Here is a 52,361-nt window from a genome sequence, read left to right on the forward strand (position 1 = left end):
CCGTGTGGCACAGCCCGGTGGCCTTGATCTCCACCAGAACCTCCCCCGCCTTCGGGCCCTCAAGCTCAACCTCCATCACCTCCAGAGGCTTCCCCGCCTCCAGCGCAACCGCAGCCCGCGTTCTCATTCAGTCTCCTCCCTCGCGCCCTCCGGGGCGCAACCTACGGACGATCAGTATGCGGGAATCTCACCCAAATCGCCAGTTTTCTTCCTCCGATAATATGTGTCATCATTGGGTGTTAGCTCTGTAAGACCTTAGTCGTAGAGGCTGAAATGAAGCTGCTCGCGCCACTTGCCGGCATGATTTTTCTGGCCACTGGGCCGGTCTTCGGCGCCGCGTCGAACGATCCCGACTGGCCCTGCATCCAGCGCAAGGTGCCAACGCTTTCGCCCGGCGTGATGTGGCCCCATCCCATGCCGGAGAACGGGCTGACCGAGGAAACCCGCGCCGCGGTCGAGGAAACCTCTGATATTCTGGCACTTCGCCGCGTCACGCTGGAAGAGGCCGAGGCGGCGGTCGCCCGCGCCGAGGTCGCGCATCCGGAATTCGGCAGGGCCGAATACGGCGCGATTTTCGCCCGCGTGTTCGACCGGCTGAACGCGCGGCGCAACGAATTGATGGACGGGATCGCGCGCTATGCCCGCAACCAGGCCCGTATGGCCGAGAACATCGAGGCGCTGCGCGCGCAGATGAAGCGGCTTGAATCCGCCGAATCGCCGGATTTCGACCGGATCGACAAGGTCGAGGCCGAACTCGACTGGCATGAGCGCATTTTCACCGACCGCGCCCGGTCGCTGCGCTATGTCTGCGAGACGCCGGTCCTGCTGGAGCAGCGGATCTACGCGATCGCGCAGATGCTGCTGGCCCGCGTGGACGAATAGGGCGCTATTCCCATTCCAGTTCGGTGAAGGCCGCGGTCACGTTGCGTGGGTGGTAGAGGTCGAAAAGCGCCCAGCCCGGCGCGGCGCTCCAGCCCACGCGGTCCACCGCCTCGCCCAGTCGCAGCCCCGCTTCGATCGCCGCGCGCGTCTCGTCGCGCAGCATCACCAGATAGCCGCGCAGCGCTGCGATGCCCGCGGGCCAGTCCAGCACCGGCCCGCCATGCCCCGGAACGAGGCGCGCGGGCATCGGGTCGCCCAGCGCCGCCAGCACGTCGAGCCAGCCCCTGAGCGAGCCGTCCAGCGCCGGGCTGTGCTCGTCAAAGACCAGATCGCCGGTGAAGAGCGTGCGCGTCGCGACATCATAGACAGTCAGGTCGCTTTCGCTGTGGGCAGTGGGGCGCGCGACCAGCAGCAGCTCCCGCCCGCCCAGATCGATCCGCGCGCTGTCCTCGACGGTGCGGGCGGGGACCGGCAAACCGCTGCCCGCGAAGCCCGGCCCGATCAGCCGGCCGTAGCTTTCGCCATAGCTCTGCGCCCGCGCGGCCAGGGCCTGCGGCAGCTTGGCATGGCCCCAGATCTCGGCCCCCGCCTCCGCCAGGACCGGCGCGCCATAGACGTGATCGGGATGCATATGCGTCAGGATCATGTGCGAGATCGGTTTGTCGGTCACGCTGCGCAGCGCGAGATAGACCTGTTCGCCCACCGCGCGCGAGCCACCCGCGTCGATCACCGCAACACTGTCGCGCCCGATGACGAAGCCGATATTGGCGACGTCGCCCAGATTGTCCGGCCCGACATCGGCGACCTGTCCGCGATGCACATGGACCCCCGGCGCGATCTCGGTGAATTCGAGATCGGAGCCGGGTCGTTCCACGCAGCGCGGATCGCGCGCCACATGATCCGCCCCCCAGTCCGGCGCAACGTCCGGCAGCCGCGCGAAGGCCGCCGGGCAGTCCGGCGCGGCCACCGGAACCAGCCGTTCGGTGCAGGACTCCGGTGCGCCGGCCAGGCACAGGCTGAGCAGGATCTCGAACATCGGGCGGCCTCGCGGGACTGGTACTTTGGGTTGATAGGTCTAACGCGAATTTCATGCTAGGGTCCAAGAATTACATGTGGAGATCGCGATGAGACTGCCCCTGTCCCTGCTTGGCGCCCTCTTCATCGGGCTCGCCGGCCCCGGCACCGCCGAGGAACCGAGCAACCCGCTGACCGACAGCGAGACCTGGCGGGATCTGCGCTATGGCATCCTGGGCGACGTGATCCCGCAGGAGGGCGGCGCGATCTTCGCGGTCGATGCGCCCTACCGGACCCATGACGCGGCAACGGTGCCCGTGGTCATCCGGCAGACCGACATGACGCCCGGTCCGATCGGGAAGATCACGCTCGTGGTGGACGAGAACCCCGCGCCGATGGCCGCCGAAATCCGTTTCGGCCCCGGCATGGCGCCGCTCAGCTTCGAGACGCGGGTACGGGTGAATTCCTATTCCAACATGCGTGTCATCGCCGAGACGCCGGTCGGCAGCTACATGAGCGGGCGATTCGTGAAGGCCTCGGGCGGCTGCTCGGCGCCGGCGACCCGCGATCCCGAGGTCGCGCTGGCCGAAATGGGCAAGATGCGGCTCAGGCATTTCGACGACGAGGCCCGCAGCGGCGCCCGGCGCGAGGCGCAGCTCATGATCCGGCATCCAAACTATTCCGGGCTTCAGCGCGACCAGATCACCCAGCTTTTCGTGCCTGCGCATTTCATCCAGTCGCTGGAGGTCTGGCAGGGCGATGAGATGCTCTTCACGCTGGCCGGCGGCATCTCGATATCCGAGAACCCGGTCTTCCGCTTCAAGTATACCGACAACGGCGCCCCCGCGATCCGGGTGCGGGCGGAGGATACCGAGGGCAACGTCTTCGAGCGGGAACTGCCCAAGCCGGGCACGTCCTGAACGGCGCAGCCAGATCTATTTGAAACAGACGATCTCGGCCTCGGCCTGCGCGCGGCGCAGATCGGCCACGATGGCGTCGGTCATGGGCGAGGATTTGAACATCGACATCCGCTCGCCGCTGCCCTGCCGCAGCGACAGCACGGTTTCGGCCTGCACGTATTTCTCATAGGGCAGGATCGAGGCGATCACGTCGATGGAGCAGGAACAGCGGCGCAGCGACTCGCGGCTCTCGCCATTGCTGACCATGCAGCCGAAGACGTAATCCGCCCGCGCCTCGGTCGGATAGTCGTTGAGCCGTTCCGCCGCGCTCTGTCCCAGCGCGACGGCGGGCGTCAATAGAAGCGTGGCAAGCAGAATCGCATGCCTCATTTCCGGACCTCAGCCAGCGACAGTTCCGACACGAAGAACCGCCCAGCGCCCTCGCGCACAGGCGTGCGGGCGATAAACCCGCTGTACCAGCCGGGCACGTCGGGCGAGACGGTGACGGCGATCTCCATATCGGCGAACTCACCCAGCCGGGCACGGTTCTTGTCCTGCGCGAAGGGCATCAGCGTGACGGTCTGTCCGGCATGGGCGGCGCCGTTCCAGGTAACTTGCGTTGCCTCGATCGAGCGCGGCGTGAGCAGCGAGTCCTTGATCCGGTTGCGAATGTAGAACGGGCTGCCGCCGGTGGCCTCGGCCACGTCGCGCACCGTGCGCTCCAGAAAGAACATCGCCATCGGATTGCCCACCGATGCGTCGAATTCCGCCACCGGGCGCGCCTGCCCGTCCTCCATGCGCCGCAGCCGCGCGGCGGTGCCCTCCTCGGCGAGCGCAAGCTCCAGCAGGGCGTCCTCGGCCGCGTCGGGCGCGTCGTCGCGCGCCACGTGGCTGCGGTATTCCAGCCTGTCGCCGGGCGCGAAGGCGTCCAGCGTGCCAGTGCGGAATATCAGGTCATAGCCGTCGCCGGCCAGCGCCGCACCGGACCACAGTACACAGCCCAGAAGCGCGGCCAGTATGGTTTTCTTCATTGCAGATGTCCTCTTCGCGTCGGTATCCGGTACGATCCGCAGCCGACCGCGGCCATCAGGCGCGGTGGCGCGCTTCGCCCATCGGCTGGCAGGTCCAGCGCTCAACCTGCCATTGCGGGTGCTCGCTGACCCAGCGGCTCAGATACGGCATCGCGCCGTAGACGCAATCCCGTGCCGACAGGTTGTTGTACTGCATCGCGCGCTCCTCGCACTGGTCGGGCGCGGCAGACAGGCAGACGATGAAGACCAGCTCTATCATGTTTCGACCCTTGATCCGGCAGGGCGCAGGGCCCGGACGTCGCCGGGCGGACCCGCTTCGCTGCCCCCAAGCCTAACGCATCTCTCTCGCAGCGCACCCCAAATCGCCCGGCGATGCTGCGAATTCGGCACTAAAGTCTTAGATGGCGCGGCCCCGGCGACGTTGACAACAAGCCGTCCGCGCACATCTAATACCTGTGAGACAGCCACGACCCTTAGGGAGGATTCTATCATGGCATGGACGAAGCCCGTTCTTCGCGAAGTCAATTGCGGCATGGAAATCAATATGTACGGCCCGGCCGACGACCAGGAAGGCGGCGTCGTCCTGTTCTGAAATTCTGCCGCGCCGCCGGCGCGATCGGGGTGACGGGTGTTTCAGGCCCTCGTTCTCGGTGCCGCAGCAGGGGGCGGGTTGCCCCAATGGAACTGCGGCTGCCGCAATTGCGATCTGGCGCGGGCGGGTGAGATACCTTCGCTCACGCAATCGTCGCTCGCCGTCTCTGCTGATGGCGAGCGATGGGTCGTTCTGAACGCGTCGCCGGATATCCGGGCGCAGATCGCGGCCACGCCGAAACTTCACCCCAAAGGCTTGCGGGACAGCCCGATATCGGCGGTCCTCGTGACCAATGGCGATATCGACCATGTGGCGGGGCTCCTGTCGCTGCGCGAGCAGCAGGATTTCACGCTTTACGCCACGGGCGAGATCCATGGGGTGCTGGCCGCCAACCCGATGCTGGACGCGCTCAACCCCGCGAGGGTCACGCGAACCCGCGTCGATCTGGACAGCGCGACGGAGCTGCTGCCGGGCCTCAGCGCCGAGCTTTTCGCGGTTCCGGGCAAGGTGCCGCTCTATATGGAGGGCGAAACGGTGCAGACCGATCTGGAGGGCGAGCAGACCACGGGCGTGCATCTGCGCGCGGGCGGGCGGGACATCTACTATGTCCCCGGCTGCGCCGCCGTCACCGACCGGCTGGCCGCGCGCATCCGCGGGGCGGAGATAGTCTTCTTCGACGGCACGCTCTGGCGCGACGACGAGATGCTGCGCGAGGGGCTGAGCGAAAAGTCCGGGCGGCGCATGGGCCATATCTCGATGAGCGGCGCCGACGGCTCGATCGCCGCGCTGGCCTCGCTGGAAATCGGCCGCAAGGTCTTCGTCCACATGAACAACAGCAACCCGGTCCTGCGCCCCGGCAGCGCCGAACGGGCCGAGGCCGAAGCCGCGGGCTGGACCGTGGCCAGCGACGGAATGGAGTTTACCCTGTGACCGCGACGCGCAAGGAATTCGAGGCCAGGCTGCGCCAGATCGGGGCGGAACGGTATCACGACCGGCACCCGTTCCACCACCTGCTGCACGGTGGCCAATGCACCCCCGACCAGGTGCGCGCCTGGGTCATCAACCGCTACTATTACCAGTCGCGCATCCCGATGAAGGACGCGGCCTTCCTCAGCCGGGTCGAGGATCCGGACCTGCGCCGGGCCTGGCGCTCGCGGATCGAGGACCATGACGGCACCGACCGGAACGAGGGCGGAATCCGCCGCTGGCTGCGGCTGGCGCAGGCGGTGGGGCTCGACCCCGATTATGTCGCATCCGCACAAGGCGTACTGCCCGCAACCCGCTTCGCGGTGGACGCCTATGTCCGATTCGTGCAGGAAAAACCGCTGCTTGAAGCCGTCGCGGCCTCGCTGACGGAGCTTTTCGCGCCGAAGATCCATGCCCAGCGGATCGAGGGGCTGCTGGCGCATTACGATTTCGCTGACGACAGCAGCCTGTCATACTTCCGCAACCGGCTTAGCGAGGCCCCGAAGGATGTCGCGTTCGGCCTGAAATGGGTGCTCGACCATGCCGACACCGCCGAGAAGCAGGATGCCGCGGCGGCGGCGCTGATCTTCAAGACCGATGTGCTCTGGGCGCAGCTCGACGCGCTTCACGCGGCCTACGTGGACCCCGCACGCATCCCGCCCGGCGGCTGGCTGCCCGGCGAAGGGCTGCTGGCCAGGGGGGCGGCATGACGCCCGGCGACACACCCCTTCTTCCGCGCGGCGTGCGGCTGCATTTCGACCGGGTGCGCGAAGGCTGGGTGCTGCTGGCGCCCGAACGCGCGATCCGCCTGGACGCAATCGGGCACGCAATCCTCAGCCGGGTGGACGGCACACGCAGCCTGGGGCAGATCGCGGCGGATCTGGCCGAGGCGTTCGACGCGCCCGTGGACGACGTGACCCGTGACAGCGCGGAGTTTCTGGATGCGCTGGCCGAGCGGCGCATCGTAGAGGTGGCGTGATGGAAGCAATACGCCCCCCCATCGCCATGCTGGCCGAGTTGACGCATCGCTGCCCGCTCTCCTGCCCCTATTGCTCCAACCCGGTGGAGCTGGCCGCGCGCGACAGCGAGCTGTCCACCGCACAGTGGCTCTCGGTCTTCCGTCAGGCTGGCGAGATGGGTGTGTTGCAGCTTCATCTCTCGGGCGGGGAGCCCGCCTCGCGCCGCGACCTGACGGATCTTGTCGCCGGCGCGCGGGAGGCCGGGTTCTACACCAATCTCATCACCTCGGGCATCGGGCTGACCGAGAAGCGCCTTGCGGAACTGGACACCGCAGGGCTCGACCATGTGCAATTGTCGCTCCAGGGCACGGATGCGGCGATGGCCGACCGGATCGGCGGCTACAAGGGCGGGTTCGACCGCAAGATGGCCGTCGCGGGCTGGATCGGGAAGATCGGCTTTCCGCTGACGCTGAACTTCGTCATGCATCGCGGAAACATGCACCAACTCCCCCGTGCGCTGGAGATCGCGCTGGAAATGGGCGCGCGCCGCATCGAGGTCGCGACGGTGCAGTTTCACGGCTGGGCGATGCTCAACCGGGGCGCGCTGATGCCCAATCAGGCGCAGGCGCGCGAGGCCAGCCGCGTGGTCGCCGAGGCCCGCGCCGCGCTCAAGGGCCGGCTGGTGATCGACTATGTGCCCGCCGACTACCATGCCAGCTATCCCAAGCCCTGCATGGGCGGCTGGGCCAGCACTGGCATCAATGTCGCGCCCGACGGCACCGTCCTGCCCTGCCACGCGGCGCAGACGATCAAGTCCCTGACATTCGAGAACGCGCGCGACACGAAGCTGCGCGACATCTGGTATGACAGCCCCGCCTTCAACGCGTTTCGCGGCACCGACTGGATGCAGGAACCCTGCCGCTCCTGCGAGCGCAAGACGGTGGATTTCGGCGGCTGCCGCTGCCAGGCGATGGCGCTGGCGGGCGATCCGGCGGCGACCGATCCGGTCTGCGTGAAATCCCCCGATCACGGCGTGGTACAGAAGCTCGCCGCCGAGTTTTCCGAGGGCGACGACAGCGCGCTGACCTGGCGCAGCATGACGGCGCCAGTCGGCTGAACGCGCTGGCCCGGCTGCAACACCAGCCCCGAAACAAGCACCCTGTTCTCACGAAATCGGGTTGTGGCAAGCAGTTGCAACCGTGTATCTAAGTGGGAATCCCATTTGCGGCGCACGGGCCCGGTCCTGTGCGCCGTTAAATAACGCCGGATCAACCGGAACGGGAGCGCGACGGATAACAAGGGGGGCATGCCGACAATGGAAACCGCCGGGAGTTTTCTGCCGATCATAGCGGCGCTGCCTTTTCTGGGCGCCCTGCTTCCGGGGCTGATGATACAGGCGGGCCGTAATACCTGCACCGCCTTCACCCTCGCCCCCACCGTCCTGGCGCTGCTGCTTCTGCTGATATCCGCGCCCGCCGTCATGCGCGGCGAAGTGCTGCTCTTCCGGCTCGACTGGTTGCCCGCGCTGGGCCTCAACGTCACCTTCATGCTCGACGGGCTTGGACTGCTCTTTGCCGGTCTGATCCTGGGGATCGGCGTGCTGATCATCCTCTATGCGCGCTTCTACCTGTCGCGCGAGGATCCGATGGGGCAGTTCTTCACCTACCTGCTGCTCTTCCAGGGCGCGATGGTGGGGATCGTACTCAGCGACAACGTGCTGCTGCTGCTGATCTTCTGGGAACTGACTTCGCTCTCCTCCTTCCTGCTGATCGGCTACTGGAAACACCTGCCCGAGGGCCGGCAAGGCGCGCGCATGGCGCTGGTCGTCACCGGCCTGGGCGGGCTTTCGATGATCGCGGGCATGTTGATCCTGGGCAATGTCGTGGGCAGCTACGACCTGAGCGTGATCCTGACGCAGAAGGAGGCAATCCAGGCCAGCCCGATGTATCTGCCCGCGCTGATCCTGATCCTCGGGGGGGCCTTCACCAAGTCGGCACAGTTCCCGTTCCATTTCTGGCTGCCGCACGCCATGGCCGCGCCGACGCCGGTGTCTGCCTATCTGCATTCCGCCACGATGGTGAAGGCGGGACTCTTCCTGATGGCGCGGATGTGGCCGGTGCTGGCGGGTACGCCGGAATGGTTCTACCTCGTCGCCACGACCGGGCTGGTCACGATGGTGATCGCCGCCAAGATCGCACTCTACAAGGACGACCTGAAAGCGCTTCTGGCCTTCTCCACGGTCAGCCATCTGGGCCTGATCACCATGCTGCTGGGCTTCGGCACCAAGATGGCAGCCGTGGCGGCGGTGTTCCACATCATCAACCACGCCACGTTCAAGGCCGCGCTCTTCATGACCGCGGGGATCGTCGATCATGCGGCGCATGCCCGCGACATCAAGCGGCTGGGCGGGCTGCGGCGGCTGATGCCGGTGACCTTCGCCATTGCCACCGTCGGGGCGCTGTCGATGGCCGGCATCCCCTTGCTCAACGGGTTCCTCTCCAAGGAAATGATGCTGGAGGAAGCCGCCCATACCGTCTGGGCCCATTCGCACTGGGTGGTTCCCGTCCTGGCCACGCTCGGCGCGGTCTTCTCGGTCGCCTATTCGTTCCGCTACATCGTGCATGTCTTCCTGGGACCGGAGCGCACGGACTATCCGTCCAAGCCGCATGACCCGGAATTCGGTATGTGGGCCGCGCCGGGCTTCCTCGTGGTGCTGGTCGTGGCCATCGGCGTGGCGCCCGTGCTGGCCGAGCCGCTGGTCAAGGCCACAGCCGCTTCGGTGACCGGCGGCGGACTGCCCGATTTCCACCTGAAGATCTGGCACGGTGTCACGCCGGCGCTCTACATGTCGGCTGTCGCAGTGGCCGGCGGGGCGCTGCTGCTGGCCTTCCACGCGCCGCTGATGCGCCTGTGGCTGGCCACCCCGCGCCCCGAGGCCAAGACCATGTTCGACGCCGTCACGCGCGCCGCCACACTGGCCGGGCGCGGCTTCACCGACAGCCTGCATGACGGTGCGCTCAGCCGTTATGCAGGCATCTTCACGGTGACCGTACTGGGGGCCGGCGTGTTTGCCTGGACCGGGGGCGCGAGCCTGCCGGCCACCCGCGCGCCGCTGCCTGTGGCGCTGCTGCCCGCCGTGGGCTGGGTTCTGCTGATGGTCGCCACTTTCGCGCTGGTCGCCTTCCATCGCAACCGGCTGATGGCGCTGGTCCTGATGGGGATCGTCGGGCTGATCGTGTCGCTGGGCTTCATCTATCTTTCGGCGCCCGATCTGGCGCTGACGCAGATCTCGGTGGAGGTCGTCACGATCGTCCTGATGCTGCTCGCGCTCAATTTCCTGCCACACAGGACGCCGGCCGAAAGCGGCCCGGCGAAGCGATTCCGGGACGCCGTCGTGTCGATAGCGGGCGGCGTGGCGGTGGCCGGGCTGACCTATGCGATCCTGCTGCGCGATTTTGCGGCCGAGAGCATCTCGGCCTTTCACCTGGACAAGTCCTACAAGGGTGGCGGCGGCACCAATGTCGTCAATGTCATCCTGGTCGACTTCCGCGGCTTCGATACGTTCGGCGAGATCATCGTGCTTGGCATCGCCGCGCTGGTGATCTTCGCACTGACCGACGCGGTGCTGCGGGGTCCCGGCGGGCGCTGGCTGACAAGCTGGGACCCGGTCGGGGACGAAGCTGGCGACCGGCACCCGCTGATGATGGTGGTGGCCACGCGGGTGATGATGCCGATTGCGCTGATGGTCGGCGTCTACATCTTCCTGCGCGGCCATAACGACCCCGGCGGCGGCTTCATCGCCGGGTTGATCGTCGCCATCGCCTTCCTGATGCAATACATGGCCTCCGGCTTCGCCTGGGCCGAGTCGCGCCAGCGCGTGACCTATCACGTCACCATCGGGTTCGGCGTCCTGATCGCCAGCCTGACGGGGATCGGCGCCTGGTTTGCCGGGCGCCCCTTCCTGACGAGCGATTACGGCTACATCACCATTCCGCCGCTGGAAAAATTCGAATGGGCCACCGCGATGGCCTTCGACACGGGCGTGTTCCTGACCGTGGTCGGCGCGGTGATGCTGGCGCTCAACAGCCTGTCGAGCATGGCGCGGCGCACCGGCGAGACGGTGAACATCTTCCCGATGGACATCAACCCGGCGCGTAGCGATGACGACGACGATGGCGAAGGCGAAGGCGAAGGGGGGCGGTAACTTGGAATTGCTCGTGGCAAGCACCATAGGCGTGCTGACGGCGGCGGGGATCTACCTGGTCCTGCGGCTGCGCACCTTTCCGGTGATCATCGGCATCTCGCTGCTGACCTATGCGGTCAACGTCTTCCTCTTCGCCACGGGGCGGCTGGTCGTGAACCTGCCGCCGGTGTTGCGCGACGGGGTCGACACCTATACCGATCCGTTGCCGCAGGCGCTGGTGCTGACGGCGATCGTGATCTCCTTCGGCATGACAGCGGTGGTGGTGATGCTGGCGCTCGGCGCCTATCTGGCCTCGCGCACCGACGGGGTCAACCTGCCCGCCGCGGACGCAGACGAGGAGGCCGGCGAATGAACCACTGGGTCATCGTTCCGATCGTCCTGCCCGCCACGATGGCCGCGATCCTCGTTCTGTCCATGCGCCACCACCCGACACTGGAGAGGGTCTTCTCCGTCGCGACCTGCGCCGTTCTGGTCGCGGTCTGCACGGGGCTTATGGCGCTGGCGGCAAGCGGCACAATTGATGTCTACGAGCTTGGCAACTGGCCTGCGCCCTTCGGCATCGTGCTGGTGCTCGACCGGCTGTCGGCGCTGATGATCGTACTGACCGCAGTTCTGGCGCTGGCGGTGCTTCTCTATGCGATCGGGTCGGGATGGGATCAGCGCGGGCGCCATTTTCACGCGCTTTTCCAGTTCCAGCTCATGGGCATTTTCGGGGCCTTTCTGACCGGCGACGCTTTCAACCTCTTCGTCTTCTTCGAGGTGCTGCTCATCGCCTCGTACGGGCTGATGATCCATGGCGGCGGGCGGCGCAGGCTGCGCGCGGGCGTGCAATACGTGGTCTACAACCTTCTGGGCTCGACCCTGTTTCTCTTCGCGCTGGGCACGCTCTATGCCGTAACGGGCACGCTCAACATGGCCGACCTGGCCGAACGCATCTCCGCCATCCCGGCCGATGACAGCGCATTGCTGCGGGTGGGGGCGATCCTTCTGCTGCTGGTCTTCGCGATCAAGGCAGCACTGCTGCCGCTGCATTTCTGGCTGCCCGAGACGTATGCCGAAGCGCCCGCCCCGGTGGCCGCGCTCTTCGCGGTCATGACCAAGGTCGGGGCCTACGCGATCCTGCGCATGTACACGCTGGTCTTCGGCCCGGAGCTGGGCGCCACGTCCGACATGATCGGCCCGCTTATCATGGGCGCGGCCCTTGTGACGCTGGCCGTCGGCATGGTCGGCATTCTGGGCGCGCGCAGGCTGGGCCGGCTGGCGGCCTTCGCGGCCATCGGCTCGATGGGCACGCTGCTGATCGGGCTTTCGGTTTTCACGCACCAGAGCACGGTTGCCGCGCTTTACTACACGATCCATTCGTCGCTGGCCGGCGCGCTGCTTTTCCTCGTGGTCGATCTGGTGCGCGAGCAGCGCGGTACCGCGGGCGATCTGCAGGAACCGGCGCCGCCCATGGCGCAGCAAGGGCTGCTGGCCGCACTTTTCTTCGGTGCGGCGATCGCCGTGGCCGGCATGCCGCCGCTCTCGGGCTTCGTCGGCAAGCTGCTGGTACTCGACGCGGTGCGCGAGACCACGCATGTCTGGGTGATCTGGTCCACGATCCTGGTCACGTCACTGGTCGCAATGCTGGGCTTCGCGCAGGCCGGCAGCGTGGTCTTCTGGAAGACCGCGCCGGAGCCCGAGGACACGCCCGTACTCGAGGACGCCGCCGCCGAGGCCGTGACCGCGCCACAACCGCCGGTGCTGCCCGTGGTCGCGACTTTCGGGCTGCTTTTCACCGTGGTCGCGCTGTCGGTGCTCGCCGGCCCGGTCACGGGTTATCTGGAGGCCACGGCCGACCAGCTCTATGCGCCGGAGGGCTATATCATGGCCGTCATCGGGCAACGTTGAAGGAGGCGGAGAGATGCTGCGCAAGTGCCTGCCCCACCCGTATCTGACCCTGACGCTGATCGTCGTGTGGCAGATGCTGGTCAACAAGATCACGCTGGGCAATCTGGTGCTGGGGCTGATCCTGGCGTTGATCATCCCGGTCATCACATCCGCCTACTGGCCCAACCGACCGCGGCTGATGAACTTCCCCCGTATCGTGGAATACATCGCCGTCGCCATCTGGGACATCGTGGTAGCGAATGTGCAGGTGGCCTACATCATCCTCTTCAAGACCAACGCGAACACCCACCCGGCCTGGATTTCCATCCCGCTGGATCTGCGCACGCCCGAGGCCATCACCGTGCTGGCGGGCACGATCACGCTGACGCCCGGCACCGTGTCGAGCGATGTCGCGGCCGACGGGCGCACGCTGCTCGTCCACTGCCTCGACGCGCCCGACCCCGACGCGGTGCGCGACGGCATCAAGTCCCGCTATGAGCGCCGCCTGATGGAGATATTCGAATGATCGACTACGCCCTCCTCTTCGCCTTCGGCTGTTTCGGTATTGCGCTGCTGCTGAACATCTATCGCGTCATCAAGTCACCGGGCATCGGTGACCGCATCCTGGCGCTCGACACGATGGTGGTGAACGCCATCGCGCTGCTCGCGCTCTACGGCATCCACAAGGGCACCACGGTCTATTTCGAGGCCTCCATGATCTTCGCGATGACCGGCTTCATCTCCACCGTGTCCTATACGCGCTTCGTGCTGCGCGGCGACATCATCGAATAGGGGGCGGACCATGCTCGCGGATATCCTCATCTCGGCGTTCCTGGTGGTCAGCGGCGTCTTCGGACTGACCGGATCCTTCGGGCTCATCAAGCTGCCCCATCCGATGATGCGCCTGCACGCGCCCACCAAGGCCACGACGCTGGGCGTCGGCGGGGCACTGATCGCCTCGATGCTCTTTTTCCATTTCAAGCTGGACCAGTTCTCGTTCCACGAGTTGATGATCGCGCTCTTTCTCTTCATGACGGCGCCGGTGACGGGGCTCTTCATCGCCAAGGTGCATCTGCACCGCAACGAGACGCCTGACACGCTGCCGCCCACCAGCACCGACCGTCCCTGGGCGAGCTATGAGAGCGACGCGGAGCGTGCGAAAATCGAGGAGGCAAGGGAAGCCGACTGATCCGCCGCTCCGGCCTTGCCACGCCTGCCGATTCACGCCTTGGGCCTGCGGGAGAGGACCGGCCCCGGACAGGGTGCCGTCAGGAATGCGGCTCTCGGACCGGTCATGCCCGGCCGGACGAGCCTTCACTGAAAAACGCGTTCCGGAGCCAGATCCCGATACTTGCCCAATCCGCGAACGACCCGCGCAAGGCCGATCCAATGTCTATTACGGATATCGCCGGACTTCCCCGGAGAGGATAGTGGTGCCGCTGAAGGGCAACGAATACCCATATCTTGCGTTCTCGCCTCGTCTCGCCCACATTGGAAGATCTTATCTTATCTTGTTTCTTAAAGGCCAATCAGCATCAGGTCATTTCAAGCCATCTCACCCCATGCTATATGTTGTGGGTGGATACAAAGGTGGTCTGAATGACACGGGCATTGAACAGGCTCTCTGCGGCAAAGGTCCGATCGGCACCTCCGGGGAAATATGCCGATGGTGGTGGCCTCTGGCTCAACAAACGCCCTGACGGCGGGGCGCAGTGGATTCTCCGCGTCACCGTGCACGGGCGTCGTCGCGAGATGGGGTTGGGATCCCTGCAACATGTCTCACTTAAGGAGGCTCGCGAAGAGGCTGAGAAATGGCGCGCCATCGCGCGCAAGGGTGTCGACCCCGTGAAAGAACGGCAGCGCCTGTCCCGCGTGGCGTCGCGGAACATGCATTTGCTGCGGGACGTTGCACGGGATGCCTTCGAGAGCCGCAAGGCCGACCTGAAGGGCGACGGCAAGGCGGGCCGCTGGTTCTCTCCCCTCGAGCTCCATGTTCTGCCCAGGCTTGGGGGAGTTCCCGTCTCGCAGATCGACCAGCAGGACATCCGCGACACCTTGCGTCCGATCTGGCACACGAAGGCGGACACCGCGCGCAAGGCAATGAACCGCCTCGGACTATGCCTCAAGCACGCCGCTGCCCTCGGCCTCGATGTCGATCTGCAAGCCACCGAGAAAGCCAAGGCCCTGCTCGGTCGGCAGAAGCACAAGGTCCAGCACGTGCCGGCGCTCGCCTGGCGGGAGGTCCCGGAGTTCTACGCAAGCTTGGCCGATGGGACGATCACCCATCTGGCGCTTCGCCTGTTGATCCTGACCGCCGTCCGGTCGAAGCCCCTCCGTTTCCTGCGGCTCGAGCAAGTCGCCGGGGATGTCTGGACGGTCCCGGGCGAGATGCAGAAAGGCCATCGCGACCGAACGCCTGATCTCGCCGTACCGCTGTCGAGCGAAGCGATGGCCGTGATCGAGGAGGCCAGGCCGTTCGCGCGCGAAGGCTTCCTGTTTCCGAGCGTCCGCAAGGGTGTGATCAGCGATGCCACCATGGCCCGCCTGATGGAACGCCGGGGGATGGAGGCGCGACCGCACGGCTTTCGCTCCAGCTTCCGCGACTGGTGTGCCGAGGCGACGGACACGCCGCCCGAGGTCGCCGAAACGGCCCTCGGCCACGTCGTCGGCGGATCGGTCGAACGCGCCTATCGGCGGACCGATTTCCTCGAGCAGCGGCGCGTCTTGATGGAGCGGTGGGCCGATCATGTCAGCGGCGGAAGTGGTCAAGTCATGAGGGTGGCAAATGGCTGAGACCAACTCGTCACGGCCGTGGGGTTGGGAACCGCTTCTTGAGGCGCGTCGGTGGGACGATCTCGAAGACTGGTGCACGCAGTGGCAAATCAATCATCCTGACGATACGGCCCCATTTCGGGCGTTGTTGACGGCACTTCGGGAGGTCGTTCCAACGATCGTTGAAGAGAACGGCATGGAGAGCAGGGAACGGCATCTCAGATGCGACGATGACCCGAAACGCTGGGACGGCCGGGAGGAGCTTAAAGGCGCTGCAAAAATGCTTGAGATTGGAGAACTTGAAGCCGCGATCAAGGGGGCTCCGCCGGTGGCTTCAGAGGCATGGCGCAGAAATCGCGAGATCATCGAGACGGATCTCCACGAGTGTATCGATGCGGAGGAAGTCACGCAGGGTGCGGAGGAACTCTCGCGACGGGGACATGCGCGCGAGGCTCTGGATCTGCTTCGTTATATTGACTTCACGACCTCGTTCCTGCGCGGCGAAATGGACTCGGAGGAAGATCGGGACTGGATGAATGAGGCGATCGCCGAGGTCGCCAATCTCGCTTTTGAAGCGGGGCGTCACACCCAAGTGGCCTGGGGCAAGGAGTTCGAGGAACTCGCGGCTATTCGTGCGAAGCAGACTCATACTCTGGCTCACAAGAACGAAGGACGACGCACATACAACGCCGAACGTACAGCTAAAAAGAATGCGTGGATAAAGCACGCAGAATTGGTCGAAGCCAGTTTGTCGCGTGACGTGACCGGATCTGCGCGGGCAGAGTATATCCTGAAGAACTGGAGGAAGATCGGCGTAGAAGGTCAACGACCAGCCCCACCCAGTAAGAAAACATTAGAGAACTGGATTTCCGAAAGGAAAAAGAAAAAAGCCTCCCGCACACGTTCGTGACCGGGAGAACTGAACAAGTAGATCTCAACCAAACGCAAGCGAATGCATTGGTTCGCAAATCAAACGTGAGGCTGAGCAATGACGGAAAACCATTCAGGCAATTATGCGACCGCCGGCATAGACATGGGAATGCCGGTGATGAGCGGCCAAACGGTTGTGGATCCTCTGATCCGCGACGCGGAAGGTGCCGCGATGCTGGGCTGCTCCAAAGCGACCTGGTGGCGCCGGGTGGCTGACGGCACACTGCCGCCGCCCCTGAAAATTGGCGGCATGTCGCGCTGGAAACGATCTGATGTTTTGGCCGTCATCGAACGGGCCGCGAACGAGCGCGCTTCTTAAATGAGCACTCTACCCAGTATGCGACCGGGCGGGGCACCATCTTCTTGTTCACTTAGTGAAGATGCCGCACCGGCTACGGTCGGTGAAACGAACGAGGCAGTCATGCAAGGAATTCAGATGTTAACATGCACTACCCGTGATGCGATGCCCTTCTCGGGCTGCCCGGGTTCTGCGCAATGCGAGCTTCAGAAGCGTCGGAACGCGATGCAAAAATACGCCAAACGTGACCACAAGCGCGCAGCGCGAATGCTGGGCTATAGTCTCACTCTCGGCACCGTCGAGGGCTGGGAAGCGGCGTCGGAAATTTGGCGATTGCGACTGACTGCCACCGAACGTGCGGCGCTCAGTTGGGCCGCCCTGAGGTCGCTTGACCCGGATCAGGCCACCATGGTCGCCGAAACCGTTCTCGGCGGTGCCGGGGCGCCATTGCCACCGCTCATGGACCCGATGACCGATGCGCGATGGTGGGTAGAGCACGCCAGTTCGGCGGAAATCGAGTCTTACCTCTTGGCCATCCTCAAGCGTGTCAATCCGTGTGTACTCGACATCCGGGCCCGGAAGACACTGTTCTGGACTCTATGGGTGTCCTTTTGTTCACGAGATCAGCGTGCTTTCCTCGCTCGGGCTAAAGGGAAATGGGAAGTTTTCCCCGGAAGCGGTGTCGAAGGGTGAATACGCCCATGACCCACAAAGGGATCCGACCCGTTCCGTCGCCTGAGGCATACGAGGAAGGGAAGGGCCGCTCGGTCTCGATCACACCAACGCAGTTCGTAATGCGGCCGTTTTCCGAGATCCCGCCGAGGCAGTGGCTCTATGGGCAGCACCTCATCCGCGGCTTTCTCTCCCTCACGGTTGCTCCGGGCGGCGTCGGAAAATCGTCCATGCTGGTGGTCGAAGCGATGGCTATGGCGACAGGTAGGCCTCTGCTCGGCGACAAGCCGCATATGCCGCTGCGCGTCTGGTACTGGAACGGCGAAGACCCGCGCGAAGAGATTGAGCGCCGTCTTGCTGGCGCCGCCATACACTACGGGATCTCGCCTGCAGACATTGGCGATCGGTTGATGGTGGACAGTGGACGCGACATACCGATCAACTTGGCCACGGAGAGCCGGACAGGCGTTGTAATAGACAGGTGGAAATCCGACGCCCTAATCGACGCGATTAAGGCAACTCGTGTGGACGTATTGGTGATTGACCCGTTCGTTACCTCGCACAGCGTCCCTGAGAACGACACGACCGCTATGAACGCGGTTGTGTCGGAATTGCGCAGTATTGCAGACGCCACCGGCTGCGCAATTGATTTGGTGCACCATACTTCGAAGGCCGGAGCGATGAACGCGGGTGAATTCGGGATTTTAGCAAGTCGGGGTGCAGGCGCCGTTATTGATGGAGTCCGCTCGGCGAGGCTTCTCGAACGCATGACAGCCAAAGAGACCGCGCGCTACGGTGTAGAGGATGAAGCCGTTACCTATTTCCGAGTGACCCAGGGAAAACCTAACCTTGCTCTGCCGGGCAGACCTGTATGGCGCAGGATGGTTGGGGTGCGCTTGGGCAATGGCCGCGACTCCTGGGAAGAAGGCGATGTTGTCGGCGTGTGCACGGAATGGAATGAGCCTGAGGCCCTCGCAGGATTTTCCCCACACGATTTCAAGAAAGTGCAAGATGCTCTCCGTGATGCGGCGAAAGACTTTAAGGCAAGCGAGCGCGCGGATGACTGGATCGGCTATCGGGTGGCTGAGGCGATGGGACTTGATGTCGGGCGCGGCTTGAAGAAAGAGCGGCGGTCGCCATTGCAGAACCGTGCGAGGGTGAAAGCGCGAGCGCTGATTTCCCGAATGCAAGAAGCCAACGCTCTGGTCGTGAAAGAGTTTCATGACTCGCGAAACGGCCGACCAATCAAAGTAGTGACCTTGGGTGATCCGGTCACAGGTGACGATTTTGCCACCTTAACGTGATGCGTTCCGCAGTCAGATTCACTGCGGCGGATTACTGCGGTTCACTGCGGAAATGGGAAAACAGGCGGGCGGACGATAGTGTCCGCCGCCGCAGTCATTTCCCTATAGGGGGTGCGACTGCGGCGAGCCGACGCTTTGCAGGGCAATACCGCATGCAGATAACCGATCCAACTGCGGTACATCTTGGTGATCGTGCGGACACCTCGCGCGAGTCACTTCGGATCAAAATAGTTGGCACCGAACCCACCCGGAAAGTCACCTCGTGCCTATAGGGCTAACAAACAAAACTGGACAAGACTGGACTTTCTCATGGGACGACGTTCGAAACTGGAAATGCACATCCTCGCTCTGGTTTTGGCTCGACGGGAGAATGAGCGCGAAGAGCCTGAACAGTATCGCCTCTGCCCGTTTACGGCGCGTTGGCATGACAGCAAGCACCTGACCTGCAATGAATGCATGAATGGCGTGTGCGCCCGTTTCCAAGAGCTAGGGCTGAACAACGACGGCATGCCTCTTCCGAAACTTGAACGCCCGATCTGCGGCGCTCGAACTAGGGCTGGCACACCGTGCCAGGCACGCGTAGTGCCAGGTAGACGTCGCTGCCGAATGCACGGCGGGCTCAGCACGGGGCCCAAAACCGATGAGGGCCGCAGAAAGATTGCCAAAGCGCAAAAGCGTCGGTGGCGGAGGAGCGGTCGCGCTTGACGACGAATGGGCATTTGTCGTTCTAAGGGCGCGATCAAGATTTAGACGGGTTCCGGGGATCACACCATCGGGGATCATGGCATTCGGCGACGTATGAACGCCTCGACATGGGGTCTTACTCACGACTGGATTAAACTCCATCATTCATAATGTTGCCGCCAAACAAAGAGAGCTGTCAGATAGTAGCTTGTGCGACAACACAGGGCTGCAGCGCGCTGAAGAAGGCCAACACCTGATCCGTCCGCAACTTCTTGCGCAGAACTGGCTGCCCCGTGGGTCTGAAACTCATCCTTCGCCTGATCGAGCCTGACCGTGATAATCTCTGACATGACCGCTCTTCTCTGTGGATCCTTGCAGACCCACCTTGACACACCGATGCTGTTGGGGGCGGTCACATCATCAACGCCTCTGACAATGCCCTGTTGCATCCCAAGCGACACGTTAGTAATTATTTACTATCTTATCGGAATAACCAGGTTGTGATGACCAAAAACACCGTGCCCGAGCGCCGAAAGGAAATCGTCGAGGCGACGACCCGCCAAGTGCCGAAACTTTGCAACGGCCTTCTATCCACGCAAGCAATCGCAAATCATATCGGCATCACTCAAGCTGGGCTCTTCCGACATGTCCTGACCAAGAAAGACCTGAGGATCGTCGTGTTGACCGAAATCGAGTGCCGCGCCAGACGCGCATGGGATGAGGCTAGTCGAGGATACGACCCTTCCGTCGTTCGGCTTCGGAGAATCCTGTTGGCACAGATCAAACTGATCGAAGACTATCCAGCGATCCCTGCACTTCTGTTTTCCACCGGATGGCTCGCCGCCAAAGAGGTTGTCTACCCGATACACGTGTGCATCATGACGGCACTCCGCCTGCGCGTCACGGAAGAACTCTCCGCGGCGGTGCGGCTGGAAGCGATCGACACATCCAGATCGATACGCTCGATATGGAATCCTTGCTGATGGGAGTGGTCCAGGATCGCGTGCTGTGCTGGTCACTGACCGGACGCAAATACAGTCTGGTGGCCAAGGGTGATCGAATGATCGGGCTGCAACTTTGCCTGTCCGGACTGGAACCCTGGGGAGACTGATCGTGAAGAGTCCACTTCTGTTGAAACTTGTTCCACCGATCGTCCTCGGCGTGAGCGCCGCCGCATGGCTTATCTCGACGGCCGAACCTCCAGCGCGGATTGAACAATCCGAGCGCAGCGTCGTCGCGCGCACCATGACGGCAGAGACGACCCGAGTGCGAACGGTCGTGCGTGGCTACGGAAATGTGCACGCGGCCCGCAACTGGGAAGCGGTTGCCGAGGTTGCCGGAGCTGTCGTCTGGCGTCACCCCGATCTGGATACCGGCAATATCGTCACCGAAGGCACCAAGGTCCTGCAGATCGACCCGACAGCATATGATCTGGCTGTCGCTCAGGCCGAGGCCGATCTGGCCGCATTGGAAGCGGACGCCGCGCAATTAACCGTCGACGAGGCGAACACCGACCGTCTTCTGGAACTGGAAAAGGACCGGCTGAAGCTGGCCGAGATCGAATTGGCGCGGATCCGCGACCTGGCCGAGCGCGGAGTTGCGGCTCAGTCGGCGCTCGATGTCCAGGAACGCACGACATTGCAGGTGCGACGTGGCGTGGAAGAACTGCGCAATGCTCACGCTCTGATCCCCTCCCGCCGCGCCCGGCTCGACGCGCAGGTGGCGCGGACGAGCACCATTCTGGCCCGCGCAAAGCGTGACCTAAACAAGACCGATATCGTGGCGCCGTTCGATCTTCGGGTCAGCAAAGTGCATGTCGAAAGGCACCAGTATGTGGGTGCCGGTCAGCCCCTGGTTGCTGCCGACGACATTGCTCGGGTCGAGATCACGGCACAGATCCCGGTGGACTCGTTCCGCCGCCTGCTGAGCGGCACAATGAAAAGCGGCCCAATGACGCTTTCGGATCTTTCCGACCGGTTCGCCAAGGTTTCCGCCGAGGTGCGGCTCGTCTCAGACCCATCCCAGACCTGGACCGGCCGACTGGTACGGGTGGAAAGCGCGCTCGATCCGCAGGCCCGGTCGGTGCCCGCTGTCGTCGCTGTAGATGATCCCTATGCCGGGGTGAACCCTCCGCTGCGCCTACCGCTGGTGCCCAACATGTATGTGGAAGTCATACTTACCGGGCCCGAAGGTCGCGCGCGCGTCACTCTGCCCGATAGTGCTATCCATGAGGGCGATATCGTTTATCTTCGAAACGTTGAAGGCCGTCTCGAATTGCGGGAGGTGTCGGTCGACTGGCGGCAGTCGGGAATGGCGGTGCTGGATGATGGCGTCGCGGCTGGAGAAGACATCATCCTTGACGATCTGATGCCGGCGATCCCGGGCATGATCGTCGAACCAGCGGAGGTATCGGAATGATCCGCTGGTTCGCCGGGCATCCCACTGCCGCCAATCTGTTGCTTGTGCTCATATTCGCGGCCGGCCTCATGGCCGCGCCGACGCTGAAACGCGAGACTTTCCCTGATTTCCGCCCTGTCGAGGCGGAAATCAGCGTTATCTATCGCGGCGCCACGGCGGAAGAGGTCGAGGACGCCATCTGTCGGCGTATCTGGGATGCGGTCGAAAGCGTCGAGAATTTGGAGGAATTGACCTGCACCGCGCAGGGTGGCGTTGCGCGGGCCATCGCCACAATGGCCCCGTCCGGCGACAGTGCCAGATTCGTGAATGATCTGCGCACCGAGGTGACGGCGATCGACGATTTTCCCGACCAGGCTGACCCGGCGATCGTGCGCGAGCTTCACCGAACCGACAATGTCACCTCAGTCGCGGTGGCGGGCAATCTGCCCGCAGCGCATTTGGAACGCTATGCCGCGGATCTTCAGGATAAATTGTCGACCCTGCCGGGGGTCGCGAGAGTATCGATCTCCGGCTTCGGAACACGGCAATTCCGCATCACCGTCCCTCGCGCAGTGTTGGAACAGCACAACCTGACCGTAACAAAACTTGCCGCAACAATTGGTGCGCAGAGCATTGACCGGCCGCTCGGCACGCTTGAAACCGCCGACCGCGAGATCAGCCTTCGCTTCACAGACGAGCGGCGCAGCGCAGCCGGCCTCGCCAGCCTGGTGGTGTTGTCCCGGCCGAACGGTGCCGAACTGACGTTGGGGCAGTTCGCGACCATTTCCGAGCACTACGCGCCGGAGGAGGAACGCGCCTTCCTAGACGGACAGCGCGCGGTCTTCCTGCAGGTGGATAAGGCGCTCGGGGCTGATGCGCTTAAAGTATTTGACCACGTGGCAGAACTCGTGGCTGTCGAGCGCGTAGCCTTGCCGGACACGCTCAGGCTGGAAATCGTCAAGGACATGACCAGCATCGTGCGCGACCGGCTGACGATGCTGGTGGAAAACGGTGTGCTGGGGCTGATCCTGGTCGTCGCGGTGATGAGCGTTTTCTTCCGGCCCGGCTTCGCGATCTGGGCTGCAATGGGCCTGCCAGTGGCCTTCATGGGCGCGTTCGCCGCGATGGCGCTGCAGGGCCTGTCGCTGAACATGATGACGCTGGTGGCTTTGTTGATGGCGATCGGGATCGTGATGGACGATTCAATCGTTATTTCCGATGCCATCGCAGAGGCCGCGGCGGGCGGTGCCTCGCGCACAGAGGCAGCGGTGAAAGGCACATTGGCGGTGATGCCGGGGGTGCTGTCCTCCTTTGCCACCACCATCGCGGTCTTCGGCCCGCTCGCCTTTCTTGCGGGCGAATTGGGCGCCATCCTCGAAGTCGTTCCGATGGTGCTGATCGCGGCATTGGCGGCAAGCCTGGCTGAAGCGTTCTGGGTGCTGCCGCATCACCTGAGCCACGGGCTGAAAGGGGCGGAAAAGCCGCCGTCGCGGTTCCGTGCGGGATTCGATGCACGTTTCGAACGGTTTCGCGAGAAGCGGATTGGCGCCATGGCCGACATGGCAATCCGGCGAAGATACCTCGTCACCGGCGCGACGATCGCGGCACTGATCGTCACCGTGGGGCTTCTGGGTGGCGGTTATCTCAAGCGCGAGGCGATCCCGGCCATCGACGGAGACGTGCTGGAGGCACGCATACTCATGCCGCAAGGCACGCCATTTGCGCGCACCTCAGAGGTGGCCGACCGGGTGAGCGCCGCATTGGGCCGGGTGGATTCCGTATTTGCGCCCGATCAGCCGGACGGCGCGGCGCTGGTGAAGTCCGTCCAGACGCGCTTCAACTACAATGCCACCGCCGGCGAATCCGGCCCGCATGTCGCCACGATCAGCGCCGATCTGCTGGGCGCTGAGACACGGACCGTCACACTGGACGAAATCGTGACGCTTTGGCGCGAAGAAATCGGCGATGTCCCCGGTGCCCTCGCGATCCTTCTGACGGAACCGAGCATCGGGCCGCAGGGGATCGCCATTGAGATCCGGCTGTCGGCACCGGATCTGGAGGAATTGGCCAGGGCCGCCAATCGCCTACTGGCCGAGGTCCAAACCTATGCCGGGGTGCTCAATGTCACCCACGACCTGCGCCCCGGCAAGCCGGAACTGCGGCTGCGCCTCGCCGAGGGTGCGACCGGGCTGGGACTGACCGCGCGGGATGTGGCCGATCAGATCGGCGCCGCCTATCTGGGCCGCGTGATCACGACCGTGCAGCAAGGTGACATCGCGCATGAGATCGAACTTGAGCAAGCCGCGGAAGATCGCGACTCGCACGACGATCTGCGCGATTTCACCATCACCCTGCCGGACGGCCACACAGTACCGCTCTCGACCGTGGCGCTCTTCGACGAGGCGCGAGGCTGGTCCGCCATCACCCATATCGATGGGCAGCGTACCGTGACGGTGCAGGCCGATGTCGACACGCGCATCGGTAATGCGGACGCAATCGTATCTGAAATGTCAAATAGCTTCCTTCCGCAGCTTGCGGCTGAATTCCCCGGCCTCGGTTTCGAGGTTGCCGGACAGAGCGCCAATTCTGCGGAAACCGTCGTTTCGATCCTGCGCGGTTTCCTGATTGGGCTGGTCGGCATCTATGTGGTGCTGTCGTTCCAGTTCCGCAGCTATGTGGAACCCGTGATCGTCATGATGTCGATCCCGCTGGCCTTCATCGGCGTGGTGCTGGGGCACCTGATCATGGGCTACAACATTTCGATGCCGTCGCTAATCGGCGCCGCATCGCTGGCCGGCATCGTCGTCAACAACGCAATCCTCCTGGTGCAGGTCATCAAGTCTCGCACCGCCGAGGGCATGGATCTGGCCCGTGCCGCAGGTCAGGCCAGCCGCGCCCGCTTTCGCCCTATTCTGATGTCGGTCTCGACCACGATGATGGGGCTTGTGCCGCTGCTGCTTGAGACCAGCACACAGGCCCAGACGCTGAAGCCGCTGGTGATCTCGGTCGTCTTCGGCTTGTTCTCCGCCACCATCCTTGTCCTGATCGTCCTACCCGCGTTTTACGCCATGCTCGGCGATCTTGGGCTGGCGCGGGCGAAGGGCGGCCCAAATCCGAACGCTTCAGACGAGAAAGAGGCTACTTCTCCATGATCGAGACACCCCCAGGCCGCCGCCCGCACGTCTTTCCGAAAGGGCCGTTTCGAGGATTGAACACGCGCGCCACCATTGCGGCCACGGGTCTGGTCGGGCTTTGGGTCATACTCGGAACGCTACGGCCGGATCTGGTCGCAGTTGTCCTGTCCGATGTCCGTTCGGCAACCGGGCCCACGCTCGGATGGTACTATGTGCTGCTCGTCACGGTCATCCTGGCCATCGTCCTCTGGCTCGGTCTCGGCCGCTACAGGAACGTGCGCCTGGGTGCAGATGACGAGCGGCCTGAATTCGGAATGGTATCATGGATCGCCATGCTTTTCGCGGCCGGAACTGGTGTTGGGCTGCTCTTTTGGAGCATCGCCGAACCTATCAGCCATTTCCAGGGCAATCCGTTCAGCGACAAGCCCAAAACACCAGCGGCGGCGGTGGACGCTGCGCGGCTGACATTGTTCCACTGGGGCCTACACGGTTGGGCCATCTTTGCTCTGATGGGCGCCATGCTGGCCTATTTCAGCTATCGCGGAAACCTGCCGCTGACGACGCGCTCTGCTCTCTATCCTCTGATCGGCAAACGCATCTACGGTTGGCGCGGGGATCTGGTGGATACCTTCGCCGTCGTCAGTACAGTCTTTGGGATCGCCACGACGCTCGGGCTCGGAGCGGCGCAGATGAATGCTGGCCTCCACTGGCTGACCGGCATCGACATTTCGATCGGCCGTCAGTTGACGATCATACTGTTTGTAACAGCTTTGGCGATCTTATCGGTCGTTTCCGGAGTGCGCCGCGGCGTGCGCTGGCTAAGTATCGGGAACATGTGGCTCGGTGTCGGATTGCTGATGTTCTTTATGATCGTCGGGCCAACGAGTTGGCTTCTGCGTTTCATAATCCAGAGCGCGGGGAGCTATGGGCAACACCTCATAGAGATGAGCTTCTGGACCAATGTCACCGGCGCGTCCGACTGGCAACAATCCTGGACTGTGTTCTATTGGGGCTGGTGGCTTTCGTGGACGCCTTTCGTCGGAATGTTCATCGCGCGGATTTCGCGCGGGCGCACCTTGCGCGAGTTCGTCTTCGCCGTACTTCTGGTACCGACCTTGTTCAGCCTGATCTGGATCGGCGCTCTTGGCGGCACAGCATTGCACAGTGAACTCTATGGGATCGGAGGGATATCAGATGCCGTGACCCGCGACGTGACCCTGGCGCTCTACGAAACCATCGATGTCATCGCTACGCCAGGCCTTTCCACCGCCGCGGCCATTATTGCAACAGTTCTGATCGCAACATTTTTCGTCACATCGGCGGATTCGGGCATTCTCGTGATCACTACTATTCTCTCGCTCGGAAAAACTGACCCGCCGGTCACCCCCAGGATTGTCTGGGGGGTGGGCATTGGTGCCTTAACGGCCGTCTTGTTGGCGGGCGGCGGCGTGGCCACGCTGCAGTCAGCAGTCGTGATCGCAGGCTTACCATTCTCGTTTGTCATTATGGCTATGGTAATCGGGTTCTTGAGAGCCCTCCGAAACGAGCCTCAAGCTCCGCGCGATCCCGCAAAAACCCACCTGCCCGCCGAGCCATGGACAGGCATCGATTCGAAGCAGGATGGAGAACGTGATGTCGGTTGAAGCAAATTGCAAACTGCATGGACGTTTAGCAGATGGGTCTTCTTCAAGGAAGCCATCTGGAGCCGGGCGTAAAACGGGGCGGTGCTCAGCCAGGAGCCGGGGTTGCCCGCTGCCGCAATACCTGAAAATCGGGCTCTTGTCTTCCGCCATTCTGATTGCTCTCTGCGTGCGGAGCGACGCCCAAAAATCACTTTCGGCGGCTGAAATCGAAAATCGGATTGTCGGCCACTATTTCCAGGGAAGAAAGGGCATCCTGTCGGTTTCGTTGCACTATGGCACCGATGGGACGGTCACCATGCGCGCGCCGCTTGGCACGGGAACAGGCCGCTGGGCGCTGTCGGGCGACCGACTTTGCGTCAAACTGGAAACCGGGCCGCGGAAGGCGGATGAGTGCCTGGCATTCGCAAGCCAACCGGATGGAACCTATCGCGCCTCCAATGGCATGCGGTTGATTCCGGTGGAGTGAGTTGCTTGCTACCGATCAGTTGAGAAACTGGACCCATCGTGATGTCGCGCCCAAACGGTCGGGTGGTCAAATTGGCACCCGGCACCATCCCGAAGAATGGCAATCAGATTTCTTCGTTAGTCTGGTGATCGACCTGTTTTCCGTCAGCGTAGGGTTGAACTCTATGCGCGCATTCGAATAGCGCGCGTTCCAGATCTTTGGCGATAAGCTCGGTGCGAGATAGGATATAGTTGGCGGTTTCCGCCGTTGGATCTGTCTGCTCAAGGGTGGCACGAAAAATCTCCAGCCACCGGGTGGAATCCTGCCTTTGGAGATCGCGCAGGTTTCGATGTGCCGCGACCAGATCGCCGAAATAGACGTCCCTATGCAAAGCGATCGAAGACCAGAAGGCCGTTATCCACTCGACTTGCCGATCTTCATCGTCCTCCGCCCCCACCGCACGTATCCGTGCGAGCCGCTTGTCTGCACGAACGCGAGCCGCGATGAACTTGGCATCCGTCGTAGATAATCCTCGTCGATCCCCAACACCTCGGCTGCCTACCTCAGTTGGGCACGCGTTTTCGAAAAGTATTTGTGCTCGACAGTGAACAAGCCGGGCATATCGCGCCTCCTTCGCGATTCAACCGACGCCTGCTGCTATTCCGGGGCGGTGCTAATGACCTCGTTCTCCCTGTCATCAGCACCGCCCTCCCGACCCGCAGAAGATTGGGGGAACGTCCCCGGGATCGCAGCTCTTCTATTCAGCAAGCAGCGGAAAGCGATCCGTCGCATAGCGTGCGTGGCAGGCAGTGCAGGCCTCGACCATTCGGCCGAATTCTGCATGTTGCGCATCGCGGTCACCATCGCGTCCGGCTTGTGCGAGGTCGGCCGAAAGCGCGTGGAAGGCGCGGTCCCGCGCCACGAAATCCTCTGGCACGGCCGCCATCAGATTCTGCTTGTCTTCAGACGTCATGGATTGCTGTAGGATGAAACTATCGTGGATCTGCTGCGCCAGTCCCGCAACGCGCGCGTCGTCTCCGGCGATCAGCGCCGAGAAAATATCCTTGCTGGCCTGCTCGATCGACAGCATCTCCTGACGCAGCAAATTGCGCAGCTTCGGCGTCAGATCCCGGGAAACCGGACCCGCCTCCTGTCCTGTCGTCGGTAGCCCGGCTACCAACCCGAGCGCCATTGCCAACGTGGAGACTACGAGCGGGAACTTCCTCGACTTTCCATAGCTTCGCATCTTGTGAACCCTCCTTGTTGTGCGTGGCTGTTTCAGGGATGTTCGTTTCGCGGCTCTGGAGCGAGCCCGTCCGGATCGCGGATAGCGAGGCCGACAACGACGCCCCAGACGACGGTTCGCAGGCTCATTGCCCAGACCGTCCGCATCTCATAAGCGCCGCCAAGGAGAACATGGACCGCGAAGGCGATCATCACCAGGACCGTGGCGGCAAGAATTGTGGTCGAAAGCCCAACCGCCCAGATTTTCCGCAACATGAGGCCGATACCCGCCGCGACATAGGCGAATCCGGCCAGAAAGTTGAACCATAGAACAAAGGGGACCACATCGCCGACCGCTGCGCGCGACTCTGGGCCGCCGAAAAGCACGCGGCCGCCCGATAAAACCGTCAGAACGCCGAAGAGCGCGACAATGACCGCTGCAATCAGGATATCCCATCGTCTGTTTTGCATGTTCCCTATTCCTGTTCTTCGTTCTTTTGAGCGTCTGCCGACGCATTATTCCTGAAACACATAGGTTCCCGGCGCGTCTTCGAACCGCGGCTGGTCCTTGCGGCCCATCGGGAGTGGCGGCAAGGTCATGTCGCCCGAGCGCGCGGCCAGCCATTCAGCCCAGGCCGGCCACCACGACCCCTCCCTCTCGGGCGTCTCGTCCAGCCACGTATCGGCATCCATGTGCAAATTCTCGGCTGTGCGGTGTCTCACCCGATAGGTTCGGTGCGGGTGGCCCGGCTCGGAGACAATCCCGGCATTGTGCCCGCCGCTGGTCAGCGCGAAGGTCACATCGGTGTCGCCCAGCATGTCGATCTTGAAAGCAGAGCGCCACGGCGCGACATGGTCTTTCAACGTGCCCACGGCAAAGATCGGCACCCGGATGTCCGAGACGTGTATCGGGCGGCCCGCAACCTTCAGCCTGCCCTCGGCGAGATCGTTATTGAGATAGAGCTTGCGCAGATATTCCGAATGCATCCGGTAGGGCATCCGTGTCGCGTCGGCATTCCAGGCCATCAGGTCGTTCATCGGGGCACGTTCACCCAGCAGGTATTCACGCACCATCCGCGACCAGATCAGGTCGTTTGACCGTAGCATCTGGAAGGCGCCAGCCATCTGCGTGGTGTCGAGGTAGCCCTGCCGCCACATCACACTGTCGAGGAACGCGAGCTGGCTTTCGTTGATGAAGAGCGCCAACTCGCCCGGCTCGGTGAAATCGACCTGGCTGGCCAGCAGCGACAGCGAGGCCAGCCGGTCGTCACCATCGCGCGCCAACGCTGCGGCGGCGATCGACAACAGAGTGCCGCCGAGGCAGTAGCCGACGGCCTGGACCTTCTGATCCGGAACGATCTCGTTGATGGCATCCAGCGCCGCCATCACCCCCAGCTGACGATAATCATCGAGTGTCAGGTCGCGGTCGCCTTCGTCGGGGTTCTTCCACGAGATCATGAAGACCGTGTGGCCCTGCTCGACCAAATAGCGCACCATCGAGTTTTGCGGCGAGAGGTCGAGGATATAGTATTTCATGATCCAGGCCGGAACGATCAGGATCGGCTCAGGTCGGACCTTGTCCGTGAGTGGTGTGTATTGGATGAGCTCGATCAACCGGTTGCGGTAAACGATGCTGCCTTTCGTCACCGCGACGTCCCGGCCTGGCTGGAAGGAGACGGCACCTTTGAGCGTCGCTCCCGCCATACTGTCCTGCATGTCTTGCAGGTAGTTCTGCAAACCTCGGATCAAGTTGAGACCGCTGGTCTCCTGTGTCTTCTTCAGAACTTCGGGGTTGGTCCAGAGGAAGTTTGAAGGGGAAAACACGTCAAGCGCCTGGCGCGTTAGGAACTGCAATTCACGTTCATGCCGGGCTGTAACCCCAGGCACATCGGTGACGACGTTGTGCCACCATTGCTGTTGCAACAGAGAACCCTGCTGAATCAGGTTGAAGGGCAGCATTCGCCAAGCGTCACCGCGAAAGCGGTCATCCTGCGGCAACGGATTGATGCAGGGCGCCACCGCCTTGTTTGAACCGGCACTCGCCACTGCGTGGCGCATGTGCCGGACGATCTTCTCACTGGCCTTTTCCGCGAGTTCCAGCCGCTTTCCCGGCGCCGCGACAACATGCGTCGCCCAGTCGAACCACGCATTCGTCAAAGCCGCGGGCGACAACCCGTGTGTGAAACGTGACAGCCAGACCTGCGCCGCATGGTTGAGCGCTTCGTGAAGAGTACCCGGCGCATCCGGGCAATCGTCGGTGGCTGCGGCCGTTGTCGTCATGGCATCCTGCCTACGTTCAAACTCTGGTTCCAACCCAATGCGACCGCCGCACTCAGGCGCCGCTCGCTCGGAATCTCGCTCCCCTTGCGTGTACGCAGCTTCACTACTTGATCCGAGACTTGCGGCTCCATTGATCCTCCCTGAAGCCCGGCTGGCCATTGCGAGACGTTGGTTAATGGCGCCAGTGGGCAATATCGAATCAAGATAGTAATTGATTACTATATATATTCAAGCCATGATGCGTGACAAGGAAGGCAATCACCACGATTAATTAAGGAGACTGCCGCATGCTTACCGGCAAGACCAACATCGTGATGGGGATCGTTTCTCTGGCGCTCTTCATTCTCTACGGGTTCGTCCTGATCTTCCTGCGCGATTTCACGCCGGGAAGGGAACACTGGATCGTGGACTATGCGGTAGGTAAGCATTTCGAAACCCGGCTTGCGCACGTTCACGGCAACCTGTTCGCGCTCATTAATATCGCGGTCGGACTGGTGCTTTTGCGCCTTCCGGCGTCGCGGGGCGCAGCCTGGATGTCCGGGTTGGCATTGCTCGGGCTGCTGATGCCTTCGGGGATTCTGGCCAAGATGCTGCTCGGCGCGCCGCCGATCTTGGTCATGTTCTGGGGGATTTCCATGGTCGCCGCCATGACATGGGCGGCTGCAGACGTATGGAAAACGGAGATTTTCCAATGACGAAGACAAGAACGAAGAAAATCCCGGCGGAAGAGCGCCGGAACATCACCGTGGAAGCGGTCATCGATCTGGCCGGGTCATCCAATCCGGACAGCATCACGACGGCGGCCATCGCCAAGCACATGAAGCTGACACAAGGCGCGATCTTTCGTCATTTTCCAAACAAGGACGCGATCTGGAAAGCGGTCATGAATTGGGTGGCCAAGAACCTCATGGCCCGGATCGATCACGCTGCCCAGGATATCGCATCACCCAAGGGAAAGATGGAGGCGATGTTTCTCGCCCACATCGCCTTCGTTGCCGATCACCCGGGCGCGCCAAGAATGCTGTTCGGAGAACTTCAGGGCGCTCGACAGACACCGGCCAAGCGCCTCGCGCAGAGCATGATGAAACAATACGCGGCACGCCTGCGCGACATGATTGCGAGTGGCAAGGAGTGCGGCGAATTGCGCAATGATCTCGATGTCGAAGCGGCGGCCACGCTTTTCATCGGCACCGTCCAGGGGCTCGTGATGCAATCCCTGATCGCGGGCGACATGGGCAAAATGCGTGCCGATGCGCCGCGGGTTTTCGCCATTTATCTGCACGGCATTTCAAAGGCCCGTGACACCGGGGAGCAGGAGTGAGATGACGGCGAGGATCAGCTTTCTGGGCGCCGCGCGCGAAGTGATCGGCTCCTGCTACCTGATCGAAGCAGGCGAAGTCCGGTTTCTGGTTGCTTGTGGCATGTTTCAAGGCGGGCGCGAAGCCCCCGCCCGCAATCGAAAACCCTTCGATTTCAAACCGAAATCAGTTGATTTCGTTCTGCTGACACATGCGCATACCGACCACAGCGGCCTTCTCCCAACGCTAACCAAAGCAGGTTTCAAGGCAGCACCCCGTCATACATTCGTCGTGCATGGCGAGGGAGCCGCGGCAATGGTACTCGCTGAAGCACTTCGGACCAAAAAGGGCTGGACGGTGACCGTTCCCAAACCCTGTGCAAGTTACAGTCCGGGCCCACGGCCATGACCATTGATAGGACAAGGGACAAGGTAGGGACCGATCATATCCTGCACGGTCCCGCATATCGGTTGGCGCACGAGGATCCAGACTTTCTGGTCGAGGACGATCTGCGTCCGGCGCGACTGCAACTCGCACTGATCAAGCCGGAGCGCACGCTGCGCAACCATGCGATCCACTCGATGGTGGTTGTATTTGGCAGTGCCAGTATCATTCCGCCCGAGGTGGCAGAAACACAGTTGAATATAGCCTGGGCGCGCCACCGCGGCGGCCCAACATCCGAACACCAACTTCTGGAAGCCGAACGCTGGGTTCATTGGGCGCGCTACTATGTGGAGGCACGGCGCTTTTCCGAATTCGTCTCGCGGCAATTTCAACGGGAAGGGCGCCGGGATTTCCTCGTGACCGAAGGAATGATCGCTTCGCAGGATCGTGACCTCTTCCGTTTTGTCGAAACAGCAGATCAGGCCGTGTCGATCCTGAAGAATTTCTATGGCGGTCAACCTCCAGATGAGCCGGTGCATGTCCGAGGGCACGACATGAAGGGAGCCAAATAGGGATGTCACGCAAAATCTCCATCGCTCTTGTGCTCGCCGTGCTTGCAGCATTTGTGGGTTATGCTTTGTGGACGGTTTTCCTCGCGCCGAGCGCATTACCGCCCGAGGGGTTCGCGCGGGGCAACGGTCGGGTCGAAGCCGATCTTATCGATGTTTCGACCCGTCTATCGGGACGTGTGGCCACAATTGCGGTGCAGGAGGGTGATCTAGTCGCAGCAGGCGACGTTCTTGCCGTCATGGACACCTCCGAACTTGAAGCACAAAAGGCGCGCGCGCAGGCGGCGGTGGCTAGCGCAAAGGCCGCGGTGGCCGTGGCCCAGGCGGGCGTGACCAAGGCTGAGGCCAGCCTCGCACTCGCGCAAAGTGAACTCGACCGCGCCGAAGAGTTGAGCGGGCGCGATGTCATCTCGCGAGCAAACTACGACATTCGTCACGCCGAAGCGCAGGTTGCTGAGGCGAGCCTCGCCGCCGCACAGGCAGAAACCCGCGCCAAAGAAAGTGCAGTCGACGCGGAGATGGCGAGCCTCCGCGAGACAGAAGCGCGGATTGACGACAGCACGCTCCACGCATCCGGGGCGGGTCGCATCCTCTACCGTCTGGCCCAGCCCGGCGAGGTTCTAGGCGGCGGCGGCAAGGTGCTGACGCTCGTGAGCCTCGGCAATGTCTACATGGAATTCTTCCTACCGGCGACTGCGGCGCCGCGCGTCAGGCTGGGTGACGAGGCGCGCATCGTCGTTGATGTCATGCCTAATGTCGCCCTCCCCGCCACGGTGAGCTTTGTTGCGCCCCAAGCGCAGTTCACGCCCAAGCAGGTCGAAACCATCGAAGAACGCGAAAGCCTGATGTTCCGGGTCCGCGTCCGCATTCCACAGCAGTTGGTCGAAGCCCGCCTCGCCCAAGTCAAGACCGGAGTGCGCGGTGTTGCCTGGGTGCGTTTGGTCAAGCCCGATGGTGGCGTACCAGATTGGCCCGAAGGGCTGACGCCGCCCGTGGTAGCGGTCCTGCCCGCGCCTATGACGGTTGACGGCGAAACCAACGCCGGGACCGGGCAGTGACCGGCCCGGAGACCCTCGGCCCCGTCGCTTCTCTCGAGACAGTGAGCCATCGCTACGGAAAGGTCACCGCCCTGGGCGAGGTGACGCTGAGCATCCCGATGGGGTACATGGTGGGACTAATCGGGCCGGACGGCGTGGGCAAATCGACTTTGATGGGGCTCATTGCGGGGGCCAAGCGGCTACAGACCGGTCGTATCGAGACGCTGAGCGGTGACATATCCCGAGCCCGTATACGTACAGAGATGGGACGGCGCATCGCCTTCATGCCGCAAGGTCTGGGCAAGAACCTCTATCACGACCTGAGCATCCGTGAGAATCTCGAATTCTTCGGCAAGCTCTTCGGCCAGGGCCGGACCGAGCGTGCCACGCGCATCGACCGCCTGACACGCGCGACCGGTCTCGCGCCGTTTCTCGACCGCCCGGCGGGAAAGCTCTCAGGCGGCATGAAGCAGAAGTTGGGACTGTGCGCCGCACTGATTCACGATCCCGATTTCCTGTTGCTCGATGAGCCGACGACCGGTGTCGATCCACTGTCGCGGCGCCAGTTCTGGGACCTGATCGCCGCGATCCGCAGGGACCGCCCGGAGATGAGCATTCTGGTCTCGACCGCTTACATGGAGGAAGCCGAGGAATTCGAACATCTGATCGCCATGAACGATGGCAGGGTGCTGGCCGAAGCGAGCCCAAGCGACATGATGGCGCAAACCGGAACCGCCACTGTCGGCTCCGCCTATGTCGCGCTGCTGGGCGGCAATGTGTCGGAGCAGAATGAAGCGCATGTCCCACAGGCCAAGACCAACACCGCCACCGATGAGCCTCCCGCGATCCGGGCAAGCGGCCTGACCAAGCGCTTCGACAGCTTCACCGCCGTCGATGCAGTCAGCTTCGAGATCCGGCGCGGCGAGATATTCGGCTTTCTTGGCTCGAACGGCTGCGGCAAGACCACGACGATGAAGATGTTGACCGGGCTCTTACCCGCCACCGAAGGAGAGGCGTGGATCTTCGGCCGGCCTGTCGATGCGCAGAACCTCGAGTCCCGCCGCCGGGTCGGGTTCATGTCGCAATCCTTTTCGCTCTACAGCGAGTTGACGGTTCACGAGAATCTCCTGCTGCATGCCCGCCTCTTTCATCTTGGTCCTGACCTGACCAAAGAAAGCATGGCCGATCTGGTGCCTCGTTTCGGGCTTGATCCTTACCTCGATCAAGTCGCCGCCGCACTGCCGCTCGGGGTCCGCCAGCGTCTGTCGCTGGCCGTGGCGGTCATCCACGCACCCGACATCCTGATCCTCGACGAGCCAACTTCGGGCGTCGACCCGCAGGCGCGCGATGCGTTCTGGGACATGCTGCTCGATCTCGCGCGCAAGGACGGGGTGACGATCTTCATCTCGACGCATTTCATGGATGAGGGGATGCGCTGCGACCGAATCTCGCTGATGCATGCCGGCAAGGTTTTGGTGACGGGCGCACCGCAGAAGATCATCGAAGACCGTGGTGCTGAAACGCTCGAGGATGCCTTCGTCGGCCACATGCTGGACGCGATGCCGCCCGAAATATCCTATGGCGATGCCATGCTGACGGCCGAAACAACGCCACTCACGACGTACCCCGCCTCCCGTTTCAGTCTCGGGCGGCTTTTCGCCTTCACGACACGCGAAGCGATGCAGGTCCGCCGCGACCCGGTGCGGCTTGTCTTTTCGTTCGTCGGAAGCGCGGTGCTGCTTTTGATCATGTCATTCGGGATCTCGCAGGAGGTTCGCGAAATTCCCTTCGCCGCCTTCGATCAGGACAATAGCCCGGAGAGCCGCGCCTACCTGTCGGGGTTCGAGCAATCCGAGTGGTTCCTCCAACGCCCCGCTATCGGCAGCGCGGAGGAACTCGAACGTCGCACGGCCAGCGGAGAGCTTGCGTTGGCTCTCCAGATCCCGCCCGGTTTTGGCCGGTCGGTGCGGCGTGGTAAGACAGCCGAGATCGCTGCGCTGATCGATGGCACTGACACCAGCCGCGCGGGAACGGTGGAAAGCTATGTCGAAGGCGCGCATTCCCATATTCTGACCACGGGCGCGCAGTCGGCGCTGGCTCTGACCGGACTTGGTGCTTCGGCCGGACCGAACCAGGCCTTGCCCGCGCAATTGGAGCCGCGGTTTCACTACAATCCGGCGATGGAGAGCCTGCCCGCCGTCGGCCCCTCGATCCCACCACTTCTGCTGCTGCTCTTCCCGGCAGTCCTGATGGCAGTGAGCGTGGCGCGGGAAAAGGAGATCGGAACGATCACAAATTTCTATGTCACCCCCACCAGCCGCGCCGAATTCCTGATCGGGAAACAACTTGTCTATGTCGCCATCACGCTTCTGAACTTCGTGATCCTGACAGTACTGGTGGTCACGGTTCTGGACGTGCCGCTCAAGGGCAGCCCGGCGGCCCTGGTCATGGGCGCGTTGCTTTATTCCGTCGCCGCCACGGGCTATGGCCTTCTGGTTTCAATGATGGCGAGCACACAGGTCACCGCCGTTTTCGCAGCGGCGATCCTGTCCGTGATGCCGACGCTGCAGTTCTCGGGCATGATTACGCCGGTCTCTTCGCTGGAAGGACCTGCGCGCATCCTCGGCACATTCTGGCCCACGACATGGTACATGGAGCTGAGCGTTGGCACCTTCACCAAGGGGCTGGGCCTGTCGGACCTCTCCAGCCACCTCTTGCGCCTTGCCTCTTTCGGACCTGTTCTGACCGCACTCGCAATCCTTCTTCTGAAGAAGCAGGAGAGGTAGCGATGCGCTGCCTTTCCAATATCTTCTGGCTTGCCGGAAAGGAGTTGAAGAGCGTCCTGGGCGATCCCGTGATGGTTGTGCTGATCCTGTGGTCGTTCATCGTCGCCGTGATCCTCGAAGCAAGCGGGGCCGGCGACACGGTTTACAATGCCGCCATCGCCATCGTCGACGAGGATGGCTCCACTCTCACCCGGCAGATCGCGGATGCGCTCGACCCGCCCTGGTTCCAGCCGCCGCTTATGTTTGGTGCCGACGAGGCCGCGGCGGCGATGGACAGGGGCCGGATCATGTTTACCCTCGGCTTCCCACCGGGTTTCGAGGCCGATGTGATCTCTGGACTGATGCCCACGGCCCAACTTCAGGTCGACGCGACTGCCGTCAGCCAAGCGCAACTTGGAACCGACTACATCTCCAATATTATGGTCTCGGAAACGCGCACCTTCCTGACCGGCAATCCTGACGCGCCCGACCCCGCCGTAGCGCTGGAACTGCGCCGGGCCTTCAATCCGAACGGTGATCCGATCTGGTTCAAATCCGTTTCATCGCTTTTGAACCAGCTGTCGCTGCTGACCATCGTGCTGACCGGTGCGGCAATGCTGCGCGAACGCGAGCAAGGCACGATCGAGCATCTCATGGTGATGCCGCTGACACCGTGGGAGATCGCGCTTTCGAAAGTGCTGGCCAATGTGGTCGTTGTGCTTGCAGCGTTTACGCTATCGCTTCTTTTCGTGGTTCAGGGATTGCTTCAAGTGCCGATGCAGGGGTCGTTGGCGCTCCTCCTGGCCGGCACCGCGGTCTATCTTGCGGCCGCGGCGGCCATCGGCATGTTCCTGGGTACAATGGCACGCAGCATGGCGCAGTTCGCGCTGCTGGTCATCATGGTGATCATCCCGATCATCATGCTCTCCGGCGGAATGGGCGCGATCGAAAGCCAGCCCGACATCACTCAGAAGATGACAATGGCGTTGCCGTCACGTCATTTTCTGACCTTCGCCAAGGCGGTAGTGTTCCGCGGCGCGGGAGTGGACACCGTCTGGGTGCAGCTGGCGCTCATGGGCGGGCTGGGGTTGGCCTTCTTTGCTGCGAGCCTCGCGCTATTTCGCCGGTCTATGAGCCTGGTTAGGTGAGCACATTCCGCCCGATTTCGAAGAACCCGTGAGAAGGGTAATCCCAGAGCAATCAGCCTTGGCGGCTCCTTCCCGCCCTCTCCGCTAAGGAATGGGAGCAAAAACTGACTTGTAAGGAGATTTCACTTCAGGGTCAGGGTTCATAACCAGAACAGGACGGCGGCAGCGAGAGCGCATGCGGACAAGAAGACCTTCAGGCATCCGCACACTGGCGTCGGCCAGCATCGTGATCCAAGCTGATCCGATGATCTGGCTGCCTAGGTCGGTGTTCACGATCTCGAGCGAGCTAAACTTGGTGATGGCGTCTCTCAGCGCCTCGACACGGAAGTTGGCATGCATCGTGTTGGATAGTCGCTAGTGTTCTGAGTCTGACGCTTGCTACCTGTTTCCCCGGATTTCGTCGAGTTTGTCCAGCGCGCGGCGTTCGCGCGTGAGAATATCGTCGGCAGTCTTGGTCCAGATTAAGGGCTTCGGTTTCGCGTTATGCTGCAGCAGGTAGTCGTAGATGGTGGCCTCCAAGTCATCGACGCTGGAGTAGCTGCCGCGACGGATGCGCCTGGACGTGATCTCGGCGAAGAAGCGCTCGACGAGGTTCAGCCACGACGCACTGGTTGGCGTGAAGTGCAGCTTGAAGCGTGGGTGTTTTTCCAGCCAGGTTTTGACGTCGGGCGTCTTGTGCGTGGCGTAGTTGTCGAGAACCAGGTGCACGTCGCGAGGATTTCTGACGGCCCGGTCTATGCGGCGCAGGAAGGTAAGGAACTCCTTGGCCCGGTGGCGCGGCAGACATTCTCCGATGACCAGCCCGGACTTGACGTCGAGCGCGGCGAACAGCGTGGTCGTGCCGTGGCGCTTGTAATCGTGGGTCATGGTGGCCGCGCGACCCTTCTTGAGCGGCAATCCCGGCTGGGACCGGTCAAGCGCCTGAATTTGCGACTTCTCATCGACGCACAGCACCACGGCCCGCTCTGGCGGATCGAGGTAGAGCCCGACGATATCGGAGACCTTCTCCTCGAACATCGGATCGTTCGAGACCTTGAACCCGCGCGTCAGATGCGGCTTCAACCCCGCCTCGGCCCAGATGCGCCCCACGCTCGACGGCGAGATGCCCACGGCCTCGGCCATCGCGGAGCGGCTCCAGTGCGTGGCATTGGGCGGCGTCTCCTGCACGGTCCTGGCGATCACCTTCAGACGCGTTTCCCGGGCCAGCGGCGGCACCCGCGACGGCCGGGTCTTGTCGCGTTTCAGCCCGTCCAGGCCCTCGTCGAGATACCGCTCCTGCCAACGCCAGACCGTGGGCTTCGACGTTGTCGCACGCCGCATGATCTCGTTGGTGCCATGGCCGTCCGCCGTCGCCAGAACGATCTCGGCCCGCCAGACGAGCTTGCGTGGGGTGTTGCGGTCAGTGACCAGGGCTTCGAGCCGCGCACGGTCACCGGGGTTCAGGTACAAGCAGATGTCATCACGTCTCATGTCCAGAGCATGACACATCTGAACCGGAACGGGAATCTTCCGTCAGGTGGCGAACACTAGCTCAGCACTTTCCTTGTGGCCCAATCCATGAACGCCACCAGATACAGAAAGCCGCGTTCAATTGGGATGAAGGTGATGTCCGCATACCAAACTTCGTTCGGCCGGTCGATCACCATCTTCCTCAGCAGATAAAGATAGATCGGGTGCTGTGGATGCAGTTGGCTGTTCAAGCAATGGCGCCAGCGCTCTTCTGCGCTGGCGCATATCGGAGAGTAATAACACTGCGTCCAGAAATAAGCGGGCCCGCCACGATAGACGGAAATGGGCTCGGCTAATCCGGTTTATTCGGCATGATGTGTGAGGCCTTGGTCGAGAGAAATATCTCCTCTACAAAACCAACAAACTCCAGTTCGGCGCTCGCCCGCGCACGGGCAGCGGCCACCTCTTCATACGTTTCCGGTTTCCCGGCTGCCATCTGGGATGCCTTTACCAAGTGAAACTTTTCCTGAATCGCGTGACGCACCTCCTCGACGAGCAACTCTTCCAGCGCATCCGTCGCACCGGACTCGAGTGCCCGCTCGGCGGCCGGAATTGCGGGGCCGAAATCCATATCCGCGGTTTTCAGCCCGGTGTATGGGGCCCCTTCGCCGTCACGATGCAGACGGACCGCCGTCTCTATAAAGAAGCGATCGGCCAGTTCCTGTGCTACACCACCCTTAGCGCGCACTGCACGTGATTTCGCGAAAGCCGCTTGCACCTCTGCTTCTGCTGTCACCGGAACATACCGCAAAACCAAATTGACGTTTCCGGTTTGCAGGGAGTTTCCGGCGGCAGTTGCCACGGGACCCCCGAGGGAATCGCAATGGGCTTGCGCCTTGGGGGCAATTAGAAAGAGCCCACTCATGAGGGCAGCAACAATGAGCATCGTCTTCATCTTGGTTCTCCATCGTTATTGCCGGATCAGTTTCCGGCCTGCTGTTCAAGATGACGACAGCTACGCGATGTTTCTGCGACTTAGGTCGCATAAGGAATTTTTTTCGATTTGGTTGACCAGAAGAGCTCAGTGACCCGGACCGTGGTTAGCGCATGGCGCTGACGTCAGACACGCCGACAAGTTGTCGATCCGGCACCAGAAGTTGATGCAGGACAAGGCGACCGGAAGCTTTGTCTATTACTTTCACAATCGCATGGAGGAGGCACATGGTGAATCTGAATGCCATTGGTGACATCGTTCGGAAGGTCCCCTACTTTGACAATCTGGACGACACTGCTTTGGTTAATCTTACGCGGCGGGTACGGGCGCGCAGCTATTCTCCGGGAGAGGCAATCCTAATCGAGGGTTTGGCCTGTGAAGGGCTTTCATTCGTAATCAGCGGACATGTGCGAGTATATCGCTCAACGCCGGACGGGCGCGAACAGGTCCTAAGAGTCGTGGGACCAGGACGAACATTCAACGACGCGGCGGCGCTTGACGAGGGGCTCAGCGCCGAGAGTGCAATGGCTCTCGGTCCGGTTACGGTCGGTCTGATACCGAGCGCCACACTCCGAGTCCTGTTCCGACAGCACCCAGAGGTCCCCTTAGCAGCAACCCGCCTCATGGCAACGCGTCAGCGCGCACTCGCTCATATGGTCGAAGCTCTGGCGATGCGAGACATCACTGCACGGGTTGCACGGCTGCTCCTTGGCTGCGTGGGTCAGCATGAGGACATGGTCGAAGGCGCACCAGATGCCTGCGCCAGAATCACACAGCAAGAGATTGCGACAATGATTGGATCAGTACGCGAGGTCGTCCAGAGAGCCTTGAAAAAGTTGGAGAAAGCCGGTGCGATCGAAGTCGAACGCACGCGAATTCGCGTCGTGGACATGAACGCGCTGGAACGATTCAGTGAGGCGCCTTCGGATTGAATGAAAGCCTTGGGGCGAATGTCGGATTGTGGGCGGGCTGAGTGCGCGACGATAATTGCCGACCAAGGCAACCAGTTGACGTCCATAGACTTAATAACGGCGCTAAAGTGCACCGAGAACCAGATCAGCATGGATGCCAAGGGGACTTGGCGTTATTACGTCTTTGTCGAGCACCTGTGACGGACCATCCAATATGAGGAAGCCTACCTGTGCGCCTATGACAGCGTGACTGCCGCCCGCGAAAGTCCCGGCCGGTATCTTGCGTTCTACAACACAAGGAGACCGTATTCATCGCTGGACGGGCAGACGCCGGATCAAGCATATCTCAATACGCCCCGGTCAATCTCGGTCGCGGCATAACCGGTCGGGGAATCCACCTACCAAACGGCTCGATACTGTTCGAACAAACCGAACCACCTCTCCGTATTCTCCGAGGGGAAATCCTGTGTCAGGTTACTCCCACGCCATCCTTACCGTAGTGCGTTAGGGCAAGAAGCGCATTAATGTCAGTTATCTCCATTCGATCGCGCGTAACTCGCACACCATACTCGGACAGCTGTGCCAATGCGCGTGAGAGGCTCTCAGGCTGCATCCCGAGATACGCGGCCAAAGTCGTCTTGTCATATGGAAGCGTGACAAACGTTTTGCCCTTCCGTGTCCGCGCATGAGTCTGCAGGAAATTTGCGAGCCGCTCGATAGCCTTCCGGGATTTAAGTGCCTCGATCTGATCATACAACTGATCGTTGACATCGAATAGGTGATGGAGGAGCGCCTTACCAAACTCGGGGTCCGCTTCAAGCGTTTCGCGCATTATTTGCGCCGGAAAGACAAGCACCTTGCTTGGCGAGACTGCGCTGGCGTGATGGCGATATCGCCCATTGCGCATTCCTTCGTCGACCCCAAGGGTTTCCCCTTGCCTCTGCATCCGGATCACCGCCTCGTCCCCGGAGTGCCGGACACGATAGAGTTTGACCCATCCAGTCAGGATCACGAAACACCTGTCGGCGGGCATTTCGTGCGAATAGAGTGTTCGTCCGCGCTCGTATTCGACAATTCTGGCATGAGGGACCAGTTTGCTTCGGCCAATCAGGCCAATGCGAGATAGGACAGGACAACGGTCCACCGCAGCAGATAGATCTGGGTTCATCAAATTGCTCGACTCTGCTCGCGCAAAATTGCACCTCAAAAGTATCTATGGTTTCGGCGCGGGCTCAAGGGAATATACGGGTCATCTTAGTTGAGTTGGGCGTGACACTAGGTTTATATGCACCCGCATATGAATGCGCCTGGTTGTACCGCGACACGATCGACCGCGCGGCGCTGGCGGAATTCCTTTCGCTTCCCGGTCTGCCCAAGACTTGGCCGCGGATGGCCGAAACTCGACGCGCCCGCGGGTTCGTGTAGGATTAGCGACCCCAGTTCAAAACTCCGGAAGAAAGGTTCATGCCATCCGGATCAGTTCCTTATGCGTTGACGCAAAAGGGCGGGGCCGTAGAGAGCCGCGAAGCCGCCAAAGGCGAAGATCCAGGCGAGGCCAGATAGCGTGTAAAGCAGCCCTGCCTGGTCCGGCCAGAGCCCGGCTGCCAGCCGGACGGTGGTCGACAGGAGCAGCGCGAGATAGAGCGTGACGGTGCCGCGGCATGCGCTAAGCGTCTGACCGGTATGACCCAGCGTGGCGCGCGTCATAACCGCCATGGTCGTCGTGCCGACTGCGCCGGCCATCCACAGATGCTGTGCCGAAGCGCCACCAAAGACGCCCGGGACAAGGATCGCGGTCGCGAGCGCAAAGGCCCCAATCGGCAAGAAAATGAAGCCCAGATGCAGCACCCATAGAAGCGGTTCGGCCAGAATGCGTTGGCCTGCCCAACGGGACAGCCGGAGGAATTGCCCCCCTCCGGCCACAAAAAGAAATGCCGCCGTCAGCGGCGCGAAGGGTGCCGCGATCCAGAAGACGAGCGCGACGAGCAACACAAGCAGCGCGACCTTGTCGAAGCGCTGCATCGGTGGAACCGGCAGACGGCCCGGCCCCTGACGCACCAGCCAGTTTCGAGTGAATGAGGGAATGATCCGCCCGCCTATCACAGCAATCATCATCATCGCCGCGCCAAGACCGGTTCTCAGGCCATAGCCTTGGGCGGCATAAATGCCCTGCGCTGCTTCCCAGTGAAAGATCGCATTGGCGACCGTGAAGACGGTAAGCATGGCGAGCACGATCAGGTTGCGCCAGTTCTTCCCAACGATGATCTCGCGCGCGAGGGCACCGGTCAGCGCCACCGGCATGGCGAGATCGGCGAGCGCCACGGCAAGGGGCGGCAGGCCGGCCGAGAAGGTGACCGCCACCCGCCCACCGATCCAGAGCGCAAACAGCCCGCCAAGCGACCAGCCGACGATCGGCAACTGCCCGGTCCAGTTGGGAACAGCCGTCAGGAGAAAGCCCGCGATAACGGCGGTAAGATAGCCGAAGAGGAATTCGTGAGAGTGCCAGTTGACAGGATCGAAGCGTGTCGGCAATTCGACGGCTCCCGAAAGCATGGGTATCCAGACCGCCATCGCGAGTGCCGCCCAGACCCCGGCACCGAGGAAGAAGGGGCGGAACCCGAAACTCAGGATCGCCGGTCCGCGCCACGCGCGCATCTGTTCTGCGGTGGTGGTCATTCTTTCGTCCGTTCGGACCGCACCCCGGCCTCGGTCACGATGAGGTCGAGGGGGATGTCATGAGGTTGCGGGAAGATGGTCGCGATGTGGGCGGCGTTGAAGCCGATCCCGATCACGAAGGGGCGTGGTTTCAGTGCCGCCAGCGTGCGGTCAAAATAGCCCCCGCCATAGCCGAGCCGGTAGCCTTCGGCGGACCAGCCGACCAGCGGCGCGAGCGCGATGTTGGGCGACAGTTTGGGTGCGTCGGGTGGCGGCACGGGGATGTTCCAGTCCCCGCGTACCATCTTCGTCTCAGGCGTCCAACGGCGGAATGTGAGGGGCGCGGCTTTGGTCTCCACCAGAGGCAGGGCGACGGTGACGCCGGCCTTGTGAAGCTCGGTCATCAGCGGGCGCAGGTCGGGTTCGCCCTTGATCGGCCAATAGGCGGAAAAGACCTGGCCACGGGCACCGCCAAAACGCTCCTCCAAGACGACCCAAAGATGATTTATCAGCGCCGCGCCCGCGGCCTGCCGGTCTGCCACTTGCATTGCCTGCCGTTCGGCGCGGAGCCGGGTCCGTTCGGCCCTGCGCCAGCGCGCGACGTCGCGGGCCTGCTCGGGATCTGTGGCCAGTGGATCGAAATAATTCGGCGCGACGTCTGCTGCGTAGCACGGCGGCGAGGAAAACCCGCTCTTGCAGCGGAAGTTTTTGAAGTCATCGCTCATGTCGCTACCTCGGAGTTGTTCGAGCCCACGGCACCCAGAATACGTTCCGCTTGCGCGACCATATCCGCAACGCGCGTGGCGCCTGGGACGATATCGCAGATTGTGCCAACACCCTGACCGGCATAGAGCGCCATGGCCTCGAGATCGCCGGTCGTGTTCCGCAAAGGCGAGTCCGTGCTGAACCGCAGGCGCGGTTGATCGTCGTCACAGGCGATGGTCTCGCGCGGCAAGGCGTCGGGGTCGTGTCCCAGATAATGGCCGTTCAGCGCATCGGTCACGCTGTTTCCAATCACCCGCACCGCCGCACCCTTGGGCCAGTTCAGGACGAAGACATCGGTCAGGACCGTATCCTTTCCGCTCGCCGCGGCGATGCGGGCCTTGTGATAGGGATGAGCGAAGGATTCTTCGGTAGCCAGAAAAGCCGTCCCGCATTGCACACCGCTGGCCCCGATTGTCAGCGCAGCGGCAAGGCCCGCGCCGTCCGGGATCCCGCCCGAAGCGACGACAGGCAGATCTGTTTGCGCAAGGATCGCTTCGGTCAGAGCAAAGGTCCGGCTGCGTCCGTGCACATGGCCACCCGCCTCGACGCCCTGCGCGATGATCACATCCGCCCCGGCATCTTCGGCGATTCGCGCCGCCTCGACCGTGCCAACCTGGTGCAGGACAAGGCAACCTGCCTGTTTCACGCGCGCGACGACACCCGGCATGACGTCCCAGAAGAACGAGAAGGCCGATACGCCAAGATCGAGGCAGCATGCGATCTGGGCATCGAGCAGCCCTGGCTCCGTTGCCGCCGGAATGAGGTTGACGGCGAAGGGCCGATCGGTTGCGACCTGCATCGCGGTGACTTCCTCGGCAATCGGGCTCGGGTCTTCGCGCACCATACCCAGTATCCCGTAGCCACCCGCATTGGTTACGGCGGCTGCCAGTTCCCAGCGGGAAACGCCGCCCATCCCGGCAAGCAGAACGGGCACCTCGCATCCCAGCAGATCGCAAAGCGGCGTGTGAAGTGAAACCTCAGGCTGTCGTTTTGTCATGTCCGCCCCCCTCCAGTTCAAACCTTCGGCGCAGGTAATCCCGCAGTACGATGGCGTTGTTGTGCTCCTCGTCCTTCGAACTGTAGAGCAGCGTGACGACGCCTTCCCGTACATATCCAGCAAGTTCCCTGACCAAATCGTCCCTAGCGGCAAGCTCCGCCTGATAGCGCGTGTTGAATTCCAGCCACCGATCCGGATGGCTATGGAACCAGCGCCGCAGATCGTTGCTCGGCGCGATCTCCTTGCACCAGCTGAAGAGCCGGGCGCGATCCTTCGCCACACCACGCGGCCAGAGACGATCGACAAGAATCCGCTTGCCGTCCGAGACACGCGCCGCCCGATAGACCCGCTTGATGCGGACGCGCTCGGCGGGGGTGTCGGGAACGGGCGGTCTTGCCGGCATCAGCTGTCCCATTTGTCCGCGTTGCAGATCAGGTCAACTGCTTTAAGCGAATGCGCCCAGGCCGCGCCGGCGCGCATTTCCGCAGCAACCCAGATCGCCTCCATGATCTGCTCGCCGGAGGCGCCCTCGCGCCGGGCCGCTTTTACATGGCCTTCGATGCACCACGGGCATTGGGTCACATGCGCAACCGCCAGGGCGATAAGCTGCTTGGTGCGCGTATCGAGGGCGCCTTCGGCAAAAACCGCTTTCGAGAACGCGCGGAACACGTCTTCAGTGTCCGGTGCCAAGGCATGACGTCGGTCAACAAGATTCCTGGTCGGCTTCGGAAGATGCAGATCAGACATGACGTGCCCCTTGGGTCTCGAATTGAGGAAACAACACGTCGTTCTCAAGCCGGATATGCTCCTCGAGGTCGGAAATGAACTCGGCGAGACCGGCATAAAGTACGGCCCATGTGCGGCAGGCACCATCAGGTAGTGCGAGATCGTGGGTCAGGCGGCGGATCTCGGCAACTTCCTGGACGTGGTCGTCATGATCGGCCCGCATGACCGCGATCGGGTTTTCGATGCCGGGCATGCCTCCGATGCGGATGGCGGGAAAGAGGATCAACTCCTCCTTCTTCATATGCGCTTCCATCTCGCCGATTATGCGCCGCAGAAGATCGGAAAGACCCTCGGGGACATCCTTGTCGCCGAAATGAACGGTTTCGACCTTCTCAGCCAGATCGACCAGTGGCGGCAACTGCTCGCGATGGTGCGCATGATAGCGGGTTTCGATGAAACGCGTGAGTTCGGCGAGATCGTGGATGGGAACGTTTTCGGTCATCAGGGCATCCTTTCATCGGCGGATAAGTGGAACGGCGTCCGGCACATCCTGCGCTTGCGCGACCGCCATGTTCAGGGAGCGCGCAATCCGTTCGGCGCGCTCGATCACATGCGCAGCACCGGCGGGCGTGCAAACCTCATGCGCGGTCTCACGGAAGAGCGCGAGCCAGCGGTCAAAATGGGCGGCATTGATCGGAAGCGGGGTGTGGGCCGGCACGGGCGCCCCGTGATAGCGGCCGGTCATGAGCGCGACCGAGGACCAGAACGACACCATGCGTTCCAGATGCGGTCCCCAATCGGCAATCCGCGTGTCGAAGACCGGGCCGAGAACGGCATCCGTGCGCACCTTTTCATAGAAAGAATGCACGAGATTGGTCAATATTTCTTCGTTCAGTCCCGTCCGCGCCATGAGATCGGCCGTCATTACCGGTCGGGCGGAGACGATCCTGAACTCGACAGATGACATGGGCACTCCGACGCTTTGGACTTGATTTCACGCTTACATCTGTTAATAGGTATTGTAAATACCAATTTAATCCTTAACGAGGTCCCATGCGTCTAACATCTTTCACGGACTATGGTCTGCGCATGCTGATGCGCATGGCAAGCGCGCCGGAACGGGCCTTCTCGACCGCCGATCTAGCCGATGAATTCGGTCTGTCCCGCAACCATCTGACGAAAATCATGCAGCAACTCGCGCGCGGTGAGTTCGTCGAGACCCGGAGAGGCGGCGGCGGCGGCGCCACATTGTGCAAGGCCCCCGAAAACATCCGGCTTGGCGACGTAGTGCGGCTACTTGAACAGGGTCAGGCGCTGGTCGAGTGTTTCGGGCCAGACGGTGGCGAGTGCACGATTGACGGTTGCTGTCGCCTGAAAGCCCGTCTGCGCCAGGCCGAGACACGTTTTCTGGAGGACCTGAACCGTTCTACGCTCGCGGATATCGCCTTGCCGGTGCGGTCAGCGGCATGATTGGCATAGGCGAAGTACGATGACCAGCACACTGAGCATCTCCGAGCGTCAGATCGGTTTGTTGTTGTCGGTCCTGCTGATCCTGCTGGGACTGACAATGGCTGCCGCTGCGCGGCATGGCGTGATGGCCGCGCACGGCTTTATGGCGCTGGCGCTCGGGCTCGGGCTGGTCTTTATTCTCGGCAGTGCGATCTACGATCCGGAACCACCCAAAGCTCGGATGACCCGTTACTACGATGCTCCGACACGGTTCGGTATCATGATGACACTTGTCTGGGCGATGATTGGCATGGGCTTCGGCGTCTGGGTCGCGGCCCTGCTCTACTGGCCCGAAGCGACGCCCGCCGTTCCCTGGACCAGCTTCGGCCGGCTGCGCCCCGTGCACACGACGGGCATCATCTTCGGTTTCGGCGGCAACGCGTTGATCGCAACCTCCTTCCACGTCCTACAACGCACCTCGCGTGCGCGTTTGGCCGATTCCATCAGCCCGTGGTTCGTTCTTCTGGGCTACAACCTGTTCTGCCTATGGGCAGTCACGGGTTATCTGATGGGCAGCACCCAGTCGAAGGAGTATGCCGAGGCGGAGTGGTATGCCGATCTCTGGCTGGTTGTGGTCTGGGTAACCTATTTCACACTCTACATCCGCACACTCGCCCGGCGGAACGAACCGCATATCTACGTCGCCAACTGGTACTACATGGCTTTCATCCTGGTGGTGGCGATGCTGCATATCGTCAACAATCTCGCCCTGCCGGTCCGTTGGACGGCGGCCGAAAGCTTCCCTGTCTGGTCGGGCGTGCAGGATGCGATGGTGCAATGGTGGTATGGCCATAACGCGGTGGCCTTCTTACTGACCGCCGGGTTTCTGGGGATGCTCTATTACTTCCTTCCGGTGCGCTCGGGGCGGCCGATCTGGTCCTACCGTCTCTCGATCGTCAGTTTCTGGGGCATCACCTTCTTTTATATCTGGGTCGGCTCGCATCACTTGCACTACACTGCGCTGCCCTACTGGGCACAGACGCTGGGCATGACCTTCTCGGTGATGCTGCTGGTGCCGTCCTGGGCATCGGCGGGCAATGCCATCGCCACTCTGAACGGCGCCTGGCACAAAGTGCGCGACGACGCGACGCTGCGTTTCATGTTCGTAGCGGCGGTGTTCTATGGCCTCTCGACCTTCGAGGGTTCCTTTCTCGCGATACGGCCGGTCAATTCGCTGTCGCACTATACGGACTGGACGGTGGGGCATGTGCACTCGGGAACGCTGGGATGGGTCGCCATGATCGTCTTTGGTGCGATCTACACCCTGGTGCCGCAGCTTTCGGGACGAGAGGCGATGGCGTCGCCGCGTGCGATCGAATGGCATTTCTGGCTCGCCGTCACGGGCACGCTCATCTACGTCGTGGCAATGTGGAACGCCGGCATCACGCAAGGGCTGATGTGGCGGGCCTATGACGAGAACGGCGCGCTGTCCTACAGCTTCGTTGAGTCGGTCGAGGCGATGGCACCCTACTACCTGCTGCGCACGATCGGCGGCGCATTATTCCTGACCGGGGCGGTGATCTGCGCGTGGAACTGCCGGGCCACGATGCGCGCGGCAATGGGCGAGGCAGCCGACCGCCCCCTCGCCCCGCAACCGGCTGAGTAGGCGATGCTGAAACTGCATTACAATCTGGAAAAGGTCTCGATGGGGCTGGTCGCGGCGATCATCGTCGCCGCATCAATCGGCGGCATTGTCGAGATCGCACCGCTTTTTACCATCGACGAGACGGTCGACGTTCCTGACGATCTGCGACCGCACACGCCGTTGGAACTGGCTGGGCGGGAGATTTACATCCGTGAGGGCTGTTACGCCTGCCACAGCCAGATGGTCCGCAGTCTCGCCGACGAACTGGACCGCTATGGCCCTTATTCGCTGGCCTCGGAAAGCGCCTACGATCATCCGATGCTTTGGGGGTCGAAGCGCACTGGCCCGGATCTGGCGCGGTTGGGGGGCAAATATTCGGATGACTGGCATGTACAGCACCTGATCGACCCGCGCAGCGTGGTGCCGGCGTCGATCATGCCGGCCTATCCCTGGATGACCCGGTCGCTCGACACGAAGTTACTGGGTGACTCGCTCGCCACCTTGGCCCGCGTCGGTGTGCCTTATAACGCCCCAATGATTTCAGAAGCAGCGGCTGACGCGCAGGCCCAGAGTCGCCCAGACAGTGACGGTGCCGATGGCGTTCTGGAGCGTTATGGCAACAACGTGGCGGTTCGCGCGTTCGACGGTGATCCGTCGCGGTTGACCGAGATGGACGCGCTTGTGGCCTATCTCCAGTCGCTTGGGACACTGACCGAAGCCCCCTACGAGATATTGGCGGAGGGCGACCAATGACGCATGATCTGCTTGTCTATCTATCCAAGACGGTCGGTCTGATCTGGCTGATGGGGATTTTCGTCATCGCGGTCATTCGGGCCTATAGTCCCTCGCGCCGCGCGGCGCATGACCGGGCGGCCCGGTCAATCCTCGGCGAGGGGAACGGCGATGCCTGAATCAACGGACCCCAGGGAACTGCCCGGCGCCGACCCTCATACCGGCAATCGCAAGGTCGATCCTGTCACCGGCTATGAAACCACCGGTCACGACTGGGGTGGAATTACCGAGTTGAACACGGCCTTCCCGAAGCTGGTAATCTGGGCTCTTGTCCTGACCTTCCTTTATTCCGTCATCACCTGGATCCTGCTACCCGCTTGGCCAACGGGGCGCGACTATACGCGCGGACTTCTCGGGCTCGATCAGGGCGTCGAGGCGGTCAAGGGGTTTCGCGACCTTGCTGCCGGGCGGCAGGACTGGATGTCGCATTTCACGGGCGAAAATTTTGCGGCGCTGCAATCGGACACAGGCCTGATGGCCGCGGCGCTGCCCGCCGCCGAGCGATTGTTTGCAGATAATTGCGCCGCCTGCCATGGTGTTTCGGGGCAGGGCGGTCCGGGCTTTCCGGTCCTCTCAGATGGCTACTGGATGTGGAGCGGCGATCCTGAGGCAATCGCCGAAACGATCCGTTTTGGCATCAATTCCGATCACCCGGACACGCGCTTTGCCAAGATGCCGGCATTTGACTGGATGGAGCGGAGCGACCGATCCGCGCTTGCGCAACTTGTCGCGGATTTGCCGAACGGTCCTGTCAAACGCCACAGCCCGGCGGCAGCGCTGTTTGCCAACAACTGCGCCTCCTGCCACGGCGAAAACGGGTCGGGTGGCCTGGAGACCGGCGCACCGTCGCTGACCGACGGATCGGTCATCTATGGGCAGGATGAACAGACAGTGCTGAATACCATCACTCACGGACGCCACGGCGTCATGCCCTCTTGGGCCGACCGGCTGTCTGACGCCCAGATCAATCTGCTGGCGCTCTATGTCGCGCAGTTGAGCGAACTCAGCAATGAGGTGGCCCAATGACGTTGCGCGCGCAGAAACGGTTGGCCATTGCGGCGGCGCTCCTGGTCGTCGCGGTTTTCGTCAGCGCCAACACGCATCTGCTGTCCGTCGCGCTCGGCTCGCAACCTGCCTGCACCGCAGCCTTTGGCGCGGCACCGGCCAAGCGGGCCTGCTGAAAGGAGACCGGTGATGCTCGAACCACTGCCAACCCTTCGCAAACCGGACCGCGCTGCGTCGTCCCACGCCCGCCACCTGCCCGCGCGGACCGCCTTAGGCTGGCTGAGCGGCGGTTGGCGCGACGTGCGGGTTGCGCCCTGGCCCAGCCTGGCCTACGGGCTGTTTCTTACCCTGGTGTCCTATGCGGTGCTCTGGGTGCTCCATGCCAGCCACTTGCTTTATTTGGCGCTGCCAGCGGTATCGGGTTTCCTCATCGTTGGGCCGTTCCTGGCCATCGGCCTATACGAAAAGAGCCGCCGCCTGGCCGAAGGCGACTCCGTCGCGCTGGCCAATATGCTGGCGTTTCGCCCAGCCTCAGGCGCACAACTGGCCTATGCCGGGCTACTGCTTGGGCTTCTCATACTCTTCTGGCTCAGGGCCGCGGACCTTCTATATGCGCTCTTCTTTGGCCTGAAACCCTTCCCGGGGGCTTCGGATGCGCTGACCAACGCATTTACCACGCCCCAGGGATGGGCGCTGATCGCGACGGGCACGCTGGTGGGCGGGCTGTTCGCAGCCTTCGCCTTCGCGATCAGCGTCTTTTCCATTCCGATGCTCGTGTCGCGAAAAACGGATGCGCTGACCGCGATGGGGATGAGTCTTGCCATGACGTCCCAGAACCTGCGGCCGATGCTGGCCTGGGGCGTGATCGTCACCGCGGGACTGGCGTTGTCTGCTCTCACCGGACTGATAGGGCTGATCGTCATTTTTCCGGTTATCGGTCATGGCACCTGGCATGCCTACCAGGCGATCTCGGGAGAGCAGACGTGAGCCTTTTGCTACTCATTCCACTATCAATCGGCCTTGGCCTGATCGGACTCGCCGGGTTCTTCTGGGCACTCAGGAACGACCAGTTCGACGATCCCGTCGGCGCGGCGTGGCGGGTCATTTCACCCGAAACCCCATCACAAACGGAAGGAAACGAAGATGACAAGCTGGCTGTCAACATTGAAGACCGACACGCCGGAAGAAGGGTATGAACTCGCGGTCAAACTCGCGCGAGTGGCGGTAAAGCTGACGCAACCCGATGCTGAGGTCCGGGACCAGTTGCGGCCCGAATATGCCGAGGACTCCGATGCCTTGATCGCCGCCAGCCAGGTCGTTGCGACACATTTCGCGACAGTCGCTGCGGCGAATGATCACTGGCGGGACAAGTCATGAGCGATGTCGAGTGGAACGGAGACGAGTTCGTCGTGGACGCAAACCTGCTGTCCGCGGCATTCGATATGCCCGCCGGGGAGATCAGGACGCGCATGCGAGATGGTCAGATAACTTCGCTTTGCGAGGCTGGACAGGGCGAGGATGAAGGCCGTTGGCGGCTCACCTTCCGCCACGGCGCCCGAGCATTGCGGCTGAC

General features: G+C 62.3%; 61 protein-coding genes and 4 pseudogenes (1 of these 65 running past the window's edge). 44 read left to right on the forward strand and 21 right to left on the reverse strand.

What is annotated here, in order from left to right:
• A pseudogene (locus tag DDZ14_RS13535) lies at positions 1–127 on the reverse strand (S-(hydroxymethyl)glutathione dehydrogenase); the annotation flags it as partial.
• 146 nt (positions 128–273) lie between these two features.
• Between DDZ14_RS13535 and DDZ14_RS13540 the strand changes: the two are divergent.
• A complete protein-coding gene (locus DDZ14_RS13540; RefSeq protein WP_233252580.1) occupies positions 274–882 on the forward strand; it encodes a hypothetical protein in 609 nt (202 codons plus the stop codon).
• A gap of 4 nt (positions 883–886) precedes the next feature.
• On the opposite strand, the gene DDZ14_RS13545 is transcribed toward DDZ14_RS13540, so the two are convergent.
• The gene (locus DDZ14_RS13545; protein WP_109425524.1) at positions 887–1,918 is read right to left on the reverse strand and encodes a quinoprotein relay system zinc metallohydrolase 2; all 1,032 of its coding nucleotides are present in this window, start codon (positions 1,916–1,918) and stop codon (positions 887–889) included.
• 88 nt (positions 1,919–2,006) lie between these two features.
• Here DDZ14_RS13545 and DDZ14_RS13550 point away from each other — a divergent pair, with 88 nt between their 5' ends.
• Complete coding sequence (locus tag DDZ14_RS13550) at positions 2,007–2,816, forward strand: quinoprotein dehydrogenase-associated SoxYZ-like carrier (protein WP_109425599.1); 810 nt, start codon at positions 2,007–2,009, stop codon at positions 2,814–2,816.
• 15 nt (positions 2,817–2,831) lie between these two features.
• On the opposite strand, the gene DDZ14_RS13555 is transcribed toward DDZ14_RS13550, so the two are convergent.
• Genes DDZ14_RS13555 through DDZ14_RS13565 form a run of 3 tightly spaced genes read right to left on the reverse strand, consistent with a single transcriptional unit; the run spans position 2,832 to position 4,085 of the window.
• Entirely contained in the window at positions 2,832–3,185 is a 354-nt protein-coding gene (locus DDZ14_RS13555; protein WP_109425525.1) for a hypothetical protein, read from the reverse strand.
• On the reverse strand, positions 3,182–3,826 hold the full coding sequence (locus DDZ14_RS13560; RefSeq protein ID WP_109425526.1) for a hypothetical protein: 645 nt from the start codon (positions 3,824–3,826) through the stop codon (positions 3,182–3,184). Before DDZ14_RS13560 ends, DDZ14_RS13555 begins: the two co-directional genes overlap by 4 nt.
• 55 nt (positions 3,827–3,881) lie before the next feature.
• A complete protein-coding gene (locus tag DDZ14_RS13565; RefSeq protein WP_109425527.1) occupies positions 3,882–4,085 on the reverse strand; it encodes a hypothetical protein in 204 nt (67 codons plus the stop codon).
• A 231-nt stretch (positions 4,086–4,316) separates the two neighbouring features.
• Between DDZ14_RS13565 and pqqA the strand changes: the two genes are divergently transcribed.
• The 17 genes from pqqA (at position 4,317) to DDZ14_RS20185 (ending at position 19,097) form a co-directional block, all read left to right on the forward strand.
• The gene (pqqA, locus tag DDZ14_RS13570; RefSeq protein ID WP_109425528.1) at positions 4,317–4,418 is read left to right on the forward strand and encodes a pyrroloquinoline quinone precursor peptide PqqA; all 102 of its coding nucleotides are present in this window, start codon (positions 4,317–4,319) and stop codon (positions 4,416–4,418) included.
• A gap of 78 nt (positions 4,419–4,496) precedes the next feature.
• A complete protein-coding gene (pqqB, locus tag DDZ14_RS13575; protein ID WP_233252581.1) occupies positions 4,497–5,348 on the forward strand; it encodes a pyrroloquinoline quinone biosynthesis protein PqqB in 852 nt (283 codons plus the stop codon).
• Positions 5,345–6,094 carry a pyrroloquinoline-quinone synthase PqqC gene (pqqC, locus tag DDZ14_RS13580; RefSeq protein WP_109425530.1) on the forward strand — a complete coding sequence of 250 codons (750 nt, stop codon included), beginning with the start codon at positions 5,345–5,347 and terminating at the stop codon, positions 6,092–6,094. Before pqqB ends, pqqC begins: the two co-directional genes overlap by 4 nt.
• On the forward strand, positions 6,091–6,363 hold the full coding sequence (gene pqqD / locus DDZ14_RS13585; protein WP_109425531.1) for a pyrroloquinoline quinone biosynthesis peptide chaperone PqqD: 273 nt from the start codon (positions 6,091–6,093) through the stop codon (positions 6,361–6,363). Before pqqC ends, pqqD begins: the two co-directional genes overlap by 4 nt.
• The gene (pqqE, locus tag DDZ14_RS13590; RefSeq protein WP_199221345.1) at positions 6,363–7,460 is read left to right on the forward strand and encodes a pyrroloquinoline quinone biosynthesis protein PqqE; all 1,098 of its coding nucleotides are present in this window, start codon (positions 6,363–6,365) and stop codon (positions 7,458–7,460) included. Before pqqD ends, pqqE begins: the two co-directional genes overlap by 1 nt.
• 198 nt (positions 7,461–7,658) lie before the next feature.
• Positions 7,659–10,547 (forward strand): monovalent cation/H+ antiporter subunit A, encoded by a 2,889-nt coding sequence (locus DDZ14_RS13595; protein WP_109425532.1) that lies wholly within the window; start codon positions 7,659–7,661, stop codon positions 10,545–10,547.
• 1 nt (position 10,548) lies between these two features.
• A complete protein-coding gene (locus DDZ14_RS13600) occupies positions 10,549–10,899 on the forward strand; it encodes a Na+/H+ antiporter subunit C (protein WP_109425601.1) in 351 nt (116 codons plus the stop codon).
• The gene (locus DDZ14_RS13605) at positions 10,896–12,437 is read left to right on the forward strand and encodes a monovalent cation/H+ antiporter subunit D (protein ID WP_109425533.1); all 1,542 of its coding nucleotides are present in this window, start codon (positions 10,896–10,898) and stop codon (positions 12,435–12,437) included. Before DDZ14_RS13600 ends, DDZ14_RS13605 begins: the two co-directional genes overlap by 4 nt.
• A 13-nt stretch (positions 12,438–12,450) precedes the next feature.
• On the forward strand, positions 12,451–12,942 hold the full coding sequence (locus tag DDZ14_RS13610; protein WP_109425534.1) for a Na+/H+ antiporter subunit E: 492 nt from the start codon (positions 12,451–12,453) through the stop codon (positions 12,940–12,942).
• Entirely contained in the window at positions 12,939–13,208 is a 270-nt protein-coding gene (locus tag DDZ14_RS13615) for a K+/H+ antiporter subunit F (protein WP_109425535.1), read from the forward strand. The genes DDZ14_RS13610 and DDZ14_RS13615 overlap by 4 nt, the downstream gene beginning before the upstream one ends.
• Positions 13,209–13,218: 10 nt before the next feature.
• On the forward strand, positions 13,219–13,605 hold the full coding sequence (locus tag DDZ14_RS13620) for a Na+/H+ antiporter subunit G (RefSeq protein WP_109425536.1): 387 nt from the start codon (positions 13,219–13,221) through the stop codon (positions 13,603–13,605).
• A gap of 410 nt (positions 13,606–14,015) precedes the next feature.
• Positions 14,016–15,209, forward strand: a complete 1,194-nt coding sequence (locus DDZ14_RS13625) for a site-specific integrase (protein WP_109425537.1) — start codon at positions 14,016–14,018, stop codon at positions 15,207–15,209.
• Positions 15,202–16,098: a hypothetical protein gene (locus DDZ14_RS13630; protein ID WP_109425538.1), complete on the forward strand. Its 897-nt coding sequence runs from the start codon at positions 15,202–15,204 to the stop codon at positions 16,096–16,098. Before DDZ14_RS13625 ends, DDZ14_RS13630 begins: the two co-directional genes overlap by 8 nt.
• A 78-nt stretch (positions 16,099–16,176) precedes the next feature.
• Positions 16,177–16,437 carry an AlpA family transcriptional regulator gene (locus DDZ14_RS13635; RefSeq protein WP_233252582.1) on the forward strand — a complete coding sequence of 87 codons (261 nt, stop codon included), beginning with the start codon at positions 16,177–16,179 and terminating at the stop codon, positions 16,435–16,437.
• 204 nt (positions 16,438–16,641) lie between these two features.
• Complete coding sequence (locus DDZ14_RS13640) at positions 16,642–17,109, forward strand: hypothetical protein (RefSeq protein WP_146193145.1); 468 nt, start codon at positions 16,642–16,644, stop codon at positions 17,107–17,109.
• A 101-nt stretch (positions 17,110–17,210) separates the two neighbouring features.
• Positions 17,211–18,392 (forward strand): helicase RepA family protein, encoded by a 1,182-nt coding sequence (locus DDZ14_RS13645; RefSeq protein WP_233252590.1) that lies wholly within the window; start codon positions 17,211–17,213, stop codon positions 18,390–18,392.
• Between the two features lie 507 nt (positions 18,393–18,899).
• The gene (locus tag DDZ14_RS20185; RefSeq protein ID WP_109425603.1) at positions 18,900–19,097 is read left to right on the forward strand and encodes an HGGxSTG domain-containing protein; all 198 of its coding nucleotides are present in this window, start codon (positions 18,900–18,902) and stop codon (positions 19,095–19,097) included.
• A 190-nt stretch (positions 19,098–19,287) separates the two neighbouring features.
• Here the strand turns inward: DDZ14_RS20185 and DDZ14_RS13655 are convergent.
• A pseudogene (locus DDZ14_RS13655) lies at positions 19,288–19,426 on the reverse strand (IS110 family transposase); the annotation flags it as partial.
• Positions 19,427–19,579: 153 nt separating this feature from the next.
• Here DDZ14_RS13655 and DDZ14_RS13660 point away from each other — a divergent pair.
• The 5 genes from DDZ14_RS13660 (at position 19,580) to DDZ14_RS19420 (ending at position 26,716) form a co-directional block, all read left to right on the forward strand.
• The gene (locus DDZ14_RS13660) at positions 19,580–20,059 is read left to right on the forward strand and encodes a TetR/AcrR family transcriptional regulator (RefSeq protein WP_109425541.1); all 480 of its coding nucleotides are present in this window, start codon (positions 19,580–19,582) and stop codon (positions 20,057–20,059) included.
• A 130-nt stretch (positions 20,060–20,189) separates the two neighbouring features.
• Entirely contained in the window at positions 20,190–21,494 is a 1,305-nt protein-coding gene (locus DDZ14_RS13665) for an efflux RND transporter periplasmic adaptor subunit (RefSeq protein WP_146193146.1), read from the forward strand.
• Positions 21,491–24,625: an efflux RND transporter permease subunit gene (locus DDZ14_RS13670; protein ID WP_109425543.1), complete on the forward strand. Its 3,135-nt coding sequence runs from the start codon at positions 21,491–21,493 to the stop codon at positions 24,623–24,625. The genes DDZ14_RS13665 and DDZ14_RS13670 overlap by 4 nt, the downstream gene beginning before the upstream one ends.
• Complete coding sequence (locus DDZ14_RS13675; protein ID WP_109425544.1) at positions 24,622–26,250, forward strand: BCCT family transporter; 1,629 nt, start codon at positions 24,622–24,624, stop codon at positions 26,248–26,250. Before DDZ14_RS13670 ends, DDZ14_RS13675 begins: the two co-directional genes overlap by 4 nt.
• Positions 26,240–26,716 (forward strand): hypothetical protein, encoded by a 477-nt coding sequence (locus DDZ14_RS19420; RefSeq protein WP_146193147.1) that lies wholly within the window; start codon positions 26,240–26,242, stop codon positions 26,714–26,716. The genes DDZ14_RS13675 and DDZ14_RS19420 overlap by 11 nt, the downstream gene beginning before the upstream one ends.
• 103 nt (positions 26,717–26,819) lie before the next feature.
• Here DDZ14_RS19420 and DDZ14_RS13685 read toward each other — a convergent pair whose 3' ends face one another.
• The 4 genes from DDZ14_RS13685 to DDZ14_RS13700 all read right to left on the reverse strand — a co-directional run bounded on the left by DDZ14_RS13685 (position 26,820) and on the right by DDZ14_RS13700 (position 30,199).
• Positions 26,820–27,152, reverse strand: coding sequence for a hypothetical protein (locus DDZ14_RS13685; protein WP_109425546.1), 333 nt, complete (start codon positions 27,150–27,152; stop codon positions 26,820–26,822).
• A gap of 300 nt (positions 27,153–27,452) precedes the next feature.
• Positions 27,453–27,941 (reverse strand): cytochrome c, encoded by a 489-nt coding sequence (locus tag DDZ14_RS13690; RefSeq protein ID WP_109425547.1) that lies wholly within the window; start codon positions 27,939–27,941, stop codon positions 27,453–27,455.
• A gap of 32 nt (positions 27,942–27,973) precedes the next feature.
• On the reverse strand, positions 27,974–28,390 hold the full coding sequence (locus tag DDZ14_RS13695; RefSeq protein WP_109425548.1) for a hypothetical protein: 417 nt from the start codon (positions 28,388–28,390) through the stop codon (positions 27,974–27,976).
• 45 nt (positions 28,391–28,435) lie between these two features.
• Positions 28,436–30,199, reverse strand: a complete 1,764-nt coding sequence (locus DDZ14_RS13700) for an alpha/beta hydrolase (protein WP_109425549.1) — start codon at positions 30,197–30,199, stop codon at positions 28,436–28,438.
• 287 nt (positions 30,200–30,486) lie between these two features.
• Between DDZ14_RS13700 and DDZ14_RS13705 the strand changes: the two genes are divergently transcribed.
• The 7 genes from DDZ14_RS13705 to DDZ14_RS13735 are packed head-to-tail and all read left to right on the forward strand — an operon-like array spanning position 30,487 to position 37,400.
• The gene (locus DDZ14_RS13705; RefSeq protein WP_109425550.1) at positions 30,487–30,894 is read left to right on the forward strand and encodes a hypothetical protein; all 408 of its coding nucleotides are present in this window, start codon (positions 30,487–30,489) and stop codon (positions 30,892–30,894) included.
• Positions 30,891–31,520, forward strand: coding sequence for a TetR/AcrR family transcriptional regulator (locus tag DDZ14_RS13710; protein WP_109425551.1), 630 nt, complete (start codon positions 30,891–30,893; stop codon positions 31,518–31,520). The genes DDZ14_RS13705 and DDZ14_RS13710 overlap by 4 nt, the downstream gene beginning before the upstream one ends.
• 1 nt (position 31,521) lies before the next feature.
• Entirely contained in the window at positions 31,522–31,905 is a 384-nt protein-coding gene (locus DDZ14_RS19425; protein WP_146193148.1) for an MBL fold metallo-hydrolase, read from the forward strand.
• On the forward strand, positions 31,902–32,453 hold the full coding sequence (locus DDZ14_RS13720; RefSeq protein ID WP_109425552.1) for a hypothetical protein: 552 nt from the start codon (positions 31,902–31,904) through the stop codon (positions 32,451–32,453). The genes DDZ14_RS19425 and DDZ14_RS13720 overlap by 4 nt, the downstream gene beginning before the upstream one ends.
• Before the next feature lie 2 nt (positions 32,454–32,455).
• The gene (locus DDZ14_RS13725; protein ID WP_109425553.1) at positions 32,456–33,508 is read left to right on the forward strand and encodes an HlyD family secretion protein; all 1,053 of its coding nucleotides are present in this window, start codon (positions 32,456–32,458) and stop codon (positions 33,506–33,508) included.
• Complete coding sequence (gene rbbA, locus DDZ14_RS13730) at positions 33,505–36,273, forward strand: ribosome-associated ATPase/putative transporter RbbA (RefSeq protein ID WP_109425554.1); 2,769 nt, start codon at positions 33,505–33,507, stop codon at positions 36,271–36,273. Before DDZ14_RS13725 ends, rbbA begins: the two co-directional genes overlap by 4 nt.
• Before the next feature lie 2 nt (positions 36,274–36,275).
• Entirely contained in the window at positions 36,276–37,400 is a 1,125-nt protein-coding gene (locus DDZ14_RS13735) for an ABC transporter permease (RefSeq protein WP_109425555.1), read from the forward strand.
• 378 nt (positions 37,401–37,778) lie between these two features.
• On the opposite strand, the gene DDZ14_RS13745 is transcribed toward DDZ14_RS13735, so the two are convergent.
• The 3 genes and pseudogenes from DDZ14_RS13745 to DDZ14_RS13755 form a co-directional block, all read right to left on the reverse strand.
• Positions 37,779–38,870 carry an IS630 family transposase gene (locus tag DDZ14_RS13745; protein WP_109425557.1) on the reverse strand — a complete coding sequence of 364 codons (1,092 nt, stop codon included), beginning with the start codon at positions 38,868–38,870 and terminating at the stop codon, positions 37,779–37,781.
• Positions 38,871–38,929: 59 nt separating this feature from the next.
• A pseudogene (locus tag DDZ14_RS13750) lies at positions 38,930–39,085 on the reverse strand (IS3 family transposase); the annotation flags it as partial.
• A gap of 116 nt (positions 39,086–39,201) precedes the next feature.
• Positions 39,202–39,804: a DUF6448 family protein gene (locus DDZ14_RS13755; protein ID WP_199221346.1), complete on the reverse strand. Its 603-nt coding sequence runs from the start codon at positions 39,802–39,804 to the stop codon at positions 39,202–39,204.
• 266 nt (positions 39,805–40,070) lie between these two features.
• On the opposite strand from DDZ14_RS13755, the gene DDZ14_RS13760 reads away from it, so the two are divergent.
• Together DDZ14_RS13760 and DDZ14_RS13765 are read left to right on the forward strand one after the other, a co-directional pair.
• Positions 40,071–40,775: a Crp/Fnr family transcriptional regulator gene (locus tag DDZ14_RS13760; RefSeq protein ID WP_109425558.1), complete on the forward strand. Its 705-nt coding sequence runs from the start codon at positions 40,071–40,073 to the stop codon at positions 40,773–40,775.
• 60 nt (positions 40,776–40,835) lie between these two features.
• Positions 40,836–41,135: pseudogene (locus DDZ14_RS13765) on the forward strand (integrase core domain-containing protein); the annotation flags it as partial.
• 88 nt (positions 41,136–41,223) lie between these two features.
• Here the strand turns inward: DDZ14_RS13765 and DDZ14_RS13770 are convergent.
• Positions 41,224–41,922, reverse strand: coding sequence for a Crp/Fnr family transcriptional regulator (locus DDZ14_RS13770; protein WP_109425559.1), 699 nt, complete (start codon positions 41,920–41,922; stop codon positions 41,224–41,226).
• A gap of 47 nt (positions 41,923–41,969) precedes the next feature.
• Between DDZ14_RS13770 and DDZ14_RS20265 the strand changes: the two genes are divergently transcribed.
• Positions 41,970–42,179, forward strand: a complete 210-nt coding sequence (locus DDZ14_RS20265; protein ID WP_109425560.1) for a 3-alpha domain-containing protein — start codon at positions 41,970–41,972, stop codon at positions 42,177–42,179.
• A gap of 51 nt (positions 42,180–42,230) precedes the next feature.
• Here DDZ14_RS20265 and DDZ14_RS13780 read toward each other — a convergent pair whose 3' ends face one another.
• The 7 genes from DDZ14_RS13780 to DDZ14_RS13810 are packed head-to-tail and all read right to left on the reverse strand — an operon-like array spanning position 42,231 to position 46,864.
• Positions 42,231–43,430: an NnrS family protein gene (locus DDZ14_RS13780; protein ID WP_199221347.1), complete on the reverse strand. Its 1,200-nt coding sequence runs from the start codon at positions 43,428–43,430 to the stop codon at positions 42,231–42,233.
• Positions 43,427–44,134, reverse strand: a complete 708-nt coding sequence (locus DDZ14_RS13785; protein ID WP_109425561.1) for a 5-formyltetrahydrofolate cyclo-ligase — start codon at positions 44,132–44,134, stop codon at positions 43,427–43,429. Before DDZ14_RS13785 ends, DDZ14_RS13780 begins: the two co-directional genes overlap by 4 nt.
• On the reverse strand, positions 44,131–45,171 hold the full coding sequence (locus tag DDZ14_RS13790) for a nitronate monooxygenase family protein (protein ID WP_109425562.1): 1,041 nt from the start codon (positions 45,169–45,171) through the stop codon (positions 44,131–44,133). Before DDZ14_RS13790 ends, DDZ14_RS13785 begins: the two co-directional genes overlap by 4 nt.
• Entirely contained in the window at positions 45,152–45,586 is a 435-nt protein-coding gene (locus DDZ14_RS13795; RefSeq protein WP_233252584.1) for a DUF488 domain-containing protein, read from the reverse strand. The genes DDZ14_RS13790 and DDZ14_RS13795 overlap by 20 nt, the downstream gene beginning before the upstream one ends.
• A complete protein-coding gene (locus DDZ14_RS13800) occupies positions 45,574–45,918 on the reverse strand; it encodes a carboxymuconolactone decarboxylase family protein (protein WP_109425563.1) in 345 nt (114 codons plus the stop codon). The genes DDZ14_RS13795 and DDZ14_RS13800 overlap by 13 nt, the downstream gene beginning before the upstream one ends.
• Entirely contained in the window at positions 45,911–46,399 is a 489-nt protein-coding gene (locus tag DDZ14_RS13805) for a hemerythrin domain-containing protein (RefSeq protein WP_109425564.1), read from the reverse strand. Before DDZ14_RS13805 ends, DDZ14_RS13800 begins: the two co-directional genes overlap by 8 nt.
• A 12-nt stretch (positions 46,400–46,411) precedes the next feature.
• A complete protein-coding gene (locus DDZ14_RS13810) occupies positions 46,412–46,864 on the reverse strand; it encodes a group III truncated hemoglobin (protein ID WP_233252585.1) in 453 nt (150 codons plus the stop codon).
• 86 nt (positions 46,865–46,950) lie between these two features.
• Between DDZ14_RS13810 and DDZ14_RS13815 the strand changes: the two genes are divergently transcribed.
• The 10 genes in view from DDZ14_RS13815 to DDZ14_RS13855 are tightly spaced (at most 19 nt apart) and all read left to right on the forward strand, a layout consistent with a single transcriptional unit that may run on beyond the window.
• Entirely contained in the window at positions 46,951–47,367 is a 417-nt protein-coding gene (locus tag DDZ14_RS13815) for an Rrf2 family transcriptional regulator (RefSeq protein ID WP_109425566.1), read from the forward strand.
• Between the two features lie 19 nt (positions 47,368–47,386).
• Positions 47,387–49,012, forward strand: a complete 1,626-nt coding sequence (gene ccoN / locus DDZ14_RS13820; RefSeq protein ID WP_109425567.1) for a cytochrome-c oxidase, cbb3-type subunit I — start codon at positions 47,387–47,389, stop codon at positions 49,010–49,012.
• A gap of 3 nt (positions 49,013–49,015) precedes the next feature.
• Positions 49,016–49,744: a cytochrome-c oxidase, cbb3-type subunit II gene (gene ccoO / locus DDZ14_RS13825; RefSeq protein ID WP_109425568.1), complete on the forward strand. Its 729-nt coding sequence runs from the start codon at positions 49,016–49,018 to the stop codon at positions 49,742–49,744.
• Positions 49,741–49,902, forward strand: a complete 162-nt coding sequence (locus DDZ14_RS13830) for a cbb3-type cytochrome c oxidase subunit 3 (RefSeq protein ID WP_109425569.1) — start codon at positions 49,741–49,743, stop codon at positions 49,900–49,902. Before ccoO ends, DDZ14_RS13830 begins: the two co-directional genes overlap by 4 nt.
• The gene (gene ccoP, locus DDZ14_RS13835) at positions 49,895–50,809 is read left to right on the forward strand and encodes a cytochrome-c oxidase, cbb3-type subunit III (RefSeq protein ID WP_158275530.1); all 915 of its coding nucleotides are present in this window, start codon (positions 49,895–49,897) and stop codon (positions 50,807–50,809) included. Before DDZ14_RS13830 ends, ccoP begins: the two co-directional genes overlap by 8 nt.
• Entirely contained in the window at positions 50,806–50,964 is a 159-nt protein-coding gene (locus DDZ14_RS19725) for a hypothetical protein (RefSeq protein WP_158275531.1), read from the forward strand. Before ccoP ends, DDZ14_RS19725 begins: the two co-directional genes overlap by 4 nt.
• A 13-nt stretch (positions 50,965–50,977) precedes the next feature.
• Positions 50,978–51,775 (forward strand): DUF2189 domain-containing protein, encoded by a 798-nt coding sequence (locus DDZ14_RS13840; RefSeq protein ID WP_109425571.1) that lies wholly within the window; start codon positions 50,978–50,980, stop codon positions 51,773–51,775.
• Positions 51,772–51,984, forward strand: a complete 213-nt coding sequence (gene ccoS / locus DDZ14_RS13845) for a cbb3-type cytochrome oxidase assembly protein CcoS (RefSeq protein ID WP_109425572.1) — start codon at positions 51,772–51,774, stop codon at positions 51,982–51,984. The genes DDZ14_RS13840 and ccoS overlap by 4 nt, the downstream gene beginning before the upstream one ends.
• Positions 51,932–52,165 (forward strand): hexameric tyrosine-coordinated heme protein, encoded by a 234-nt coding sequence (locus DDZ14_RS13850; RefSeq protein ID WP_109425573.1) that lies wholly within the window; start codon positions 51,932–51,934, stop codon positions 52,163–52,165. The genes ccoS and DDZ14_RS13850 overlap by 53 nt, the downstream gene beginning before the upstream one ends.
• Positions 52,162–52,361, forward strand: partial view of a DUF6522 family protein gene (locus tag DDZ14_RS13855; RefSeq protein ID WP_199221348.1) — the 5' portion only. It continues 136 nt past the right edge of the window; only the first 200 of its 336 coding nucleotides appear in the window; its start codon is at positions 52,162–52,164; its stop codon lies off the right edge, out of view. The genes DDZ14_RS13850 and DDZ14_RS13855 overlap by 4 nt, the downstream gene beginning before the upstream one ends.

Source organism: Maritimibacter sp. 55A14, assembly GCF_003122205.1.
Taxonomy (GTDB): Bacteria; Pseudomonadota; Alphaproteobacteria; order Rhodobacterales; family Rhodobacteraceae; genus QEYE01.

What these genes read in the sequence shown, in the direction of transcription:
- DDZ14_RS13540 (WP_233252580.1), top strand. Translation starts at nt 274, where the DNA reads ATGAAGCTGCTCGCGCCACTTGCCGGCATGATTTTTCTGGCCACTGGG.
- DDZ14_RS13545 (WP_109425524.1), bottom strand. Translation starts at nt 1,918, where the DNA reads ATGTTCGAGATCCTGCTCAGCCTGTGCCTGGCCGGCGCACCGGAGTCC.
- DDZ14_RS13550 (WP_109425599.1), top strand. Translation starts at nt 2,007, where the DNA reads ATGAGACTGCCCCTGTCCCTGCTTGGCGCCCTCTTCATCGGGCTCGCC.
- DDZ14_RS13555 (WP_109425525.1), bottom strand. Translation starts at nt 3,185, where the DNA reads ATGAGGCATGCGATTCTGCTTGCCACGCTTCTATTGACGCCCGCCGTC.
- DDZ14_RS13560 (WP_109425526.1), bottom strand. Translation starts at nt 3,826, where the DNA reads ATGAAGAAAACCATACTGGCCGCGCTTCTGGGCTGTGTACTGTGGTCC.
- DDZ14_RS13565 (WP_109425527.1), bottom strand. Translation starts at nt 4,085, where the DNA reads ATGATAGAGCTGGTCTTCATCGTCTGCCTGTCTGCCGCGCCCGACCAG.
- pqqA (WP_109425528.1), top strand. Translation starts at nt 4,317, where the DNA reads ATGGCATGGACGAAGCCCGTTCTTCGCGAAGTCAATTGCGGCATGGAA.
- pqqD (WP_109425531.1), top strand. Translation starts at nt 6,091, where the DNA reads ATGACGCCCGGCGACACACCCCTTCTTCCGCGCGGCGTGCGGCTGCAT.
- pqqE (WP_199221345.1), top strand. Translation starts at nt 6,363, where the DNA reads ATGGAAGCAATACGCCCCCCCATCGCCATGCTGGCCGAGTTGACGCAT.
- DDZ14_RS13595 (WP_109425532.1), top strand. Translation starts at nt 7,659, where the DNA reads ATGGAAACCGCCGGGAGTTTTCTGCCGATCATAGCGGCGCTGCCTTTT.
- DDZ14_RS13605 (WP_109425533.1), top strand. Translation starts at nt 10,896, where the DNA reads ATGAACCACTGGGTCATCGTTCCGATCGTCCTGCCCGCCACGATGGCC.
- DDZ14_RS13610 (WP_109425534.1), top strand. Translation starts at nt 12,451, where the DNA reads ATGCTGCGCAAGTGCCTGCCCCACCCGTATCTGACCCTGACGCTGATC.
- DDZ14_RS13615 (WP_109425535.1), top strand. Translation starts at nt 12,939, where the DNA reads ATGATCGACTACGCCCTCCTCTTCGCCTTCGGCTGTTTCGGTATTGCG.
- DDZ14_RS13620 (WP_109425536.1), top strand. Translation starts at nt 13,219, where the DNA reads ATGCTCGCGGATATCCTCATCTCGGCGTTCCTGGTGGTCAGCGGCGTC.
- DDZ14_RS13625 (WP_109425537.1), top strand. Translation starts at nt 14,016, where the DNA reads ATGACACGGGCATTGAACAGGCTCTCTGCGGCAAAGGTCCGATCGGCA.
- DDZ14_RS13630 (WP_109425538.1), top strand. Translation starts at nt 15,202, where the DNA reads ATGGCTGAGACCAACTCGTCACGGCCGTGGGGTTGGGAACCGCTTCTT.
- DDZ14_RS13635 (WP_233252582.1), top strand. Translation starts at nt 16,177, where the DNA reads ATGACGGAAAACCATTCAGGCAATTATGCGACCGCCGGCATAGACATG.
- DDZ14_RS13640 (WP_146193145.1), top strand. Translation starts at nt 16,642, where the DNA reads ATGCAAAAATACGCCAAACGTGACCACAAGCGCGCAGCGCGAATGCTG.
- DDZ14_RS13645 (WP_233252590.1), top strand. Translation starts at nt 17,211, where the DNA reads ATGCGGCCGTTTTCCGAGATCCCGCCGAGGCAGTGGCTCTATGGGCAG.
- DDZ14_RS20185 (WP_109425603.1), top strand. Translation starts at nt 18,900, where the DNA reads ATGCCTCTTCCGAAACTTGAACGCCCGATCTGCGGCGCTCGAACTAGG.
- DDZ14_RS13660 (WP_109425541.1), top strand. Translation starts at nt 19,580, where the DNA reads ATGACCAAAAACACCGTGCCCGAGCGCCGAAAGGAAATCGTCGAGGCG.
- DDZ14_RS13670 (WP_109425543.1), top strand. Translation starts at nt 21,491, where the DNA reads ATGATCCGCTGGTTCGCCGGGCATCCCACTGCCGCCAATCTGTTGCTT.
- DDZ14_RS13675 (WP_109425544.1), top strand. Translation starts at nt 24,622, where the DNA reads ATGATCGAGACACCCCCAGGCCGCCGCCCGCACGTCTTTCCGAAAGGG.
- DDZ14_RS19420 (WP_146193147.1), top strand. Translation starts at nt 26,240, where the DNA reads ATGTCGGTTGAAGCAAATTGCAAACTGCATGGACGTTTAGCAGATGGG.
- DDZ14_RS13690 (WP_109425547.1), bottom strand. Translation starts at nt 27,941, where the DNA reads ATGCGAAGCTATGGAAAGTCGAGGAAGTTCCCGCTCGTAGTCTCCACG.
- DDZ14_RS13695 (WP_109425548.1), bottom strand. Translation starts at nt 28,390, where the DNA reads ATGCAAAACAGACGATGGGATATCCTGATTGCAGCGGTCATTGTCGCG.
- DDZ14_RS13700 (WP_109425549.1), bottom strand. Translation starts at nt 30,199, where the DNA reads ATGACGACAACGGCCGCAGCCACCGACGATTGCCCGGATGCGCCGGGT.
- DDZ14_RS13705 (WP_109425550.1), top strand. Translation starts at nt 30,487, where the DNA reads ATGCTTACCGGCAAGACCAACATCGTGATGGGGATCGTTTCTCTGGCG.
- DDZ14_RS13710 (WP_109425551.1), top strand. Translation starts at nt 30,891, where the DNA reads ATGACGAAGACAAGAACGAAGAAAATCCCGGCGGAAGAGCGCCGGAAC.
- DDZ14_RS19425 (WP_146193148.1), top strand. Translation starts at nt 31,522, where the DNA reads ATGACGGCGAGGATCAGCTTTCTGGGCGCCGCGCGCGAAGTGATCGGC.
- DDZ14_RS13720 (WP_109425552.1), top strand. Translation starts at nt 31,902, where the DNA reads ATGACCATTGATAGGACAAGGGACAAGGTAGGGACCGATCATATCCTG.
- DDZ14_RS13725 (WP_109425553.1), top strand. Translation starts at nt 32,456, where the DNA reads ATGTCACGCAAAATCTCCATCGCTCTTGTGCTCGCCGTGCTTGCAGCA.
- DDZ14_RS13735 (WP_109425555.1), top strand. Translation starts at nt 36,276, where the DNA reads ATGCGCTGCCTTTCCAATATCTTCTGGCTTGCCGGAAAGGAGTTGAAG.
- DDZ14_RS13745 (WP_109425557.1), bottom strand. Translation starts at nt 38,870, where the DNA reads ATGAGACGTGATGACATCTGCTTGTACCTGAACCCCGGTGACCGTGCG.
- DDZ14_RS13755 (WP_199221346.1), bottom strand. Translation starts at nt 39,804, where the DNA reads ATGAAGACGATGCTCATTGTTGCTGCCCTCATGAGTGGGCTCTTTCTA.
- DDZ14_RS13760 (WP_109425558.1), top strand. Translation starts at nt 40,071, where the DNA reads ATGGTGAATCTGAATGCCATTGGTGACATCGTTCGGAAGGTCCCCTAC.
- DDZ14_RS13770 (WP_109425559.1), bottom strand. Translation starts at nt 41,922, where the DNA reads ATGAACCCAGATCTATCTGCTGCGGTGGACCGTTGTCCTGTCCTATCT.
- DDZ14_RS20265 (WP_109425560.1), top strand. Translation starts at nt 41,970, where the DNA reads ATGGTTTCGGCGCGGGCTCAAGGGAATATACGGGTCATCTTAGTTGAG.
- DDZ14_RS13780 (WP_199221347.1), bottom strand. Translation starts at nt 43,430, where the DNA reads ATGACCACCACCGCAGAACAGATGCGCGCGTGGCGCGGACCGGCGATC.
- DDZ14_RS13785 (WP_109425561.1), bottom strand. Translation starts at nt 44,134, where the DNA reads ATGAGCGATGACTTCAAAAACTTCCGCTGCAAGAGCGGGTTTTCCTCG.
- DDZ14_RS13790 (WP_109425562.1), bottom strand. Translation starts at nt 45,171, where the DNA reads ATGACAAAACGACAGCCTGAGGTTTCACTTCACACGCCGCTTTGCGAT.
- DDZ14_RS13795 (WP_233252584.1), bottom strand. Translation starts at nt 45,586, where the DNA reads ATGGGACAGCTGATGCCGGCAAGACCGCCCGTTCCCGACACCCCCGCC.
- DDZ14_RS13800 (WP_109425563.1), bottom strand. Translation starts at nt 45,918, where the DNA reads ATGTCTGATCTGCATCTTCCGAAGCCGACCAGGAATCTTGTTGACCGA.
- DDZ14_RS13805 (WP_109425564.1), bottom strand. Translation starts at nt 46,399, where the DNA reads ATGACCGAAAACGTTCCCATCCACGATCTCGCCGAACTCACGCGTTTC.
- DDZ14_RS13810 (WP_233252585.1), bottom strand. Translation starts at nt 46,864, where the DNA reads ATGTCATCTGTCGAGTTCAGGATCGTCTCCGCCCGACCGGTAATGACG.
- DDZ14_RS13815 (WP_109425566.1), top strand. Translation starts at nt 46,951, where the DNA reads ATGCGTCTAACATCTTTCACGGACTATGGTCTGCGCATGCTGATGCGC.
- ccoN (WP_109425567.1), top strand. Translation starts at nt 47,387, where the DNA reads ATGACCAGCACACTGAGCATCTCCGAGCGTCAGATCGGTTTGTTGTTG.
- ccoO (WP_109425568.1), top strand. Translation starts at nt 49,016, where the DNA reads ATGCTGAAACTGCATTACAATCTGGAAAAGGTCTCGATGGGGCTGGTC.
- DDZ14_RS13830 (WP_109425569.1), top strand. Translation starts at nt 49,741, where the DNA reads ATGACGCATGATCTGCTTGTCTATCTATCCAAGACGGTCGGTCTGATC.
- ccoP (WP_158275530.1), top strand. Translation starts at nt 49,895, where the DNA reads ATGCCTGAATCAACGGACCCCAGGGAACTGCCCGGCGCCGACCCTCAT.
- DDZ14_RS19725 (WP_158275531.1), top strand. Translation starts at nt 50,806, where the DNA reads ATGACGTTGCGCGCGCAGAAACGGTTGGCCATTGCGGCGGCGCTCCTG.
- DDZ14_RS13840 (WP_109425571.1), top strand. Translation starts at nt 50,978, where the DNA reads ATGCTCGAACCACTGCCAACCCTTCGCAAACCGGACCGCGCTGCGTCG.
- DDZ14_RS13850 (WP_109425573.1), top strand. Translation starts at nt 51,932, where the DNA reads ATGACAAGCTGGCTGTCAACATTGAAGACCGACACGCCGGAAGAAGGG.